The 57,671-nt window shown below is 45.4% G+C and carries 46 protein-coding genes and 2 tRNA genes (2 of these 48 cut by a window edge); 15 read left to right on the forward strand and 33 right to left on the reverse strand.

All coding sequences use genetic code 11. The features are described from left to right. The 6 genes from C510_RS0106365 to C510_RS0106395 all read right to left on the reverse strand — a co-directional run. A protein-coding gene (locus C510_RS0106365; RefSeq protein WP_018710506.1) for a DUF5016 domain-containing protein crosses the window boundary here: on the reverse strand, nt 1-387 show its 5' portion. Its footprint begins 963 nt before the window's first position; 387 of the gene's 1,350 nt are visible here — the first part of the coding sequence; its start codon is at nt 385-387; the stop codon falls past the left edge of the window. Between the two features lie 27 nt (nt 388-414). Beyond that, nucleotides 415-1,917: an endo-1,6-beta-glucanase gene (locus C510_RS0106370; RefSeq protein ID WP_025892451.1), complete on the reverse strand. Its 1,503-nt coding sequence runs from the start codon at nt 1,915-1,917 to the stop codon at nt 415-417. A 15-nt stretch (nt 1,918-1,932) separates the two neighbouring features. Continuing rightward, a complete protein-coding gene (locus C510_RS0106375) occupies nt 1,933-3,453 on the reverse strand; it encodes a RagB/SusD family nutrient uptake outer membrane protein (protein ID WP_025892449.1) in 1,521 nt (506 codons plus the stop codon). Between the two features lie 13 nt (nt 3,454-3,466). After that, entirely contained in the window at nt 3,467-6,445 is a 2,979-nt protein-coding gene (locus tag C510_RS0106380; protein ID WP_025892446.1) for a SusC/RagA family TonB-linked outer membrane protein, read from the reverse strand. Between the two features lie 625 nt (nt 6,446-7,070). Continuing rightward, nucleotides 7,071-8,714: a DUF6377 domain-containing protein gene (locus tag C510_RS0106390; RefSeq protein WP_025892445.1), complete on the reverse strand. Its 1,644-nt coding sequence runs from the start codon at nt 8,712-8,714 to the stop codon at nt 7,071-7,073. Nucleotides 8,715-8,967: 253 nt separating this feature from the next. Further along, nucleotides 8,968-11,190: a glycoside hydrolase family 3 C-terminal domain-containing protein gene (locus tag C510_RS0106395; RefSeq protein WP_425311416.1), complete on the reverse strand. Its 2,223-nt coding sequence runs from the start codon at nt 11,188-11,190 to the stop codon at nt 8,968-8,970. 526 nt (nt 11,191-11,716) lie between these two features. Between C510_RS0106395 and C510_RS0106400 the strand changes: the two genes are divergently transcribed. Next, nucleotides 11,717-13,939: a beta-N-acetylglucosaminidase gene (locus C510_RS0106400; protein WP_026320129.1), complete on the forward strand. Its 2,223-nt coding sequence runs from the start codon at nt 11,717-11,719 to the stop codon at nt 13,937-13,939. Nucleotides 13,940-13,984: 45 nt separating this feature from the next. Here C510_RS0106400 and C510_RS0106405 read toward each other — a convergent pair whose 3' ends face one another. The 11 genes from C510_RS0106405 to C510_RS0106455 all read right to left on the reverse strand — a co-directional run bounded on the left by C510_RS0106405 (nt 13,985) and on the right by C510_RS0106455 (nt 25,050). Beyond that, a complete protein-coding gene (locus tag C510_RS0106405) occupies nt 13,985-14,644 on the reverse strand; it encodes a hypothetical protein (RefSeq protein ID WP_022339173.1) in 660 nt (219 codons plus the stop codon). 192 nt (nt 14,645-14,836) lie between these two features. After that, nucleotides 14,837-16,009 (reverse strand): molecular chaperone DnaJ, encoded by a 1,173-nt coding sequence (dnaJ, locus tag C510_RS0106410; RefSeq protein WP_018710515.1) that lies wholly within the window; start codon nt 16,007-16,009, stop codon nt 14,837-14,839. Nucleotides 16,010-16,028: 19 nt separating this feature from the next. Beyond that, nucleotides 16,029-16,655 carry a nucleotide exchange factor GrpE gene (locus tag C510_RS0106415; RefSeq protein ID WP_018710516.1) on the reverse strand — a complete coding sequence of 209 codons (627 nt, stop codon included), beginning with the start codon at nt 16,653-16,655 and terminating at the stop codon, nt 16,029-16,031. 163 nt (nt 16,656-16,818) lie between these two features. After that, nucleotides 16,819-17,982 (reverse strand): DUF3843 family protein, encoded by a 1,164-nt coding sequence (locus C510_RS0106420; protein ID WP_018710517.1) that lies wholly within the window; start codon nt 17,980-17,982, stop codon nt 16,819-16,821. Between the two features lie 12 nt (nt 17,983-17,994). After that, nucleotides 17,995-19,170 (reverse strand): MFS transporter, encoded by a 1,176-nt coding sequence (locus C510_RS0106425; RefSeq protein ID WP_022339170.1) that lies wholly within the window; start codon nt 19,168-19,170, stop codon nt 17,995-17,997. Between the two features lie 172 nt (nt 19,171-19,342). Next, nucleotides 19,343-20,503: a sodium ion-translocating decarboxylase subunit beta gene (locus C510_RS0106430; RefSeq protein WP_018710519.1), complete on the reverse strand. Its 1,161-nt coding sequence runs from the start codon at nt 20,501-20,503 to the stop codon at nt 19,343-19,345. Between the two features lie 2 nt (nt 20,504-20,505). After that, the gene (locus tag C510_RS0106435) at nt 20,506-20,934 is read right to left on the reverse strand and encodes a biotin/lipoyl-containing protein (RefSeq protein ID WP_018710520.1); all 429 of its coding nucleotides are present in this window, start codon (nt 20,932-20,934) and stop codon (nt 20,506-20,508) included. A gap of 21 nt (nt 20,935-20,955) precedes the next feature. After that, the gene (locus tag C510_RS0106440) at nt 20,956-21,885 is read right to left on the reverse strand and encodes an OadG family transporter subunit (protein WP_025892443.1); all 930 of its coding nucleotides are present in this window, start codon (nt 21,883-21,885) and stop codon (nt 20,956-20,958) included. Between the two features lie 22 nt (nt 21,886-21,907). Continuing rightward, nucleotides 21,908-23,461, reverse strand: a complete 1,554-nt coding sequence (locus C510_RS0106445; RefSeq protein WP_018710522.1) for an acyl-CoA carboxylase subunit beta — start codon at nt 23,459-23,461, stop codon at nt 21,908-21,910. A 33-nt stretch (nt 23,462-23,494) separates the two neighbouring features. Next, nucleotides 23,495-23,899 (reverse strand): methylmalonyl-CoA epimerase, encoded by a 405-nt coding sequence (gene mce / locus C510_RS0106450; protein ID WP_018710523.1) that lies wholly within the window; start codon nt 23,897-23,899, stop codon nt 23,495-23,497. A 173-nt stretch (nt 23,900-24,072) separates the two neighbouring features. Continuing rightward, nucleotides 24,073-25,050, reverse strand: a complete 978-nt coding sequence (locus C510_RS0106455) for a GNAT family N-acetyltransferase (protein WP_018710524.1) — start codon at nt 25,048-25,050, stop codon at nt 24,073-24,075. A gap of 76 nt (nt 25,051-25,126) precedes the next feature. Here C510_RS0106455 and C510_RS0106460 point away from each other — a divergent pair, with 76 nt between their 5' ends. Genes C510_RS0106460 through C510_RS0106480 form a run of 5 tightly spaced genes read left to right on the forward strand, consistent with a single transcriptional unit; the run spans nt 25,127 to nt 27,930 of the window. Beyond that, complete coding sequence (locus C510_RS0106460; RefSeq protein WP_025892441.1) at nt 25,127-25,663, forward strand: nitroreductase family protein; 537 nt, start codon at nt 25,127-25,129, stop codon at nt 25,661-25,663. 2 nt (nt 25,664-25,665) lie between these two features. After that, nucleotides 25,666-25,995, forward strand: a complete 330-nt coding sequence (locus tag C510_RS0106465; RefSeq protein WP_018710526.1) for a hypothetical protein — start codon at nt 25,666-25,668, stop codon at nt 25,993-25,995. A 3-nt stretch (nt 25,996-25,998) separates the two neighbouring features. Then, nucleotides 25,999-26,790 carry a Rossmann-like and DUF2520 domain-containing protein gene (locus tag C510_RS0106470; RefSeq protein ID WP_025892439.1) on the forward strand — a complete coding sequence of 264 codons (792 nt, stop codon included), beginning with the start codon at nt 25,999-26,001 and terminating at the stop codon, nt 26,788-26,790. Nucleotides 26,791-26,798: 8 nt separating this feature from the next. Continuing rightward, on the forward strand, nt 26,799-27,317 hold the full coding sequence (locus tag C510_RS0106475) for a KdsC family phosphatase (RefSeq protein ID WP_018710528.1): 519 nt from the start codon (nt 26,799-26,801) through the stop codon (nt 27,315-27,317). Nucleotides 27,318-27,348: 31 nt separating this feature from the next. Next, entirely contained in the window at nt 27,349-27,930 is a 582-nt protein-coding gene (locus tag C510_RS0106480) for a Maf-like protein (RefSeq protein ID WP_018710529.1), read from the forward strand. Nucleotides 27,931-28,134: 204 nt separating this feature from the next. Here the strand turns inward: C510_RS0106480 and C510_RS0106485 are convergent, their stop codons facing one another. From C510_RS0106485 to C510_RS0106500, 4 genes are all read right to left on the reverse strand, one after another. After that, entirely contained in the window at nt 28,135-28,581 is a 447-nt protein-coding gene (locus tag C510_RS0106485) for a low molecular weight phosphatase family protein (protein ID WP_025892438.1), read from the reverse strand. A 340-nt stretch (nt 28,582-28,921) separates the two neighbouring features. Then, entirely contained in the window at nt 28,922-30,373 is a 1,452-nt protein-coding gene (locus C510_RS16875; RefSeq protein ID WP_018710531.1) for a DUF1186 domain-containing protein, read from the reverse strand. 205 nt (nt 30,374-30,578) lie between these two features. Next, the gene (locus C510_RS0106495; protein WP_018710532.1) at nt 30,579-31,268 is read right to left on the reverse strand and encodes a potassium channel family protein; all 690 of its coding nucleotides are present in this window, start codon (nt 31,266-31,268) and stop codon (nt 30,579-30,581) included. A 2-nt stretch (nt 31,269-31,270) separates the two neighbouring features. Then, on the reverse strand, nt 31,271-33,100 hold the full coding sequence (locus C510_RS0106500) for a potassium transporter TrkG (protein WP_025892435.1): 1,830 nt from the start codon (nt 33,098-33,100) through the stop codon (nt 31,271-31,273). A 199-nt stretch (nt 33,101-33,299) separates the two neighbouring features. On the opposite strand from C510_RS0106500, the gene C510_RS0106505 reads away from it, so the two are divergent. From C510_RS0106505 to C510_RS0106520, 4 genes are all read left to right on the forward strand, one after another. Continuing rightward, nucleotides 33,300-34,673: a TrpB-like pyridoxal phosphate-dependent enzyme gene (locus tag C510_RS0106505; RefSeq protein ID WP_018710534.1), complete on the forward strand. Its 1,374-nt coding sequence runs from the start codon at nt 33,300-33,302 to the stop codon at nt 34,671-34,673. A gap of 125 nt (nt 34,674-34,798) precedes the next feature. Beyond that, a complete protein-coding gene (locus C510_RS0106510) occupies nt 34,799-36,181 on the forward strand; it encodes an alanine/glycine:cation symporter family protein (RefSeq protein ID WP_018710535.1) in 1,383 nt (460 codons plus the stop codon). Nucleotides 36,182-36,332: 151 nt separating this feature from the next. After that, a tRNA-Glu gene (locus tag C510_RS0106515) sits at nt 36,333-36,404 on the forward strand. A 40-nt stretch (nt 36,405-36,444) separates the two neighbouring features. Continuing rightward, a tRNA-Glu gene (locus C510_RS0106520) sits at nt 36,445-36,516 on the forward strand. A gap of 282 nt (nt 36,517-36,798) precedes the next feature. On the opposite strand, the gene C510_RS0106525 is transcribed toward C510_RS0106520, so the two are convergent. The 6 genes from C510_RS0106525 to C510_RS0106550 are packed head-to-tail and all read right to left on the reverse strand — an operon-like array spanning nt 36,799 to nt 43,235. Next, on the reverse strand, nt 36,799-37,890 hold the full coding sequence (locus C510_RS0106525; RefSeq protein ID WP_018710536.1) for an ABC transporter permease: 1,092 nt from the start codon (nt 37,888-37,890) through the stop codon (nt 36,799-36,801). An 11-nt stretch (nt 37,891-37,901) separates the two neighbouring features. Next, a complete protein-coding gene (locus C510_RS0106530) occupies nt 37,902-38,993 on the reverse strand; it encodes an ABC transporter permease (protein ID WP_025892434.1) in 1,092 nt (363 codons plus the stop codon). A 1-nt stretch (nt 38,994) separates the two neighbouring features. After that, nucleotides 38,995-40,455: an ATP-binding cassette domain-containing protein gene (locus C510_RS0106535; protein ID WP_018710538.1), complete on the reverse strand. Its 1,461-nt coding sequence runs from the start codon at nt 40,453-40,455 to the stop codon at nt 38,995-38,997. Then, nucleotides 40,452-41,357, reverse strand: coding sequence for an HlyD family secretion protein (locus C510_RS0106540; RefSeq protein ID WP_025892433.1), 906 nt, complete (start codon nt 41,355-41,357; stop codon nt 40,452-40,454). Before C510_RS0106540 ends, C510_RS0106535 begins: the two co-directional genes overlap by 4 nt. Nucleotide 41,358: 1 nt before the next feature. Beyond that, a complete protein-coding gene (locus tag C510_RS0106545) occupies nt 41,359-42,615 on the reverse strand; it encodes a TolC family protein (RefSeq protein WP_018710540.1) in 1,257 nt (418 codons plus the stop codon). Continuing rightward, nucleotides 42,612-43,235: a TetR/AcrR family transcriptional regulator gene (locus C510_RS0106550; protein ID WP_018710541.1), complete on the reverse strand. Its 624-nt coding sequence runs from the start codon at nt 43,233-43,235 to the stop codon at nt 42,612-42,614. Before C510_RS0106550 ends, C510_RS0106545 begins: the two co-directional genes overlap by 4 nt. Before the next feature lie 617 nt (nt 43,236-43,852). Here C510_RS0106550 and C510_RS0106555 point away from each other — a divergent pair. Next, the gene (locus tag C510_RS0106555; RefSeq protein ID WP_018710542.1) at nt 43,853-47,464 is read left to right on the forward strand and encodes a glycosyl hydrolase 2 galactose-binding domain-containing protein; all 3,612 of its coding nucleotides are present in this window, start codon (nt 43,853-43,855) and stop codon (nt 47,462-47,464) included. 195 nt (nt 47,465-47,659) lie between these two features. Here C510_RS0106555 and C510_RS0106560 read toward each other — a convergent pair whose 3' ends face one another. Further along, complete coding sequence (locus tag C510_RS0106560; RefSeq protein WP_025892431.1) at nt 47,660-48,460, reverse strand: META domain-containing protein; 801 nt, start codon at nt 48,458-48,460, stop codon at nt 47,660-47,662. A 210-nt stretch (nt 48,461-48,670) separates the two neighbouring features. Between C510_RS0106560 and C510_RS0106570 the strand changes: the two genes are divergently transcribed. The 4 genes from C510_RS0106570 to C510_RS0106585 all read left to right on the forward strand — a co-directional run bounded on the left by C510_RS0106570 (nt 48,671) and on the right by C510_RS0106585 (nt 52,723). Beyond that, entirely contained in the window at nt 48,671-49,864 is a 1,194-nt protein-coding gene (locus C510_RS0106570) for a saccharopine dehydrogenase family protein (RefSeq protein ID WP_018710545.1), read from the forward strand. A 117-nt stretch (nt 49,865-49,981) separates the two neighbouring features. Next, nucleotides 49,982-50,431: a thioredoxin-dependent thiol peroxidase gene (gene bcp, locus C510_RS0106575; protein WP_018710546.1), complete on the forward strand. Its 450-nt coding sequence runs from the start codon at nt 49,982-49,984 to the stop codon at nt 50,429-50,431. Between the two features lie 15 nt (nt 50,432-50,446). After that, complete coding sequence (gene recA, locus C510_RS0106580) at nt 50,447-51,502, forward strand: recombinase RecA (protein WP_018710547.1); 1,056 nt, start codon at nt 50,447-50,449, stop codon at nt 51,500-51,502. Nucleotides 51,503-51,757: 255 nt separating this feature from the next. Next, nucleotides 51,758-52,723 carry a hypothetical protein gene (locus C510_RS0106585; RefSeq protein WP_022339920.1) on the forward strand — a complete coding sequence of 322 codons (966 nt, stop codon included), beginning with the start codon at nt 51,758-51,760 and terminating at the stop codon, nt 52,721-52,723. Between the two features lie 133 nt (nt 52,724-52,856). On the opposite strand, the gene C510_RS0106590 is transcribed toward C510_RS0106585, so the two are convergent. The 5 genes from C510_RS0106590 to accC all read right to left on the reverse strand — a co-directional run. Continuing rightward, complete coding sequence (locus tag C510_RS0106590; RefSeq protein ID WP_018710549.1) at nt 52,857-53,666, reverse strand: N-acetylmuramoyl-L-alanine amidase family protein; 810 nt, start codon at nt 53,664-53,666, stop codon at nt 52,857-52,859. Next, nucleotides 53,663-54,202, reverse strand: a complete 540-nt coding sequence (locus C510_RS0106595; RefSeq protein ID WP_022339922.1) for a TlpA family protein disulfide reductase — start codon at nt 54,200-54,202, stop codon at nt 53,663-53,665. Before C510_RS0106595 ends, C510_RS0106590 begins: the two co-directional genes overlap by 4 nt. A gap of 160 nt (nt 54,203-54,362) precedes the next feature. Further along, the gene (locus C510_RS0106600) at nt 54,363-55,895 is read right to left on the reverse strand and encodes an acyl-CoA carboxylase subunit beta (RefSeq protein WP_018710551.1); all 1,533 of its coding nucleotides are present in this window, start codon (nt 55,893-55,895) and stop codon (nt 54,363-54,365) included. A 2-nt stretch (nt 55,896-55,897) separates the two neighbouring features. Next, the gene (locus tag C510_RS0106605) at nt 55,898-56,416 is read right to left on the reverse strand and encodes an acyl-CoA carboxylase biotin carboxyl carrier protein subunit (protein ID WP_025892430.1); all 519 of its coding nucleotides are present in this window, start codon (nt 56,414-56,416) and stop codon (nt 55,898-55,900) included. Between the two features lie 14 nt (nt 56,417-56,430). Then, nucleotides 56,431-57,671, reverse strand: partial view of an acetyl-CoA carboxylase biotin carboxylase subunit gene (gene accC, locus C510_RS0106610; protein WP_018710553.1) — the 3' portion only. 271 nt of this gene lie beyond the right edge of the window; 1,241 of the gene's 1,512 nt are visible here — the last part of the coding sequence; the start codon falls outside the window, past its right edge; the stop codon is at nt 56,431-56,433.

The following is a 57,671-nucleotide window of genomic DNA, read 5'->3' on the forward strand; positions in this document are numbered from 1 at the left end:
ACGGACACAATTCACCTCGACAGTTTTTTCAACTATCGTAAAATGTATGTTCTGTAAAATATACTTCAACGTAGCTGTTCCATTGGGGATATCCTTGTAATAAGGTACAAAAATCTTTCCACTATAATCTTTACCGCTTACTTTTGTACGGATTACAGTTTCGGATACCATTTCTTCACCAAAATAAAGTTGAGCCTTTAACGTAGACAAAGGAACATCCATATCCGAAGCATTAACCGTAAATGCCAGGCTATCTCCAAAATATGCGTTTGCAATTTCTGTCTTTACCTCCATTATGGGATTACCGGGTCCCAAATCCTCTTCCTTACAGGAATTCATAAACAGTATTCCAGCCACCATTGTGGCAACCCAAAATATCTTTTTCATGGTTCTGATCTTTAATGTTTTTTGTTTTCATTTCTTCCAACGGTAAGACATAACAGACTTGGCAGGAACCTCATACGTAAAATGGTGTGTACCGTCATCTACTGTTACATTCTTTGCTTCCGACTTACCATTACAAAGCACAAAAGCATAAGTACCGTCAGTATTTTCAAAAGCAGCATAAGAAATGCCATTTTCTGTATATCCGGAAGTTCCGATACGTACAGCACCCGGTTTTACAACTGATGCCAGATGTGCGATAATGTAATAATGAGAATTACGAGTTACCGTATCATAATTCGTATTATCAACATCTACCGCTCCATAACAAGTAGCACATGCTCCAGGTCCTCCATGAGGTCCCTGGTCACTATCCAACATCAGATTCCAGACAATGACCGCTTTACACCAGTTATTGACCGTACCCAAGGCTATTTCTTCCATATCACGAGTCAGAGCGGTTGCCAAGTCACGTCCTTGATTCCACTCACCAATCGATGTTTCAGTAAAAATCAGTTCCTTATCAGGCGCTTTTGCCTGTACATCCAACAGTTCACTTCGGTCTCCTCCATAATTATGGAAGGCTGTACCGGCAAAATATTTCTTTGCTTCAGCATCTGTAAAGATTTTCAAGGAATAATCTACCTGATCAGCCACATTATCATAATTATAGTTATGATCGAAAGCATAAATCTTCACATCCGGAAAATGTTGCTGCAAAGCCGGTCCTAGAGCAGTCTTCACAAAATCACGTTGTTCTTCCCACCCCATATAAAGAGAAGCCGAATTTCCACGGTTCAACGGCTCATTCTGCACCGTAACGGCATTGACTGTAACGCCAGCCTGCTTGAATGCATCCAGCCATTTCACAAAATAAGTGGCATAATCCTGATAATAATCAGGATTGAGTTGTCCACCAGTCCATGAATCATAAGGCTCTTTACTCTGCAAATCTTTCACCTTCATCCATTTAGGACACGTCCATGGTGATGCAATAATCTTCAAAGCAGGATTGATGGCAAGTATCTCTTTCAAAGCAGGAATCACATATTTTGTTTCCTCTATGGTCAAGGCAAAGTTTTCAATGCCTTTTTCATCACAACAAGTATAATCGCTCAATGAAAAATCAGAACAACCGATAGATACACGCACATAACTGAAGCCATACTTGTCCGGCGAAAAAGTATCCTTCAGAAATTCTTTTCGCTTTTCCTCTGGCATCAATGACAAGTTATAACTGGTAGACCCTGTAATAGCGGCGCCAAAACCGTCTATAGTCTGGTAACGCATAGATGCATCCAAACGTACTGTAGTAGGCGACATATTATCCTTATCGCTGAAATCGACTGATTGGATAGCTAAATCGTACATCCGGTTAGATGTAGTGACATACATTTTTACATCACCGGAAGGAACTTCTATAGGAGTATCCGTATCTTCGCCACCACCAGTTGCAGAAGATTCGCTGCACGACACACAAGCTGACAGCGACATGCATCCGAGCAACAATAAAACTTTATTAATCTTTATCATCATATTTCTATTTTTTTAATAACCAGGATTCTGAACCAGATTTTCATTTCCGTCGAGAGCAGTCTGCGGAACAGCAAAGAAATAAGAATTCTTATCGAAATCATTAATCCGGGCAAAACGTCCTTCATCCCGCAAGTTGTTCATGACATTCTCTACCTCATCCCAACGACACAAATCAAACCAGCGCTGTCCTTCGAAAGCAAGTTCCAAACGACGTTCTTTCATATAAGCTTTCCACAATTCGGTTTCATTGTTACGGACAGAATCAGGAAGCTTATTCAGGCCTGCTCGGATACGAATTCTGTCAATAATATCAGCTGCCGCATTCAGATTCTTCGCATCCCCCCGCAAATAAGCCTCAGCCTTCAAGAGAAGTAAATCAGCATAACGCAAATAGAGTACACTGCTACATCCAGCCCGGCATTTATACATAAATGGATAATGATCTGATGGATAATAGTTACTCCACGTACATTCATAATATACGACTGATTCATCCAAGCGTTGCGTATCACCCTCACTGGTAAACAAAGCTATCAAATCACGCGAAGGCGTAACCCATTTTGCCCATGTAAAAGAATTGTTCCAATCCAACAAATCACGACCGAACATCCAGGCACACCAGTTACCACCGGAAGCAGGGAATTGAGCTTCCAGAATACCTTCACGGGTATTACGCATCTTCAGGTCTGTACCGTTCTCGTTCAACGCAAACAAATCCGAATACGAATCTGCCAGACCGAATCCGTCGGCCTCCAAAGCACTGCAATACTCAATGACTTTATTATAATCACGCAACGGCTTTTCCGCATAAGCCTTTGCCAGAAGAGCACGTGCTACCGATTTAGTAAATAAAGTCTTATCTGCCGGATTATTATCCGGAGCATATTTCAAAGCATCCAGCAAATCTGCTTCAATCTGTTGATATACTTCAAGTTCTGTACTCTGCGAAGGAAAATATTCATCATATACCTCCTCAATATTATCTGCTGTAATATCTGGTGGCAAAGTCGTATTCAATGGAATATTTCCCCATATACGTACCATATAGAACCACACCAACGAACGGAATATCTCAGCCTGTGCCTTAATAGAGTTTCTTGCATCTGCCGTAAAATTCGGGTCAGATACTGCATCTATATTACAGATAATACGATTGGCTGCGGCTACATCTTCCATATAACGGGACCAATCACGTTCCAGAACAGTATTGCCACCATCTACTGTATTATTCTCGAAAGGAACAGTTTCAGCACCTGTAGTTCCAGCATAGGCATTATCAGCATGACTATCACCTATCAGAAGACAATCCAGATACCAATGTTCTATGCGATCCTTCATTTTCTGATAAAGCCCTTCTAATGCCAGTTCTACATCTGCCTGAGACTGAAATTCCTGTTTTTCACCTTCATCATCCTGCACACCTTCAGTCACATCCGAATAAGAAGCAATAGGGTCATACCCTAAACTGCAAGAAGAGAAATTCATCAGTCCAGCCAATACCAATCCAGTTATAATATATTTTCTATGTTTCATGACTGTTATATTTTTAGAATTCAAGATTAATACCAAACACAAATGAACGACATTGAGGATAAGTACCCCAATCAATACCTTGTACAGCACCACTGTTACCCCACTGGTTCACTTCCGGATCCATTCCTGAATATCCTGTCCAGGTCAACAGATTAGTTGCCGTAAAATATGGCTGAAGTCGGCTGACTCCCCATTTTTTGAGTAGAGGACCGGTCACATTGTATGACAAAGTAATATCCTTTACACGTAAATAACTACCGTCCTCAATAAAATAAGATGAATTATGCATTGTGTAGCCTGCTTTAGGCACATCAGTTATCTGACCTGGTATCCGCCAACGGTCCAGTACCCTAGTACTCTGATTCTTACCATCATACATACCTTCCGTTTCCATACGTGAGGCATTGAAGATATCATTACCATATGATCCCTGTAAAAATACACTCAACGTTAAATTCTTATATGAGAAAGTATTGGTCAAGCCAAACGTAAACAACGGATTCGGATCACCGATATAGGTACGGTCTGAACTGGTCACTTTACCATCGCCATTAATATCACGATACATCAGTTCACCGGTTTCCGGATCTACTCCATCACTGATATATCCATAAAATCCTCCCAAAGAACGCCCCGGCTCGTTACGGACAGCATACTCGCGGACATTATCGCTGGTAATTGCATCATAATAAACCTTCTGTAAAGAGAGTTTAGTCAATTTGTTTTTATTGAATGAGATATTAAAATCTGTATCCCAGCCAAATTCCCCTACAAAGTTCTTAGAATTGATTGCCAGTTCAAAACCTTTGTTCACCATCGTTCCTTCATTACGTGAAATGCTACCCGCTACAGCCGAACCGGCAGGAAGTACCACGTCCATCAACATATCAGTAGTACGTTTATAGTAATAATCCATCACCACGTTCAGCCGATTGTTGAAAGCTGTAAAATCAATACCCACATTGGCCTGCGAGGTAGTTTCCCAAGTCAAGTCTTGTGTACGCAGGTTAGAAGGGGTAATAGTAGGTACGGCATTTGCATTTCCTTCTTCATACCAAGGAATACGGTTGATATTGTAAAGCTGCAAGTAAGCATAATCACCAAGTCCGGACTGGTTACCCGTCTGTCCCCATCCTGCACGGAGCTTCAAATCATCAAGCCATCCTCTTGTACCTTCCATAAAATTCTCTGAAGAAATACGCCAAGCGGCAGAGAAGGAAGGAAAGACTCCCCAACGGTGGTTGGGATGAAGTCGGGAAGAACCGTCAGCACGAACATTGGCAGTTACAAGATATTTACTGTCAAAATTATAAGAAACCCGACCAAAATAAGACATGATTCCCCACTCTGAAGCACTTGAACCAGCCCCATTCAAACCTATCATATTGGCAGCATTCAGCGTTTGAATCAATCCGTTCCGATAGTGTGAACCACTGATATAGTTATTACGATAGTCCGAATCGGTCCATGAAGAACCCACCATAACATTCAATCCATGCTTACCGAAATGATCGTCATAAGTCAACACATTATCAAATGTAAGTACTGTATTCTGATTACGGTTGTCAGAACCTTCGCCGTACTGATCACGTCCATGAGAAGTTTTTTCCGGATCAAGGAAAGTTGTTTCAATGGCATTCCGACGGTCGATGGCAAAAGTTGTCTTGAACGTCAATTCAGGTATGAATGTAATCAAAGCACTTCCTGAAGCCAACAGCCTGTTCTCACGGTCACGGTCGTAACGATGACGCTCAATGTTTTCAGCTGGACTGGTAATGTTTGCTCCATAAAAATTCGTATAATAACGGTCTGGATTCTCCGGGTCCATTATAGGTGCATAGGTAGGAGTATTGATAACAGAAAGTACAGTACCTCCACGGTTAGCTCCAGTTCCCATTTCACCGCCACCGTTGCTCACATAGTCCGAATAAGTTATGTTTGCTGATATTCTCAACCATTTACGTACATCGTTCTCAATATTGGCACGAAAATTATAACGCTTGAAAAATGCTGTTTCAATTACGCCTTTTTCATTCTGATAACCTGCAGAAAGAAAATAGCGAAGTTTATCATTTCCATCAGATACTGATACCTGATAGTTCTGCGTATTTCCTGTCGTATAAGTTTCATCCCACCAGTCTGTCTGGTCTGTCAATCCGTCAGGTAAACTGATCAGACCTATCTCATCCATCAAATCCTTATATTGAGCCACATTCAGCGATTCAATCTTATTGCCTACTTGAGTAAAACCTGCCTGGATGCTGAGAGCCACTTTTGCATTGCCAGACTCCCCTGCCTTGGTAGTAATCAATACAACACCATTTGCAGCACGCGAACCATAAATAGCGGCCGAAGAGGCATCCTTCAATATCTGCATACTTGCTATATCATTAGGTGACAAGAACTTGATATTGTCAACAGGTACACCATCTACCACATACAGCGGGTCATTGCTCCCATTGAAAGAAGTAGTACCACGTACACGGATAGCCATGTCACCTCCTGGCTGTCCTGTTGGCTGTACGACCGATACACCTGCTGCTTTACCTTGCATGGCTTGAGCCGCCGAAAGGATAGGCCGTTGCTGCAAATCATCAGTCGATACAGTAGAAACCGCTGTAGTTACATCTTTACGTTTCACAGAACCATAACCGATAACCACTACTTCGTCCAGTAATTCATTATCTTCCTTCAAAACCACTTCCATAGAAGCCGAAGCCTTCAATTCTTGAGTCTGATAACCTACATAAGAAATAACCAACATAGAATTAGGAGCAACCGATAATGTAAAATTACCGTCAATATCAGTAATCGTACCATTGGTTGTACCTTTTTCAAGAACACTGGCGCCAATAATCGTATTGCTACTCGAATCGACTATACGCCCTTTTACAGTAAGTTTTTGTGCGAACGCACTCACGGATAACAACGCCGTCAGCAGAACTGCCAGCCATCTGCGCATATCCCACAGAATTTTTCTCCTGTCTTTCATACGTACAATTTTTTGGTTAGTAAAAAGATTATAATTAACAAAACTTTGAACGGTGTAAATGTAGAGAATAAGCTATTCCCCCTTTACAACAAGGGAGGAATAAGTGGACCACAAAAAGGCATAAAATACTGTACTACAGAAAAGTAGTATAAACAAAATGATTTAAAAAAGTGGAAGTGTAATAGACTTCAATATACTCGGAAATCACCACTAAAAGGAGACCCAACCTTATAGGACAGCCCGTTTCAGAATCGGAAGAATCATAACACCCCCCAATACTTGTTCATATAACCGATAAGACTTATCTGAATAACCTTCCGATAAAATAAAACTCAATGTGTAAAGTGAAAAAATGTACCCTATAATGGACAGAAATGCCATCATCTTATATATATAACACCTTAGAAGCTCTTTCTTTCCGTTTTTCAAATACAATATCCATAGTATTTTAAACGAACGGATGTTTCACCCTAAACGAACGGATATTTCACTTCAAACGAACGGACATTTTACCTCAAACGAACGGACGTTCTGTAACATATAAGATTCTATCAACACAAAACTGTTTCACTCAAACTGGTCTATATGCTGACCTTACACACATAGATGGAAAATCGATTGATTATCAGCGAATACGACGTACCAGATTTTCAAAATCCTCACGGGAAACACGTGCTTTATTTTTCACTTTGGCACGATAATTATAAATGGTATTCACTGAATAACGCAAAAATTCGGCAATCTGAGAACTATCCGTAATCCCCAAACGGATAAGTGCAAAAATACGCAATTCTGTATTCAGCTGTTCATCACTTTTCGGTACGATACGCTCATTTTCCTGCAAAAGTTCATTAAACTGTTCCACAAAATTAGGGAAAAGATGTAGGAAAGCCGAATCAAAATTAGCATACAATTCCCGAAGTGCCTCTTCCTGTAGCGTATCCGAGCGTGTCAGTTTAAACAATTCAGCCACTTGATTAGAAGAAATCTTTTTATTGACTAAACGACGGAAAGTATCCAGCTGCGTAATGTACGTGGAACATAAACGAAGGAAACGAGCAATATATTCTTCCTTTATCTTATTAGATTCCGCCAATTCTTCATTGGCAGATTGAAGGTCTTCATTTATCTGCTTCAGTTCAGCATTCAGCAAATTCAACTTCTCATTGGCTTTCAACAGATTCTCACGAGCGACAGCCAACTTCTTCAATTGCTTGTAGATGAACAACAACGCCAATAATACTACTACAGAAAGCAATGATACACAAATAATATAAAATTTCAACTGTGTATTCCGGTCTTGTAACATCATCCGGTAAGTATCACCGATTAACGACAAGTCATCCATACTTTGCCACACACGTAGACGGGCATTATATAACTGGGTTTCGCTCCACGAAAAGTTCATATACTGATAGCTATGCTCCAAATCTCCGGCATCAAGCAGCGCCTGTGCCAGCATCCATAACGAAGCATGGTCCTTGGTAGCCAAACGGATATCTGTAATGGCAGACAAAGCCAAACAAATCATGTATGAATTCCGATCATCCGCCTCCCGATAAATCAAAGCCCGATTATACATAACCAACGCATATTCCTGCGAGTTCACATCTGCCTTCAAAAGCCTTTCGTTATTGAGCGACAACGCCTTATCAAGCTCACCGCTATCACGGTAAGAGGTCTCCTTCAAAATCAAATACAATGCTGAGTGAGGGTCCAATAACCGGTAAAGAGAATCTTTATACAATTCCGATCTGGCAGTATATATCTTCCCTATATCTTCAGCCTGCGTATAGAATCCTGCTTCTCCATAAACATGATCGCAAGCGTTATAATAATCAATCAATTCTTTTTTTCCTAAATACCTGCGTTCTACCTGTTTCAACATATCAACGGCTTCCATATACATACCTGATGAAGCCAGTAAATACGACAAAGCTATCTGACTGCTGGATTTACGTATTCCATCGTCATGAGAATCGGCCAACTTAATATTATTGCTCAAATAATAGATAGCAGAATCACATAAATAAGACCGGTATCTTTCATATAATTCATTATTCAACCGATAGTGTTCATCATATGAAAGAGAATCCTGTTTTAAACGATTCTTCAACATACTGATTTGACCTGCCCGCATCGATGTAAACGACTCATTCTGAGAAATAGCCTGGTCCAAAACCTTTAACAATGAATCAAGCTTCGCATCAAGGGCAAATCCATAGAACGTGTTTATTATCAGAAGAAGAAAAAATATTTTGATTCTCATAACTGTTAAATTTTCGATAAACAGTAATACAAATGTAACAAAAAGTATTCATATTCCATAAGACAACCAATATAATTCAGATGAAACATAAAAGTTCTAATAATCACAACAAAATATGATTCGGATGAAAAAGGGAGTACAACCTCAAATGGCTACACTCCCATAAAATTATTTTTATACAGATATTACTATTGAAAACCAAATAAATGCATTTCCCGTAATTTCTGCAGAAAACTTAACGGGAACCAGAAATTCATTTCAACTCAAAGGCTACAGTTCCTTTTACATCGACAGCAGAAGCAGCAATGATAGCCTCAAATTTTCCCGGTTCGGCTATCCAGGAATGCTTGACATCATCAAAAAAGCTAAGAGATTCTTTATCAATAACAAAAGATACTTCTTGCGTTTCTCCTGGGGCTAGCTTAATCTTTTTGAATCCTTTCAGTTCCTTCAGAGGACGAGGCAAGGAAGACTTCTTATCGGCTATGTAAAGTTGCACAACTTCCTGTCCCTCACGATTACCTGTATTCTTGACAGTTACTTTGACAGTCAATTCTCCATCAACCGACATAGTTTCAGCGTCTGCTACAGGCTTTCCGTATTCGAACGTCGTATACGAAAGCCCGTGTCCAAAAGCAAAAAGAGGTTTCACTTTCTTCTGCTTGTCAGCCCACCGGTATCCCACAAAAATACCTTCATTATACTTAATATCAATAACAGAATCAGAACGTTCACCTGTGTATTCTCCCAATGCATGTGCACTGTTATCTTCTAATTTTACCGGAAAAGTAAAAGGTAATCTTCCGCTTGGATTCACATCTCCCATAAGTACAGCAGCCAATGAACTGCCAGCTTCTGAACCCAAATACCAATCCTGCACAATAGCAGGCACTTCCTTTACCCAAGGCATGGCAACAGCATTACCCGATATATTCACTACAATCAAATTACTGTTGACTTCAGCCAAAGCCTGAATCACAGCATCCTGTCCGTATGGCAACCCCAAGCCTTCACGGTCTGTATCTTCACAATCCTGATTGTTGCTTTTATTCAATCCACCGATAAAAATCACATAGTCAGCATCAGCAGCCTCAGTCTTCGCTTCAGCTATCAGCTCCTCCGGAGTCCGGTCATCTTTCAAGTCCTGTCCGGTTATCACACCGTTATACTCGCCACTGGCATCGCCTACATAACCACGGACATATACGACCTCTGCACGATTACCTACACGTTGCCTGATTCCATCCAAAGGGGAAAGTTCACGTTGTACTTTAAGCGATGAAGAACCTCCACCTACAGTCATCATCTTGATAGCGTTTTCTCCTACAACAACAATCTTCTTGGCCCTATCAAGATTAATCGGCAACAATCCTCCTTCGTTCTGAAGCAGTACAATTCCCTCCTCACCGATTCGTCGGGCGGCTTCATAATGTTCAGGAGAAAGCATGGCTCCCCATGGACGGGAAGTATTCATTGTAGTACGGAAAGCCAGACGCAAGATACGTTTCACTTTATCATCTAATTCTTCTGTTCCGACTTTTCCTTCCTGTATGCGTTGAAGATAAGGCATAGCCAGATAATAATTGTCGTAGGCATTGCTGGCACCGCTACTCAACCCGTTAGTCCAACTGCCGAATTCCATGTCAAGACCATTGGTAATGGCTTGATCGGTATCATGCACGCCTCCCCAATCAGAAACTACAACACCGTCAAATCCCCATTCTCCTTTCAATATATTATTGAGCAGATATTGGTTATGACAGCAATGTTGCCCTTTATACAAATTGTAGGAACCCATGATAGCCCATGCCTTACCCTCTTGCACAGCAGCCTTGAATGCCGGCAAGTAAATTTCATACAAAGCACGGTCATCAACAATGACATTCGTGGTATGACGATTCACCTCATGGTTGTTCAAGGCAAAATGCTTCACACAAGCTGCAACTCCATTCTGCTGTACACCTTCAATGTAAGGAACTACCATACGGGATGCCAAGTAAGGGTCCTCACCCATGTATTCAAAATTACGCCCATTGAGAGGTGTCCGATAAATATTTACACCTGGACCCAAAAGCACAGTCTTGTTACGGTAACGTGCCTCTTCTCCGATACTTTTTCCATAAAGTAGAGACATTTCAGGATTCCAAGTGGCAGCCAGGCAAGTCAATGCAGGAAATGCAACACAAGAATCATTCGTCCAGCCTGCCTGATCCCATTCGTCCCATAATACTTCCGGACGGATTCCATGAGGCCCGTCAGTCATCCAAAAATCTGGTATACCCAATCGAGGTACTCCTGCACTACTGAACTTACTCTGTGCATGTACCAAAGCAATCTTTTCCTTCAAGGTAAGACGTGACAATGCATCCTCAACCCTTTCTTCTACTGGCCTACTTTCATCTAAATAGACAGGCTTCTGTTGGGCAGAAAGAGGTAAAACAGCAACAAAAGCCAAACTGACTAAAAAATTTTTCACGATATTTTGATTTTAAAATAATGCCATCTGATTCTGTTCATTCAATCCTATCATCAATAATTCAGATATGAATAAATATTTTTCTAAAAACAACCAAGACCATCTAAAGCACAATCAAAGAACAAACCTTAAATAATTAAAGACATAATCTGATACTGACCGCATAACATCGCAGAAGTATTTTCATCAGTATTAATCCAAGGTCATGATTTCATTACATTGTTTTGTTTCAAAGATATAAAAAATGCAGAATCTATTTCCAAAAGGTAGAAAGATAAGGATAAATATGAATTCCACCAAAAACCAAAGTTTTAATAATCAAACACATAAGAAGCACATAAAGGCCTAAAAAAGTGGATAAAGAGTAGACAATGGCATCCGATATAAAACTCTGAAATGCATATAATCATACATCCATCGACCGGTTTTTGCAAGTGCCCATTTGCAAATATCAAGTTATTTTACGAATATTGCATACTCAAGATGTTAAATCTCAAATTTCTAGTTTCACCTATAACCCTATAATATGAAAAGAATCATTCTGGCCAGTGCACTGGGACTATTTGCACTACAAAACATCTCCGCACAAAGTTTTCAGATACAGCCAACTCCCCAAGAGTATGTGACCTCTCAAGACTCATTGGAAATACCTCATCAGATATCCCTGATAACTGATAACATTCAATCTAACAGACTTTCAGCTATCTCCCTCATAAAATCTCTATGGAAAAATCAAATCGAAGAGAAAGGATTTCCTGTGTATTTAGGTATCAAAGGAGATAAAAGTATTCATAAGTATAAGAAAAATATTCCCCATAAGGCCGAAGGATACTACTTAAGCATTGAAAAGGACAAGATAGTTATCGCAGGAGCAGACGAACAAGGCTTGTTCTACGGAGTACAGACATTGGCACAACTGCTGACACTTCCGAAACTACCGTTAGTACAAGTAACCGACTATCCGGATCTGCCTTATCGTGGGGTAGTAGAAGGTTTTTACGGTACTCCCTGGAGTCATGACGCCCGTCTGCGCCAACTGGAATTTTATGGTAAAAACAAACTGAACGTATATCTCTATGGTCCGAAAGATGACCCTTATCACAGTACCCCTAACTGGCGTAAGCCTTATCCGCCCCAAGAAGCAGCCCAACTGAAAGCACTGGTCGACAAAGCAAAGGAAAATGAAGTCATCTTCTATTGGGCTATCCATCCGGGACAGGATATCCGTTGGAACACGGAAGACCGCGACGCCCTCATGAAAAAATTCGAAAGCATGTATGAACTGGGAGTACGCGCCTTTGCCGTTTTCTTCGATGACATTTCCGGCGAAGGCACCAAAGCTGAAAAACAGGCAGAATTATTGAATTACCTGGATGACAACTTTGTGAAAGTAAAAGGAGATGTTGCTCCGTTAGTAATGTGTCCGACGGAATACAACAAATCCTGGTCGGACGTAAAGGGAGGTTATCTGACCACTTTAGGAGACAAACTCAACAAAGGTATCCAAATCATGTGGACTGGCGACCGGGTAATTGCCTGCATAGATAAACCATCCATGGAATTCATCAATCCATTATTGAAACGGAAAGCATATATCTGGTGGAATTTCCCCGTATCCGACTACGTGCGCGACCATCTGCTGATGGGACCGGTCTACGGAAACGGCCTGGACATCAAAGACGATATGGCTGCTTTCGTATCGAACCCCATGGAACGGGCCGAGGCTTCTAAAATCGCTCTGTACAGCATAGCCGATTATGCGTGGAATCTTGAATCATACGACAGTGATAATTCCTGGAAACGGGCTATTCAAGACCTGATGCCTCAACACGCCAAATACTTGGAAACATTTGCTGCCCACAATTCCGATTTGGGAGAAAACGGACATGGATTCCGTAGAGATGAATCCGTAGCCTTGCAACCGGCTTTAAAAGCTTTACAGGAAAGTTATACGAAAGAAGGTAAAATCGATGAAAAAGCTTATCTGGAAGTTTCGGACGCTTGTCAGCAAATCATTCTGTCTGCCGATATGCTGATGGCCAGCAAAACCAACCGCCCTCTGATTGAAGAAATCAAGCCCTGGCTGATTCAGTTCAAGCTGGTAGGAGAATACGGACAACAGGTACTCCAGATGATTCAAGAGCAAGCTACCGGAAAAACGGAAGATTTCAAAGAAACCTACGCACATGCACAAGCATTACAGGTACAGATGGGAGAAGTAGATGCTACTTACAACCAGAATCCTTACCAACCGGGAGTAAAAAGTGGCTCTAAATGCCTGATGCCTACATTCAATTCTCTATTCGAGGCCAGTACCATCCGATACAACCAACAGCAAGGTACCCAACTGGATACACGGGCTGAATATCAACCTTATACCCTGAACAGTGATGTATCTCAACTCGCTCTGCTTCCTGTCCGTCGGAAAGGCCGTACCGGAGCTGTATCCTCTTCAAACGAAGTGATTCTCTGGCAGTCCAACGGCCAGTTGACGCTTGCAATGGATTATCCGAGAACTTTGGGCAACATCGTTCTGGATCTAGGAACATTAGACATTGAAGGAAAATTTGTATTGGAAGTACAGACTGCCGACGGCAATTGGAAGACTTTGGAACTGAAACCAGCCAACAACAAAACACTGTTAGTAGCCCAAGCCGGTTCAGAACAGGTTGTACAGTTCCGATTGAAGAATACCTCAGGCACGTTGCAGAAAGTCTACTTCAAACGTTGCAGCTTTAACGAACTATAAACCTTATTTCCCAAAATCATGAATCTCGTACCTGCTTTGGATTCTTCAAGGCAGGTACGAATATTTTTGGGCTTCTACTCCGACACTGATGGAGCTGCTTTCCCCTAATTTGAAATTGACCAATCCTCCTAGCCGGTCAGGATTAAAATCTATTGTCGGATAGTAAAGAGGAGAACGCTTAGGCATAATCGATTTATTCCCGTATGCATAGATACTAATCCGTTCATTGACCTTAAAAGCTGCTATACCGGCTACTCCAATTGTCCGGCAATTGTATCTTCCCCAATCCATGTTACTGGCATACAATCCTCCCGCTATACTCACCCGGTTACTCAAAGGTAGTGCATAAAGGAAAGCCGCATCTTGACCGAATCCTACACCGGATGGAGCGTATTTACTGGGACTGAATGTCAAACTCATCCCTAACGAGGCATTGAACCCTTTATGAAGTTCCCATGTTCCGAAACCGTGATATGAGAATGGAGATACACCGTACATACTAAACGGACTGTAAGCAGCAGACGGTGGTATAACAGGAGAAACCAAAGGAACAGAAAGAGTATCGGCAGCCAATGATTGAACAGGTTGCAATTCACCAGCCAACAACGTATCATTCGGCTGTACCAACTCTTTACTTTGCTCAACTTGTGCCTGAGCCGTCCATGTGGCCAGACAAGCCAAAATCGATAATATCCAGTTCTTCATGATTATTCCAATTTTCTGCATCAAATATAAGGATAATTCTTCCGCACGATATCTTTCAACCAGATTTTTAATATTATACAAGAAGCATTATATGAACCTTCCGTAATTTTAACAGTTCTGTTTATTGAAAAAATAAGCGGGAGACAGTATAAATTCCTTACCTGTTTCCCGCTCACACAAACAATCAAATCATCAGTCAAACAGACTTCTGAATTTCTTGAATATCTTTTCCTTTAAACTGGTATTCGGTTTAAAGCTTTCAGATTCCTGCCATTTTTCCAACGCCTGGCGTTCCTCCTTAGTCAATGTTTCCGGAATGTAGACACTGACATTTACCAACAGGTCTCCTGTTCCGGTGCTATAGCCATAACTGTTGATATTCGGAAGCCCTTTTCCACGCAGACGAAGTACCTTACCTGGCTGAGTACCCGGTTCTATCTTGATTTTCGCCTTACCGTCAATGGTCGGAATCTCTACCGTTCCTCCCAATGCTGCAGTAGGCACACTCAACAGTAAGTTATAAATCAAGTCGCTTTCATCACGTATCAGTTCCGGATGCTTTTCTTCTTCCACCAATACCAGCAAATCTCCGGGTACACCGTTGTGCTTTCCGGCATTACCTTTACCATTGATGGTCACCTGCATTCCTTCAGCGACACCGGCAGGAATTTTTACGGTCACCACTTCCTCGCCGTATACCACTCCTTCACCGCCGCATTCCTTACACTTGTTCTTTACAATCTTACCTTCACCGTTACACTGCGGACAAACAGTCTGGGTCTGCATCATGCCAAAGATACTCTGCTGGGTACGGGTTACACTTCCGGTACCATGACAAGTCGGACAGGTTTCTACCCCTCCATCACCTTCGGCTCCGGTTCCATGACAATGACTGCATTGTACATATTTCTTCAACTTGAATTTCTTTTCTACCCCTGTAGAAATCTCCTTCAGGTTCAATTTCACCTTCACACGCAAATCCGCTCCACGGAACTTACGCTGCCGAGACTGACCGGCACTTCCGCCAAAGCCACCGAAACCGCCATGACCACCGAAGATATCACCGAACATTGAAAAGATGTCATCCATAGACATTCCCTGCCCACCAAAACCTCCGAAGCCTCCGGCACCTGCGGCACCTTCTACTCCGGCATGTCCAAACTGGTCGTAACGGGCACGCTTATCCGGGTTACTCAACACTTCATAGGCTTCGGCAGCCTCCTTGAATTTCTCTTCAGCAGCTTTATCACCCGGGTTCTTATCCGGGTGATACTGAATAGCTTTCTTACGATATGCTTTCTTTATTTCATCGGCTGACGCTGTCTTTTCAACCCCCAGCACTTCATAGTAATCTCTTTTCGCCATGACAGAATCTGTTTTTTCTTTATTGAGCTACAACAACTTTCGCGTGACGAATCACTTTATCATTCAATGTATAACCTGTCTGTACACAATCCAGCACTTTACCCTTCTGCTCTTCACTTGGTGATGGCACCAATGCAATCGCTTCGTGATAATCGGTATCGAAAGCCTCACCTATCGGTTCCATCTTCTTCAAACCTTCATGAGAAAGTTCCTTCAGGAATTTCTGATAAATCAAGTCCACGCCGTCATAAATGGCTTTCACATCCTCTGCCTTCTGCATATTCTGCAAGGCTCTTTCCAGGTCATCCAAAATCGGCAGAATGGAAGTTATGGCTTTTTCTCCTCCATTCTTAATCAGCTCGGCCTTTTCCTTCAACGTACGCTTACGATAGTTATCAAACTCTGCAGACAGACGCAAATATTTGTCTTTCTGTTCTTCTACCAGTTTCTTGACAGTTTCCAACTCTTTCTCCAGCTTTTCTTCGGCTGTCAACTCCTGAGCTTCTTCAGACTCAATCTGCTCTTCAGCCTCGGAAGCCTGCACAGCTTCCTCTTCTGAAGTTCCGGTCTGAGTATTATCTACTGTCTGTTCAGACTGCTCTTTCAGAATATCTTCCTGAGCCTGTTTGTTCTCTTTTGTACTCATATCTATTTATTTTTTATTGTTCATAGGGAAATTCACTTTCACACAACAAATTTCATGCCCAACTACACAAAAGTTAGGTAATCACGACTAAAATTGTAAAAAGATGCCAGACTGGCACTCCTTTTTGCCTTAAAAATCGACGTTTTTACTGGCTCATCCCGTATTAATCGCCCCGATAATAGTAAAGCAAAGCATGACGTGCTACGAAATCAGCATTTGCCTGCACCAATTCCCTTCCACTTCCATCCGGGAAAGAAGCATCCGGCAAATAGCCGTTTCTGATACAATATGTCAGTAGGTCAGGCGGACAGAGCGTCTCTTCCGTAAGCAAGCGGAAAGCTTCCTTTTGCGCCTTTCGGGAATCGTAAAGCCGATTATCAGGGTCAGCAATGTATTCGCAAATATCTTTTGCCAACAGAATTCCTTTCCTAGAGTCTACCATCAAGACAAAATTACGATACGGTTTCATCTGAGGAAGAGTATGGTTTTCGTCATCCGGCCATTGAAGGACTTCCGTAAGGAAACGATGCAGTTCGTCGTAATTGGAAAGATATACCCTCTCTTTCCCCTGCGTACCCGCCACAAACAACTTATGCATCTCAGCATTTTTCTGCAGGAGCTCATCGGATAACTCCGGCTCTTGCGGATAAAGCCCGGGAACCTCTTTCCAAGCATTGCTATCGGTCAAGGTTTTCAATATCTCCCGAAGAAACAATGCCAACGGTCCAACCGGAATAATAAAACGGTCGGATGGAGTTACTTTCTCGATGTAAGGAAGCATGGAAGGTTCTGTCAGGTATGAATGTCCGAACAACCAGTCCAGTTTTCGCTCCCTGTCTTTTTCACTGTTGAAACCATCCATACAATGCTCCAACCAGTCATTTGACGGAGCCTCTTCGTAGGCCTTGGCCAATATTTCATAGAAACAGCGTGCCTGGTCCGTTATTCTGCTATCCATCGGATGAAGATATTCATGAGGGAAAGGAGCCTTCTGCCATGTATTCCATATCAAGAAACGAATATCCTCTTCATTGACTTCATCATTCAGGTAATCTGACGAAAGTGTATAGAAAGGAAGACGTTTCCCGTAAAGCCGCTCATGCTCGGCTGTAAAACTCTGCCAAAGCCCCAAGCCGGATATGACATCTTCCAGGTAAGCAGCTACATAAAGAGCCATTTTCCGGCGGAAAAAATCAGGAAGCCCGGAAATACGGCAAGCAGCATAAAGAACATTCGCCAATTGTACAAAATAGCTGTCTGACGGTTGAAGAGAAGTATATGGATGAATAGCCAACCATTCTTTCGGATAAATTACAGATTTATTCATAAACTGTATCAATTAATGCTTTGTAAAAAATGTCAGAGTCAAAGAAACGACTGCCAGAAAGATGCCGACTCCTACCACACCTTCCCACTGAAAAGCATGCCAGAAAGTGCCAGCCAGGAACGTACCCAGCGAACCTCCGATGAAATAAGTGGTCATGAAAATCGTATTGACCCGGTTGGAAGCCTGCGGCACCAAGGACAACGCGCAAGTCTGATTGCTGATCTGCACACACTGCATACCGATATCAATAATAACAATGCCGACAATAAATCCGATGTAAGTAGTCTGAAACAGCCACATGATACACCAGGCCAAAATAATGAGCGTACAGCCGATATAGTTCAACTTACGTACACCTAATTTGCGAACGTACGAACCGACTATTGAAGCCGTCAAGGCACCGGCGACCCCACATAGTCCTAACATACCGATGATATTGTTGCCTGCATGGAAAGGTTCTCCGCTTAACTTGAAAGCCAAGCAAGCCCATAAAGTCAGGAAACTACCGAAACAAAGAGCCGCACGGACAGCTACCAGACGTAAAGTCGGGTTCAAACGAACAAGCGAGAACAGAGAATGCATCAATTCCCGATAAGTACCTTTGAAATTGGAAGGCATTTCGGGCAGCATCCGCAGCACGACGAAGATACAACCAATCATCAATACCGCAGCTATGTAATACATGGTACGCCACCCCCAATATTCGCCAACGATACCGCTGATGACCCGTGAACCCAAGATTCCTGTAAGAAGTCCGCTTACCATCATCCCCACATTCCGGGCCTTGTTCTCCGGCTTCGAGAACTGGGAAGCAATCGGAATAAAGATTTGAGGCATGACCGAACAGATACCGGTTACCAAAGAAGCAGCCAGAATAAAATGTATATTGGGTGAACCTGCGATAGAAAACAAGGATACAGCCAACAACAGGAAATTGATGACAATAATATTCCGACGCTTGTACAAGTCCCCCAACGGGATAATGAACAACAAGCCCAACGCATAACCTATCTGTGTAGTCATCGGAATCAGATTGGCCGTAAACTCAGATACATGCAAATCTTCGCTCATCACATTCAGCAAAGGCTGGTTGTAATACAGATTGGCCACCGATATACCCGAAATGATAGCCAGTGTCCATAGCAAAGAAGCAGGGACCCCTTTATTCTCTTCCAAAATTCGTTTCATGCCGCAAAGGTAAGAATTTTCGGCGAAAGTTGATACAATCCCCACACGTAAGTCTGAAACTCCTTTCCGCGAAGCCCTTCCGACACACTGGAATACAAAAATTCCGGCCAGAAAGAACAAACTGCCTACAGCCTGTTCTTCCTGACCGGAATACTTATCTGTCAGTGAAAGATTATACCAGGAATCCCAACAAGATACCGGCAGCCACAGCCGAACCGATTACACCGGCTACGTTCGGACCCATGGCATGCATCAGCAAGTAGTTGCTCGGATCATATTCCAGTCCGATCACCTGCGAAATACGTGCCGAGTCAGGCACAGCCGATACGCCGGCATTACCGATAAGCGGATTGATTTTATCACCCTTCGGCAGAATCAGGTTGAATATCTTCACAAAGATAACTCCTGAAGCTGTAGCGATGACGAATGACAATGCACCCAAACCGAAAATCTTCAATGAATCAACGGTCAGGAACTCGGATGCCTGTGTAGAGGCACCTACAGTCAATCCCAACAAGATGGTAATGGTATCAATCAGCGGACCACGGGCTGTTTCTGCCAGACGACGGGTAACACCGCTTTCCTTCAACAAGTTACCGAAGAACAGCATTCCCAACAAAGGCAGACCGGAAGGAACCAGGAAACAGGTCAGCAACAATCCGACAATCGGGAACATTACCTTTTCTGTATGCGATACGGCACGCGGAGCCTTCATACGAATCAATCTTTCCTTCTTTGTAGTCAACAGACGCATGATAGGCGGCTGTATCACAGGTACCAGTGCCATGTAGGAGTATGCAGATACCGCAATGGCTCCCATCAGGTTCGGTGCCAGTTTGGAAGAAAGGAAGATAGCAGTCGGACCATCCGCACCACCGATAATACCGATGGCGGCAGCCTGCATCGGGTCGAATCCCCATCCAAGAGCAATCATATACGCTCCGAAGATACCGAACTGTGCCGCTGCACCAATCAACATCAACTTCGGATTCGATATCAAGGCCGAAAAGTCCGTCATAGCTCCGATACCCAGGAAGATGAGCGGCGGATACCACCCGGAAGTCACTCCTTGATACAAGATGTTCAAGACGGAGCCCTCTTCATAAAGTCCAACCTTCAGACCGGCTTCCATATTAAACGGAATATTTCCAATCAAGATACCAAAACCGATAGGAATCAGCAGCATCGGCTCAAATTCCTTTGCCACGGCCAGATAAATGAAGAATATACCGACCAGAATCATCACCACGTGCTGAATCGTGGCATTATGAAATCCGGTATATGTCCAGAAATCGGCCAGGTTATTCTGTAAGAAACTAGCAAACTCTCCCATAACTATTCAATGACTATAAGATCCGTACCTTCAAGAATCGATTCTCCCTTGCTGACATTGATAGAAACCACTTTACCGTCGCGATCGGCCTTGATGTCGTTTTCCATCTTCATGGCTTCCAGAATCAACAATGTCTGTCCGCGTTTCACCGCATCACCTTCCTTCACCTTGATATCCAGAATGACTCCCGGAAGCGGAGACTTGATACCAGCCTTGCCGCCAGACACTGCCGGACGAGTCACAGCAGGAGGTGGAGCAGCCGGAGTTGTGGCAGCTGTACGCACTACCGGTTTGATTTTCGGACTGACCTTCTTTTCTAGCTCTACGGTATAAGGAGTACCGTTTACTTCTACATGTACCTGATTTTCTTCTATATCGCCTACGGCAACCTTATAGAGATTACCGTTGATTTTATATTTATATTCTTTCATGATATTACAATTCGTTAGAGGTTATTTCTTATGAGGAGTCTCACGCAACGTATAAATCTTCGAGCTCCACGGTGAATAGCTTCGTTTCACACGGCTGATGGTCAGAATCGTTTCTTCCACATCATGATCGGCTCCCTGAGCTTCATGCAGCGCCATCGTAATGGCTGCAATGACCTCACCCGGAGCTTCGCCCAGTCCTTTTTCCTTCGCTTCCTGCTTGTCGGTGATGTTATGTGCCTTCATGGCATTGCGCTTACGCAATTTGACAGCCATCTTTCCCACAAACTTGAAGCAGAGATAAAGCAGGATAAGTCCGATAAATACCACACTCATGGCAGAGATGGCCATACCGATACCTGCAGGGTCGTGCTGCTCAAAATTTTCCATCTTCGGATTACTTTCGATGGTCTGGTTGTTGGTACTCGGAGTCACATACTTGTCCTCACTTCCACCTTTCACTTCCCATTCGGCCGTACCGTCCGATACACGGGCATACGACTGATTGGCCTGAAGCAGACCGGCAGGTACTACTACCTGATCCAACAGTTTCTCGCCGGAGTCATAAAGACCGATCCAGTTCTCCTGAGTCTTGCTCAAAACGAAGTTCGTATGGAAAGTACCTCTTCTAGGTGCGCCATCGGCCCAGAAAAGAGCATGCTGACGCGGCTTGAGCAATGTCAACACATCTCCTTTTGGTATAAAATAAGATACGGTGTCGCCCGGCTGACTGCTTACTTTCAAGTAGCATCCCGCCAGATCCGCACTGCTATATGCTCTGTTGAATATTTCTATCCATCCGCTGTGCATACCGTAATCATCCTGGAAATTACTTTCATTGTCCACCAAGATTTCATTGATGAGCAGTTTGGAAGTATTGTTCTGCTCCTTACAGGACGAAAAGCCGACCAACAGCAACAAGGCTAGAAATATCCCGATTTTATGTCTGTTCATAATGATCGTCATTTTTTAGTTATTACAAAGGAATATTTCCATGCTTCTTGGCCGGATTGGTCAATTTCTTGGTCTGCAACTGCTGCAAGGCACGGATAATACGGAAACGGGTATTCCGAGGCTCGATGACATCGTCAATGTAACCGTATTTGGCTGCATTATACGGGTTGGCAAACAACTTGGTATATTCAGCTTCCTTCTCTGCCATAAACAGCTTCGGATCGGCAGCTTCTTTGGCTTCCTTGGCATATAACACTTCTACAGCACCGGCACCACCCATTACGGCAATCTCGGCAGTCGGCCATGCATAGTTCATATCACCCCGCAACTGCTTACAGCTCATTACGATGTGTGAACCACCATACGATTTACGCAACGTAACGGTCACTTTCGGAACCGTAGCTTCACCGTATGCATACAGCAATTTCGCACCGTGCAGAATCACAGCGTTATATTCTTGTCCGGTTCCCGGCAGGAAGCCCGGTACATCCACCAAAGAAACAATAGGAATATTGAAAGCGTCGCAGAAACGGACGAAACGTGCCCCCTTGCGTGAAGCGTTGCAATCGAGTACACCGGCAAGGAACTTCGGCTGGTTGGCTACGATACCGACAGACTGTCCGTTGAAACGGGCGAAACCGATGATGATATTCTTGGCATAGTCGCGCTGAACTTCCAGAAATTCTCCGTTATCGACAATGGCGCCGATGACTTCGTACATATCGTACGGCTTGTTCGGGCTATCCGGAATGATTTCATTCAATGAGTCTTCCAGACGGTCAATCGGGTCGGTACAATCCACATAAGGAGCTTCTTCCAGGTTATTCTGCGGAATATAACACAACAGTTTACGAATCAACGCCAGACCTTCTTCTTCGGTAGCAGCCGTAAAGTGGGTTACACCCGAACGGGTAGAATGTACGGTGGCACCTCCCAAATCTTCTTGAGAAACATCTTCTCCGGTAACAGTCTTAACCACTTTCGGGCCTGTCAGGAACATGTATGAAGTACCTTCCAGCATCAGGGTAAAGTCGGTCAATGCAGGTGAATAGACAGCACCTCCCGCACACGGACCAAAGATACCGGAAATCTGAGGGATAACGCCTGAAGCCAGAATGTTACGCTGAAAAATTTCGGCATAACCGGCCAAGGCATTGATACCTTCCTGAATACGTGCGCCACCCGAGTCGTTCAGACCGATACAAGGTGCCCCCATCCGCATGGCCAAATCCATAATCTTACAGATTTTCTGAGACATGGTTTCAGACAATGAACCGGCAGACACTGTAAAATCCTGGGCGAATACATACACCAGACGACCTTCGATAGTTCCGTATCCCGTTACCACACCGTCGCCCAAATAATGCTTCTTGTCCATACCGAAATTGGTACAACGATGCTGGACAAACATGTCCAGTTCCTCGAAACTGCCTTCATCCAGCAGCATGGCAATACGTTCACGGGCTGTATATTTTCCTTTTGCGTGTTGTTTCTCGATTGCTTTCTCGCCACCGCCCAAACGAGCCTGGGCACGGAGCGCGATCAGTTCTTTTACTTTTTCAAGTTGGTTACTCATAAGATTATATTTAAGGGATTCACTCTATCAAGCTTATTTCTCGCACAGTTCGGTCAATACACCCAAAGTTGATTTCGGATGCAGGAAAGCGATGTTCAGGTTTTCCGCACCTTTGCGCGGCGCCTTGTCAATCAAACGGATACCCTGTTCTTCGGCCTGTGCCAAAGCCTGAGCCACTCCGTCTTCAACGGCAAATGCCACATGATGTACACCGGCACCTCTGTTTTCAAGGAACTTGGCGATAGTACTGTCCGGGCCTGTCGGTTCCAGCAGTTCAATCTTGGTTTCACCACACTTCAAGAACGCAGTCTTAACCTTCTGGTCCTCTACCGTTTCGATATTGTAACACTTCAATCCTAATACATTTTCATAATATGGAAGGGCTTCTTCAATGCTCTTTACAGCAATACCAAGATGTTCAATGTGTGAGATTTTCATAACGAAAGAATTTTAAATAATATTGTGGTTTTAAGTTTAACTTGTCAGACAAAGAAAATAAAATTGGTTTGAATAACGAAACATTTCCCAAAAATATTTATTTTCTTTTCAGATTTCTTCGGCATCTTGCGGACTTTTGGAACGTCGAGTTTACAAAAGTCCGACTTGTATTTTCATACATACATACGTATCAGCAGGCGGTTCAGCCAATTCCAGCTTATCCGGAACCAACGCCGGCTTCCCAATTGCTTTCCGCCGAAACGAAGGATGAAATCACGATAACCCAATTTACGGAATGGAAGCCCGGCATCCATGAACTCAAAATGTTCATACCCATGGTCGCGCGCATACAGCATCGCCTTCCATACCGCCAGTACACCGGGGTACAGTTTCGGGAAACTTTTCCGGAGCCCGCCGGAGAAAAGCAGATAAGCATTCCCGTTCGAAAACAGACAGACGGAACCACCGATGACACGTCCTTTGTAACGCACCGCAAACACCTTTCCCACTTCCTTGTCTCCGGACGATTCGGTCAGCAGAGACAGAAAGAAGCCTACATCCGGGAAATAATGATGGAGCTTGGAAGAATAATAATGGTACAGCATTGTGAAGAGGCTCCGTATATCGGCCTCCGATTCCACCTCCTCCATGACTGCCCCATTGGCCAGGCCCTGCTGAATCTGACGCCTCCGCGACTGGCTCATCCATTTATCGATACGCGGATGATGCAAGGAATTACGCACCCGCAACCAGCGGATAGGGAAATAACCGTTTTGCCGGAAATAACGGTAACCGAACAGCGCATCCTCCAGGTTACGGAATTCCACCATCCAGGAATATCCACCATAATAGCGGGTCAGATAGGTCAGGATTTCTCCAAAAACCTCTTCCGGTTTCCAACGGGTCCCGAAGTATTCTCCCGTACCGTATGAGAAAGTTTTATAACTGATACGCAGCCAACGTGATTTCCGACGAACGATACAAAGCAGCTTACCCACAGGCTCATCGCCGTCGTAAGCCACGGCCAGCAAAGGGCGATAGGCGTCCGTCTGTTCCAAGACCCGGAACAGCTCCGTGGAATGGAAAACATTCTTGCCAGGCAATGAAGGAATGTCTTCCGAACGACCGTATGTAGTCAGTCTCAAAGGCATATACGCAAATTTACAGTTTTTTTTGAGCAATTGATTCAGAAAACTTATATTTGTACCATAGAAAAAGAAAAAAGACATGGAAAAGTTCAGTGATTTAATTCGAACGAGACGCAGCATGCGTAAATTCACCTCCGAAGAACTGACTCAGGAGGAAGTGGTTTCTCTGCTGAAAGCCGCTCTGATGGCTCCCACCTCCAAACGGAGCAACAGCTGGCAGTTCATCGCCGTAGACGACAAGGCATGTCTGGAACGGTTGTCACACTGCAAGAAGGCCGGTGCAGACTTCCTGAAAGACGCAGCTCTGGCCGTAGTTGTACTGGCTGACCCGCTGGCCAGCGATGTATGGATAGAAGATGCTTCCATCGCTTCCATCTATATCCAACTTCAGGCGGAAGACCTGGGACTCGGAAGCTGCTGGATACAAGTACGCGAACGTTTCACCGCCGACGATACCCCTGCCGACGAATATGTACGCGAAGTACTGGACATCCCTCTACAGCTACAGGTACTCTCCATCATTGCCATCGGCCACAAAGGCATGGAACGGAAGCCGTTCGACGAAAAGCACCTGCAGTGGGAAAAGATACATATCAATAAATATGGAGGGAAATAACCGTGGCTAAGGCAACCAATCATAAAGATACCTATCAGGCTACCGCCGTACTGCTTATTTTCCTGGGGGCCTTATACCTGCTCGACCGCTGGCTGAACTTCGGTTCCTTAGGCCTTCCCTGGCTGATGCGGAAAGACATGATGTTGCTGTATGCGGCTGTCATCTTCCTCTGGTTCAAGTCAGACAAGTCTGTGGGCATCATACTGGCCGGACTGTGGCTCATCCAGAACATCGGTCTGGTGGTCTCCCTGTTGGGACAAGTTTCTTCGTTCCTGCTACCCGCTGCCTTGCTGCTGGTAGGTATCCTGCTTTATTTTTTCTCATCACGCTGACGTATGAATACACCATTTACTATTGTTATGATAGGAGCGGGTCGGGTTGCTACCCACCTGGCTCCTGCCTTGTCTGCTTGCGGTTACCGGATTCTCCAAGTGTACAGCCGGACATTGGAAGCTGCCCGGACACTGGCAGAAAAAACAGGAAGCCAGGCAACCAACAGGCTGGAGGAACTTTCCCCGGAGGCAGACCTCTACCTGGTATCGGTAAGCGACACCGCTCTTACCACCCTGCTTCCGGCTGTCACCAGCATCAATCCGCAGGCCTTGTTTGTACACACCGCCGGCAGTGTCCCGATGAATATCTGGGAAGGTCTGGCCGAACGTTACGGAGTACTCTACCCCATGCAGACTTTCAGTAAAGAACGGGAAGTGGATTTCCATCAGGTTTCATTCTTCATCGAAGCCCGCAAAGCGTCGGATACCCGACTGCTGAAAGAACTGGCGTCCGCCCTAAGCCCGAAGGTTTACGAAGCTACTTCCGAGCAACGCAAATACCTCCACATCGGAGCTGTATTTGCCTGTAATTTCACCAATCACATGTATGCAGTCTGCGAGGAACTGCTTGACCGGCACAACCTTCCTTTCACAGCCATGCTGCCACTGATAGACGAGACCGCCCGGAAAGTACATGAGCTTTCACCACGCCTGGCACAGACAGGTCCGGCCAGTCGGCAGGACCAGAACATTCTGGAAAGTCACCGGCAACTGCTGGAAACGGAGGCTCCCGACCTGACAGAAATTTATCGCCTGTTGAGCGAACACATCCAATCTTATTTACCCGAAAAATAACCTGCATTATGATAAATTACGACCTGACCAAAATCAAAGCGCTCTTCTTCGATGTAGACGGAGTACTGAGTGCGGAAACCGTTGTCCTCCATCCGAACGGAGAACCTATGCGTACCGTCAACATCAAGGACGGTTATGCCTTACAGCTGGCCGTGAAATGCGGTCTGCACATTGCCATCATCACCGGTGGAAAGACCGAAGCGGTACGTAAGCGTTACGAAGGACTGGGCATTAAAGACGTATGCCTGGGTGCCGCTGTCAAGACCAAGGAATACAACGAACTGCTTCAGAAATATCAGCTGAAGCCGGAGGAGGTACTTTACATGGGCGACGACATCCCCGACTATGAGGTTCTCCGACTGGTAGGCCTCCCCTGCTGCCCGGCCGACGCTGCTCCGGAAATCAAGGCTATCTGTACTTACATCTCCCACAAGAACGGTGGCTACGGTTGCGGACGCGATGTAGTAGAACAGGTACTGAAAGCCCAAGGCAAGTGGATGTCTCACGAAGAATCCTTCGGCTGGTAATCAATCATGAACTTCAAAAAAACAACAGAATATGCTCGAAAACCTGCAGAAATACCGCATCCGGCTGGCGTCCAATTCCCCCCGCCGCAGAGAACTCCTCTCCGGATTGGGCATCGATTACGAAGTGAAGCTACTCCCGGACATCGATGAAACCTATCCGGACACATTGAAAGGGGAAGAAATTCCTTTGTTCATCGCCCGCGAAAAGGCAGCAGCCTACCTCCCCTCCATGGAGTCGGATGAACTGATAATCACAGCCGACACCATTGTCTATGTAGATGATGAAGTATTGGGGAAACCGAAAGATGAGGCAGATGCCAGACGCATGCTCCACCTCTTGTCAGGACGTTCACACCAGGTCATTACAGGCGTATGCATCAGCACCCGTCATTTTCAGCGTGCCTTCGCGGCCACTACGGAAGTTACCTTCGACACGTTGAGTGAAGAAGAAATAGACTTTTATGTGCGTACCTATCGTCCGATGGACAAAGCAGGCTCCTACGGTATTCAGGAATGGATTGGCTACATAGGTGTCTGCGGAATGAAAGGCTCCTATTTCAACGTGATGGGCCTTCCTGTACAACGGCTATACCAGGAACTGAAGAAATGCTGAGCTTCGGGCTCTCTCTATCCGGACACAAAAAACAGGCTACTTGCTCCACAACGGGTAAGTAGCCTGATTATCTAGGGAAATAAAGATTATTAAAGGTGCGGACTAAAAATACTTTATCCAATGCCTTTTCGCGGTATACACAAGAAACACTCTGATACCCTGAATTCCAAATACTCATTTCGCTTCTACCGGTTTTTTAAAGAATTATGTAGAAGCCAATCCGCTCACAGCGCCATCGTCTCCCTTGAAGAATTTCTTCAGTTTTTCAATCAAGAGAGTGCAGACGTCACTCATTTTTTCATTGTCACTGCGATAAACGAAGTCTACATCACAAGACGGCACTCCTTCCGGCTTTCCCAGTTTACAGATATCGCCGAACAAGTGAATCTTGCCCCAGTTCTTATAATCCATAAACCGTGTCAGCAGCTCTTTCTGCCACTTCTCCATGACGATGATTACATCTGCGCCCCGCAATGCCAATTTCTTCCCGTCAGCTTCCAGTCGTCTTCCGCCCGGCGACTCAAATTCAGCCACATCGGCTGTAGTCACTTCCACATCGTTCAAGGATGATTCATGCAATTTCTCCTCGAACATACGCCCTGTAGAGAAAAGTTTTCCGGCTCTTCCCAGATCAACAAACAAGATTTTCATACCCTTAAAGATTTAAGTGAAACATTGAATCCAAGAAGGATGTTATACCCTCGCGTTGAAGATAATAAAAATAATTGAGATACGCAATAGAAATTTCTTTATTTTTTACCGAATGACAAGATTTTATTTCATTCAGACCAGTTTTACTAAAAAGAACGGTTGATGGACGCATCCTCCATCAAAGGATAAGAGAATAGGAAGCCTAAGAATGTCTTCAAATACCGATAAAATCTACGTCCTCCAAATGCGGAATATACATACTGTCTCTGCAGGACATGTATTCCACACATGGAGGACGTAGGTTCTGTATACGGAAAACCAATAAAAGAAACGCCGGAAACTATCTAAGCAAATCTTCGTACCGTTCCTCAATCGTTAGCGGATAAATTCTATCCTTATTATTCTCCAGTCCTATTTCCGATTCAACTTCCTGAAAATTACCGGCACATCCTTCATCCACCAGACCAGTATCAAACAAGACCTTCAGCTCAGGAAGAAGCTCAACAGCATGGATATCCATCAATGTAGCGGCAATCAGTCCGATCAGCGTCCCGTCACAACAGAAACGTTCTTCCAACTTTCCGTCATAAAACACCAGCAACTGACGGAACCATTCAATCACCTCTTCACGGCGTTCCGGTTGATGGAAAACAATCTGAGCAACGGCAGTCGTAACACACAGTCGTGCGTATGTATAGAATCCCGGCGTCTTCATGTACGTCATCAGTTCACCCAACCGATTCTTCCCCAACAGATAGAGAGTAGGTACATATACTTCTTCCAGGTAATCCCCGAAATGATAATCATAAAATGAACTATTCTGACGAAGTGTTTCAAGCACCAGCATCAAGGAATCGGGATATCCCAGTTCTCCCAATAACAGGATACAGTGTGTCAATACAGAATTATTTTCGTCTTCCCAACGTTCATCACTGATTTCATCACAGGTACAGCCTGTCTCGTAAAGCATAATCTGTTCCAGGTCTGCCTTCAATTCATCATGGGGTAATGCCAAAATCCGTTGTATCTGTTCTACCGGTAAACGGTCTGCATAGTCGGAATTATACAATACATCTACCAGCCATTGATGCTTCACTGTCAGCACAGCCGGATAATTGGGATGCTGATAAGAATAAGTCTCCTCCGGTACATCTATGTTCAGGTGAAATTTATCCAGAATATTATCCAATGTTTTCTTTATTTCAGAGAGAACGTACTCACTGGCTTTCCGGGGCTTTTCCATGTCGGGCAACACATACAGAAAATCGTCTCCCAAAGCCTTCTTTAACCGAGGATAATACGTAGTCAGTTCCAATTGGTCATTAGCGACCAACAGATGTTGTCCGTTCATACCGAATTCATAATCAATCAATGGAACTTCATCAGTATCCTCCTCCAGGATATATTGCATCAATTCGAAAGCAGGAGCCGGTCTTATCCCTCCTTCCTCGGCAAAAGCCACAGCCCCATAAATCAGATTATGCACTTCCTCATAATTTACCTTAGCCAGATTTCCCAGCTTCTGGAAGTCCTGAACTATTTCTTTATAGCTCGTCGAATCAACACTGAAACGGTAATCACAGTCTACTACCCCCCGGCAAAACGTGTCTACCTGAAAATACCCGAGGGTATAGGTCCCTTTGACATGACACCTGGTAACCAAAACCAGAGCTATTCCGGATTTCTGCCAATCACCAGTAAGATAACAATCACCAATAGGTAATGTACGAGCCTTCTGCCGGATATACTGCTCGGGCGAAAGGGTTTTAGTCGGCTGTCGTTTTTTTATCATAATACATTGTTTTTGTAAAGATAAAAGATTTTGATGAATAATCAATCTATTCTAACTTTATTTAATATCGTCCAAAGACATCAACAACATTCCGTCTAAGATTTTCCAACGATTGCACCTTTAAATATCCGACATCATCACACGAATGACATGTGTACCGGAAAGCAAGGCACATAATCAAGAAAAAATCTCCCTAAACTGCCTGTTACCGGATAGACTTCCAGAACTGGATGAACTTGGTATACAATCCATAACATACCAGTCCATCTGCTTCCGTCAGTTCATAATCTTCCGGGAACTCATTGGCTACCCCACGTTCCAGAACCGATACACCCAAACAGTTCTGCACCTGATTGCCACGAATCAATGCGATAATCTTCAAGTCGAATTCCTGTTCCAGATTCAGTTCGTTGATATGATAGCCCACCAGTTTCGCCGGCAGATTGAACTTGAAGACAAAATGCTCCTCATCAATCTGGAAAGGTTCCACTTCAGAATTCAGTTCCAGCAACTGCACCAGCATACGGGCCGCGTCTTTTTCAGGAGTCAAGATACGGTCCAATGAGAAAGCTTCCAATACAGTCTTGTGAACATCGTCCACGGCACGGGCATAAATATGTTTCACCTGATATTTACGGAGCAGGGAAACCACCCGTATGGAAGCCCCAAAATTCTCACCGATAGCTACAATCACCACATCGACCGTTTTCAACGGAAGGACTTGCAACGCCATCTCATCTGTCGCGTCAATCACAAAAGAGACTGCCATCTTATCCTTCAGACGGTCTACATGCAGTTCGTTCTGGTCCACTCCCACTACTTCATGTCCCAACGCAGTAAGTTCTTCGGCAAGTACACCGCCGTAATTTCCTAAACCAATAATCAGATATTTCATAATCAGTTGATAATAATGTTGTCACTTGGATATTTATAGTTCCGTTTCTTTTCCTGCTTCACCAGTCCGGCAATCAAGGTAAAGGTACCTACACGACCGATGAACATCAACAGGATATCAATGAATTTTCCGGTATTACTCAACGTCGGACTCAAGTCCAAGCTGGAGCCTACTGTACTCAACGCTGAGAAACATTCAAAGGCAATAGCCATGACCGAAGCCTGAGGTTCGCAGATACTCATGGCAAAAATACCGATGAATACGATAACCAGATAAGAAATGAGGGCTGCATGCGAGCGACGGATAGAATCCACAGACAATTCACGTTTCAGTATCACCGTATGTTCCGACCCACGTATAACAGCCCACAAATTAATCAGTATCACCGCAAAGACATTGATCTTCAAACCACCGGCAGTAGACTGTGTACCACCACCGATCATCATCAGTACCAACATCAGCAACAAAGTCTGCTTGGAAAGTGTCGTCAACCCCACACTGGCAAAACCGGCGGTACGCGGACAGGAAGAATTGAAGAAGGCATGCACCCATTTATCTATGACGGGCATTCCGGCAAAAGCATGGTTCCATTCGAAAATGACAATCACCACCGTTCCCACCAACAACAACAGGACAGTCATGATAAGTACGATTTTGGTGTTCAAGTTATACAGATGTACTTTCTTGGCGAAATGGCGTGAAGGACGCAAAATCTTCCACCGCAGATAACCGATATGGTAAGACAAAGTCTCATAAAAGTTCACCAGAATAGGGAAACCGATACCTCCCAAAGCAATCAGCAATCCTAGAATGATATACAACAGGTTATGGTTCTGCATCACCATCGGATTCCCCATTCCTCCGGGAAGTGTAGAGAAACCGGCATTACAGAACGCCGAGATGGAGTGGAACGCCGAAAAATACAGTTCCTGATGCAAAGACATTCCCAATGTACCGTGGATATTCCACCAAATCAGCAACATCCCCACTCCCTCGATGGCCAATGTAAAACCTAAAATGTACAATAAGGTAGAAAGCAATGAATTCAAGGAATTCGAACTGATCATATCCCCTACCACCAACTGGTTATAGAGAGAAGTGTTCCCCATAAAGAACATGGCAAAGAAACTAGTTAATGTCATTACCCCCAACCCACCAATCTGAATCAACAGAATGATGATAATCTGACCTTCCAACGTAAAGGTACTGGGTACATCTACCGTAACCAAGCCCGTCACACACGTAGCGCTTGTAGCGGTAAATAAAGCGTCAATCCAGGAAATGCCGTGATAAGTGGCCCGAGGCAACATCAGCAAACCGGCTCCGATCAGAATAAAGATAAAGAAACTGGAAGCCAGAATCAATGACGGGTTGGTTCGGCGCCCCAACAAACGGACCAGACTACTGGATAATTGCGACAACGACAACAGCAACAAGATACCATTCCGATAATAAGCACTGTGCAGAACCGTCCAAACCCATTCCACACCTCCCCCATGTTCCGGCCGGTGAAAAATGACCGGCACCAATGTCAAATATAACAGAATATCCAATATCCACGTCCAGACAGTAAATTTATACGAAGTACCGTCCTCCCGGAAAATAATCTGTACCGTCGTGCATATCAGCATGACCACCCAAACGGCGCGGTAAATGACTTCTACTCCCGACCGTTCTTCCGGCGAAATCATAAATCCATATTCATACACGATAGCCAAGATAAATGCGAATGCACATAAATAAGTAATTCCCATCATCCAGGTCACCAGCTGGTGCACTCTCGGCAAAAAATGTTTCTGACGATAAAGAAACAATCTGTCCCAATAGTCCATAAGATCCTTACATTAAAAAAACACTCAAATTTATTAAAAAATCATTCGCTATATTGATTTCTTGAATTAAACTTTCTGAATGGAAACGGCATTCCCCATACCAACTTCCACATAATACTAAACAAAATTTACGAAAAATTGTTGGCAGGTATCATTTAAATAGTTACTTTTGGCAAAAATCTTAAATTTGTAAGCAGATATGAGCAATAAACAGAAAAGATTCATCCTTTCCGAGGATGAGATTCCAAAATACTGGTACAATATCCAGGCTGATATGAAAAACAAACCGCTTCCGCCGCTGAACCCGGCTACACGTCAGCCGCTGAAGCCCGAAGACTTATATCCTATTTTTGCCAAGGAACTCTGTCATCAGGAACTGGACCAGACCCATACATGGATAGAAATACCGGAAGCGGTCCGCGAAATGTACAAATATTACCGAAGCACCCCACTGGTCCGCGCTTATGGACTGGAAAAAGCCTTGGGAACTCCGGCACACATCTATTTCAAGAACGAAAGTGTCAGCCCTATCGGCTCACATAAGTTGAACTCAGCCTTGGCACAGGCCTATTACTGTAAACAGGAAGGAGTAACGAATATCACCACCGAAACCGGCGCCGGACAATGGGGAGCAGCCTTGTCGTATGCCGCCAAGGTATTTGGCCTGGAAGCTGCCGTCTATCAGGTAAAAATCAGTTATGAACAGAAACCTTACCGCCGCAGTATCATGCAGACATTCGGTGCGCAGGTTACTGCATCACCATCCATGTCTACCCGTGCCGGAAAAGACATTCTGACCAAATACCCGAACCACCAGGGTTCTTTGGGTACAGCCATCTCGGAAGCCATCGAATTGGCACGTACCACCCCGAACTGTAAATACACCTTGGGCTCTGTATTGAGTCACGTTACCTTGCATCAGACCATCATCGGTCTGGAAGCCGAAAAACAGATGGAAATGGCTGGCGAATACCCGGACATGATTATCGGTTGCTTCGGAGGTGGTTCCAACTTCGGAGGCATCAGTTTCCCGTTCATGAGACATACCATCCTGGAAGGAAAACAGACACGATACATCGCGGCCGAACCGGCTTCCTGCCCGAAGCTGACCCGCGGTAAATTCGAATACGACTTCGGTGACGAAGCCGGATATACTCCGTTGCTACCGATGTTTACTTTGGGACATAACTTCCGACCGGCCAATATCCATGCCGGTGGTCTGCGCTATCACGGTGCCGGCGTTATCGTTTCACAGCTGTTGAAAGACAAACTGATGGAAGCCGTGGATATTCCACAACTGGAAACATTCGAGGCAGGTATCTTATTCGCCAAATCGGAAGGTATCATCCCGGCTCCGGAATCCTGTCACGCCATCGCTGCCACCATCCGCGAAGCTAAGAAATGCATTGAGACCGGTGAAGAGAAAGTTATCCTGTTTAACTTGTCAGGTCACGGTTTGATTGACATGACAGCCTACGACCAGTACCTGTCAGGAAACCTCAACAACTACACGTTAAGTGACGAAGAAATCAATCATAATCTGGAAGATGTTCCACAGGTAAAGATGGACTGATTTATCACTGAAACTCTGTCTTTAAATATAGAGAAGGCTGCTTCTGTGAAGATGATTTCTCGGGAGGCAGCCTTCGTCATTTTCCAGAACCTACTCAACAAATACAACAAACCAACGAACTACTCATGGAACAACTGGAACACATTACCGCTAGCATCAGTGATTTTTTATGGAGATGGCCGATGATTATTCTCCTGCTGGGAACGCACCTGTTTCTGACCATCCGCCTGCGTTTTCCTCAACGTAAGATTTTTACAGCCATCCGGCTTTCCATCCAAAAAGACAACGATTCTGAAGGAGATGTCAGCCAATTCGGAGCACTAACCACCTCTTTGGCGGCCACCATCGGCACGGGGAACATCATCGGAGTAGCTACTGCCGTAGCTTTCGGAGGCCCCGGTGCAGTCTTCTGGTGTTGGCTGACCGGTGTATTCGGTATCGCCACCAAATATGCCGAAGGTCTGTTGGCCATCAAATACCGCATCAAGACTTCGACCGGGGAAATGTTAGGTGGACCGATGTATGCCTTGGAACGAGGCCTTAAACAGAAATGGCTGGGCGGCCTATTCTGCATCTTTACGGCATTGGCGGCCTTCGGAATCGGAAACACCGTACAAGCCAATTCCATTTCGCTGTTGATGAATGAAACCTATGGAATCAATGTCCACGTAACCGGGATTGTCATTGCTGTACTGACAGCCCTGGTCATTTTCTTTGGAGTAAAAGGCATTGCCCGTGTCTGCATGGCTTTAGTACCACTCATGGCTTTGTTCTACATTGCCGGCTGTATCTATATCCTTTTCGTGAACCGCGCGTTTCTAGGAGAATCTCTCCAATTAATCATCAGTTCTGCCTTTACCCCTCACGCTGCCGGAGGCGGTTTTCTGGGAACTACAGTCATGATGGCAGCCCGTTACGGCATTGCCCGCGGACTGTTCTCCAATGAATCCGGACTCGGTTCCGCTCCGATTGTGGCCGCAGCCGCTCAAACCCGCAATCCGGTGAGACAGGCCTTGGTTTCTTCTACCGGTACCTTCTGGGATACGGTTGTCATCTGTGCATTAACCGGGCTGGTACTTGTCAGCAGTGTACTGGCATTTCCAGACATTGACTACACACAAGGGGGAGCCCTTACCAAAGCTGCATTCGGAAAGATTCCTTATATAGGTACCACGATTCTGGCTGTAGGCATTCTCACTTTTGCTTTTTCCACCATTTTAGGTTGGACTTATTATTCGGGAAAAGCCATCGAATACCTGGGAGGGAGGAAATGGGTAAAGCCCTACCGCATCGTTTGGATCATTTGCGTTTATTTGGGCTCTATCATGAACCTGCAGGTTGTATGGAACATTGCAGACAGCGTAAATGCGCTTATGGCTATTCCGAATCTGATTTCTCTGTTGCTCTTGTCTGGCGTAGCAGTAAAGGAAACCCAAAAGTACCTTTGGGAAGACAGGCTGCACGAAACAAGCCAAGAAGAAATTCCTCTTCATGACGAGGGGAAATGAGGTAATTTTCCTCTTCACAAGCCAGAAAATGCCTAAAAACACACTTTTTCGACATTTTTCTGCGATTTTTTTCGCGAAACACTTGCAGATTCAAAAATAATGCGTACCTTTGCACCCGTGATTGAGAAACACCTCAACACAAACAAAGGATGGCCCGTTCGTCTATCGGTTAGGACGCAAGATTTTCATTCTTGAAAGGGGGGTTCGATTCCCCCACGGGCTACCTAAAAACAAGATTCGATACGTCGAATCAAACAAAGGATGGCCCGTTCGTCTATCGGTTAGGACGCAAGATTTTCATTCTTGAAAGGGGGGTTCGATTCCCCCACGGGCTACTTTTCTATTTCAACTCCCTAGCAAAATTTAAATCAGAAATCTTTTTTCAATATTCTCTTATCAAACAGACAAGTGCATAAACTGTGCTTACAACAGCCATTATCAAAATGAGATTGTCAGAAGAAAAAAGAGAAGTAGTCATATTCAACAGTCATTTATATCAACTGCTGCTTAAACAAAAAAATACGCTATTTGCTGCATGCAGACAGCGTATTTTTTTGTTTATTAACGGTTACTCTTATAAATCCGAGATTAAAAAAACAAGGTGTGCGCATCAACGGCTATCCATTCGTTTTCCGATAACTCCACACCGCCAAAGCTCCAAACACTACCATAAAGCCAAGTAATTTCAGCAATTGCTGCCACAAATCGGCCAAACCGCTTCCTTTAAGGTAAACCATGCGCATCACTTCCACGAAATACGTCAACGGATTAAAGCGAGAAATCCATTGTGCCCATTCCGGCATACTGCGCACAGGGGTAAAGAGCCCGCTCAGCAACAGAAATACGATAATAAAGAAAAACTCCACAAACATAGCCTGCTGCATGGTCGAAGAATAATTGGAGACAATCAGTCCGAAACCAGAAACGACTACCACATAGATACAGGCAAACAGATAAATCACGCCCAGATTACCCACCGGTACAATACCATAAAAAAGAACAGCCAAGATGAAACAAAGACTGATAACTATCAAACCTACCACCCAATAAGGTATCAGCTTGGCCAGGATAAAGGCAAACTTACTTAATGGAGTTACATTCAATTGCTCGATAGTACCTACTTCCTTCTCACTGACAATATTCAACGAGGGTAAAAAACCGCTCAACATAGTCAACAACATCACCATCAGAGCCGGAACCATGAATCTCTTATAATCCAAGTGTGGATTATACAGATAAAGCGATGACAGCTTCACAGGGGATTCTACAGGATGAAGTTCGCTGACAAACGACTGAATGACAGAAGAAAGATAAGATGTACCGATTCCTCCTTTGGTTCCATTGATTGAGTTGGCAGAAACCTGCAATTGTACCGGCATCCCGGTAGTCAGATTCTTTTCCAGATCCACAGGAATTTCCAGAATCACATCGGCGGTGCCATTTTCTATCTCCTCCAGAGCCTGATCATAGTTGGAAACACTTCCTACCAGATTGAAATAATCGGTAGAAGCCACCTTTTCAATCAACCGACGGGAAGTCATAGACCGGTCATGATCCACCACACAGACATTGTTGTATTTTATCTCCAGATTGGCCGCCCAAGGCATAAGCAACATCATGATGCAAGGGAAAACCAGAATCAGACGAGGAATAATTGCATTCCGCCTCATCTGCTTGAATTCTTTTTCAATGAGATATTTCAGTACCATAACTCCACTCCTTATTCCAAACGATCCTTAAACTTTACCAGACTCAACACAATCAAAGCTACAGCCATCACAGACAGAATAATGATTTCTTTCCATACAGCAACCAGACCAAGCCCTTCAATCATCACCTTCTTGACAGCCAGAATATACCACTTGGCCGGGATGATATCCGACAGCCACAGCAGAACTACAGGCATACTCTCCGTCGGGAAAATCATGCCGGAAAGCAACATGACCGGCATCATCAGCACCATACCCGAAATCAACATGGCAGCTACCTGATTGTCAACCAGACAAGAGACAAAAAGCCCTAAAGCCAAGGCTACCGCAATCAAGAGGAAACTCAAGAATGCCAAAAGCAAAAGACTTCCCGCCACCGGTACATGCAACACATACACAGAAAGCAGAAGAATCGTAGTCAGGTTGATTCCAGACAGCACCAGGTATGGAACGGCCTTCGCCAAGATGATGAACACCGAACGGATGGGAGAAACCAGCAGTACCTCCATCGTTCCGGTCTCCTTCTCCCGGACAATGGATACGGCAGTCATCATGGCACAAATCAACATCAAGATCAAACCCATCACACCCGGTACAAAGTTATAGGCACTCTTCATCTGCGGATTAAACAACAGATGTGTCTGGATGGCCACCTGCGCCTGCCCTTCCTCCTGTAAAGCCGTAGCCATTACCCCTTGTGCATAATTGGCCGCCATTGTGGCAGTATTCGGGTCGGTAGCGTCCACTACCAGTTGCAATCCGGCATTCCCGGTATGATACAGGTTATTCTCGAAATCCGGAGAAAACTGAACGACTACATCCACTTTTCCCTGCCGGAAAGCATCCTCTATTTCCTGAGGATCATGCAGATAACACACCACATCGAAATACCGGTTCTCGTCCAACCGTTCCACGATACGACGTGTCGTCCGGTCGGATACCGGATCCAGTACACCTACCCGACTGTTTTTCAGCTCCGTAGAGATAGCGAAACCAAACAGTACGATCTGAATCACAGGCATTCCCAACAAGATAAGCATCGTGCGCTTATCCCGGAATATGTGATAAAACTCTATTTTAACAAAAGCCCAAAACTGTTTCATCTTAATCAGATTTACGGGTAGCCTCTCGGGCCAACCGATGAAAAACACCATCCATATCTTTCTCACCGAATGTACGCTTCAGTTCTTCCGGTGTCCCCAATACCCGGATACATCCGTCTACCATAATGGAAACCCGTCCACAGAACTCGGCCTCATCCATATAATGTGTCGTCACAAACACTGTAATGCCTCGGTCTGCCGCCCGATAAATAAGCTCCCAAAACTGACGGCGGGTCTTCGGATCGACACCTCCTGTCGGTTCATCCAGAAAAACGATTTCCGGACGATGAAACGTTGCCACCGAAAATGCCAGACGCTGCTTCCAGCCTAAAGGCAAAGACCGGACCAAGGTATCCCGTTCCTTCTCCAGTCCCAGTTCTTTCAGCACCTCTTCCGTACGCTCTCTGATGACAGTCTCATCCAATCCGTAAATCCCGGCAAAAAGACGGATATTCTCCCACACCTTCAAATCATCATACAAGGAAAACTTCTGACTCATATAACCGATGTGTTTCTTAATCTCTTCCTGCTGGGTATTGATATCGAAACCGGCTACAGTACCAGTTCCCTCCGTCGGGTACGAAAGTCCGCAAAGCATACGCATGGCAGTAGTCTTTCCTGCCCCGTTCGCTCCCAGGAAACCGAAAATTTCCCCCTTCCTGACACTGAATGAAATATGGTCCACAGCCGTAAAGTCGCCGAAACGCTTCACCAGGTCTTTCACTTCGATGGCATATTCCTGCTGCAAAACGGCCTCTTCCCGCTGTAATCCCGGCGGACAAAGAATATCGGCAAAACGTTCCAACATAACGGCAGGAGTATCAATTCCCTTCAATTCACCCTGGTAAAGAAAAGCCATACGGTCGCACGACTTGATTTCATCCAGATAAGGAGTAGATACCAGCATGGTGATTCCCTCCTGCTTCAAACGGCGGAGCATTTCCCAGAATTCCTTCCGCGATACGGGGTCTACACCCGTAGTCGGCTCATCCAGAAACAGAACGACCGGCTTATGAATCAACGCACAACTCAGAGCCAGCTTCTGCTTCATTCCCCCCGAAAGTTTTCCGGCTTTCCGTTTCTTGAAAGGCTCTATCTGCTTGTAGATAGCTTCTATCAGCCGATAGTTCTCTTGAACTGTTGTTCCGAAAAGAGTGGCAAAAAACTCCAGATTCTCTTCCACCGACAAATCGGGATAAAGGGAGAATCGCCCCGGCATATAGCCCACACAGCGGCGGATAGCCTTGTAATCCTTCACCGTATCGAATCCGTTTACTGTAATTGCCCCTTCATCGGGATACAGCAAAGTAGTCAACATCCGGAACAGCGAAGTCTTGCCAGACCCGTCGGGACCTATGATACCAAAAATTTCACCAGGCATGACTTCCAGGCTGACATGCTGCAGAGCCTGCACCTTCCCGTAACTTTTGGAAACATCGTGTATCGTTACCAGCGGTTTCATGGCTCCAACAACTTCACTTCTCCATACATACCCAACTTCAACGCCCCATCGTTCTGCACCGCAATCTTCACAGCGTACACCAGATTGGCACGTTCATCACGAGTCTGGATGGTCTTGGGAGTAAACTCGGCCTGCGAAGCAATCCACGTGATACGGCCGGGATATTCCTTCCGTTCATCCTTTCCGTAATCGGCGTAAACCTTCACTTCCTGTCCCAACTTCACCTGAGTCAGCTGGTCGGCACCCACATAGGCACGCAGATAGACATGCTCCATATCCGCCACCTTGAACAACGGTTTCCCGACAGCCGTCACTTCTCCTTCTTCCGCGTATTTAGCCAGTACCGTCCCACTCAGCGGAGACACGATCCGGCATTTGCTCAGTTGGTCGTCTACCTGCATCACCTGTACAGCCATCGCGTCACTTTCATCGGAAACCCCTTGATTGCCCTTGGTCAGCGTAGACAATTGCGCAGCCAGCTGCTTCTTCAAGACTTCAAGCTGAGACTCCAGGTCGTCCACCTGCTTCTGTGTACCGGCCTGCTGCTCCAACAGGCTCATGAAACGTTTCCGTTCCTTTTCGGTCTTGGCTATCTGTTCCTGGGTAGCCGCCACCTGCTTGGCAATATCCGCCTTCCGTGAACCGATGGAGCGCAGACTAGCCTCCAACTGCAGTTTCTTCAGATAAAGCTGGACTGAATCAATCGTCCCTACCCGCTGACCGGCAGAAAGCAAGTCTCCTTCTTCCACCTCCAGTGAAAGTATCTTTCCTGTAGCCTCGGCAGAAACCACCACCTCCGTCGATTCAAAAATTCCGGAAGCGTCAAATTCCAGATCGCCTCCTCCACAGGATGCCAACCCCATGCAGGCCACACCCATCACGATTTCTAGCACCTTTTTCATGTCATTCGTTGGTTATATATTGCAAATCATAAAGCGTCTGTAACAATTCTATCTCATGCAGCACCTTCTCCTGCCGTGCCTGGTTTTCCGACAGCACTTCCCGAAGCATTTCCGTAACCGTCAGCGTACCGTTCGTCATCTTCACTTCGGCCGACCGGCGGATATTCTCACGCAAGCGAATCCGCTCCTCGTCACTCTTCATCAACCCCCTCAACTTATCCACCTGCCTGTTGGACTGTTCCGTTTCCATCCGGCTGTTCAGGAAAAAGATTTCCTGCTGTATATCGACGTTGTGACGGTTCAGTTCAATCAGTTTCCGGTCGTTCTTCAATGTATAGAATCCACCGATATTCCAGGTCAGCTTCACTCCGGCTACATAATAGGGAGAAAAGCCTCCTTTCAGGATATTCAGCCCCGGATCGCCGTAAGCCCCCTGCACAAACAGTCCCAGCTTCGGGTAATTCTGAGCCATCAAGCCCTTACGCTGTACATCCAGACTGGTCCGTTGCAGGTCGTACAGCTTCAACTCCGGACGGCGGTTCACTCCACTTCCAACGGCAGGTATTTCCGGACGGACAAAGACCTCACCGACCGTTTCCGGCCTACCGATAAGCCAACCTAAGACTCCGGCATACGATTTGCGGAAAGCCTTCAGTTCCTCCTCGTTCTGTTCGGCTTCCAACTGTTCTACCTTCACCGCATCCAGGTCCGCCTGATTGGCCGTACCGGCATTCATACATGCCTGTACCTGTGCATGGTTCAGTTCCAACTGCTTCTTCAGCAAATCATTCTGTTCCAACTTGGCATCGCAGAGCAGCACTCCGAAAAACAGTTCATCCACCCTGTCGTTCAACGTATAAAGACCGACTTCCACTTCCTGTTGCTTGACAGCGTGCTCCGCCTGCGTAGCCTCCTTCCGGTTCCGGATAACTCCACCGTCCCAAATCAACTGGTTCACTTCCGCCGAAATCTGATACTGGTCTTTCTCCATACCGGTTTCAATCCCCGGAATATCAAACGGCAACTTTGTGACGTCCGACTGATAAGAAACCTTTCCAGATACTGCAAGCTGTGGCAGATACCCCTTTCTGATGTTCTGCAACGTAAATTCCTCGGTCCGTTTCAGCAAATCCAACTGCTTGACGGCCGGATAATTCTGCCGGGCATACTCCCGGCATTCCTGCAACGTGAGCTGAGCCATCCCTACCACCGGCAAGAACATTCCCAGCAAGCATCCGATGATTCGTCCGATTCTCATGATTTTACAATTCTTAGTCTACTCCATATCGTTTCAAAAATTTCCTCTTTTCTGTGGGCCATGAACTGCACCATTTCCTCACAATTCAAGCCTAAAATCGCCTGCATGACCGGTTGTCCGATTCCAGCCATGACATTCAGGGAAAAAATGGACATCAACAGATTGGAAGGGTTTACCTGCCGGATTTCTCCACGCTCCGCCGCTGCATCCAGCGCCTTGGTCAGATTCGCCAATACACGCCGTAAGACCGGTAAGAGAATTGGAATGCAGATTTTCCGGCGCTTCTCGTCCAGATAAATTTCATTCAAGATAAAAAACGGCAAACGTGGATTAGCCTGGATAAACTCAAAATGAACCTGGATCAGCGTTTCCAGTTGCTGGGCGAAGGGCAATTGCTCATCGAAAGCAGTATCGAGCGATTTTGCCACCAACTGTACTTTCTGCCGGAACACCTGTTCGAAAAGATTTTCTTTGGTTCGGTAATAATAATGTAGCATGGCATGCGTCACCCCTGCCCTCCTGGCTATTTCGGTCGTCTTGGCCAATACAAATCCCTTTTCAAGAAACTCTTCTTCAGCTGCTTTCAATATCAGCTGTTCGGTATTATCTTCTTTCTTCATAGCCTACTCTTTTTATTAACACCGTTGTTAAACACAAATGTAAGAAAGAGTTTTTTATCTGCAAAGAGTTCGGAGAAAAAATTACAGACAATTTTTCATCCAGCCCGAAACAATCCGCTACAGCCCCAATCGGGAATACAAACCAGCGGGCAACAAAGGAATCACAAAAGAGGAAAATCAAACCATAAATCAGACAGTTAACAGGAAAAATTCCACACAATGCCTACAGACGAACGGAACAGAAAGAAAATTCTTCAAAACGTCTAGGCGTTTCAACTCAAACGAACGGACATCTTCATTCAAACGTCCGTTCGTTTTGATTCAAACGTCCGTTCGTTTTTCTCTCCCGCCTTTCTGATTACAATCAGACCAGAAATCCTCACTTCCCTATTTGGAGAAATCCACAATTCTTTCTTACTTTGTTATGTTTTAATTAACCGAAATTGAAATTCTATGAGACCGATTCTTACTACTATCTGTCTGCTGCTCCAGTGGTACAGACAACGAAAAGCAACTGACGCACGGTGCGTTGTTCAGCCAACACAAATAGGCTCCAACTTATCCTTACGCCTTATCGGATAAACAATGACAAAACAAACAGTCAACCCATACACATTATGAATCTGAAGCATTTCCCACCTATTTTACTGAAAGGAGTAGCCGCCACCATGATTCTGCTACCTTTCGGCTGTTCTGAACAGACGACTCAGCACACAGTACGTTCAGACTATTACACACGAGGCATCGGACAATATCCGGGAAGTCCCCAGGAAGACTTCTCGCCCGAGTTACAACCGAACAGCACCTACCGGAATATCGCCCTGCTACGTGCCGCTTATCAGTCTTCCAGCTATGATTACAACCTGACCGCACAGCTTGTCACCGACGGTATCATCAGCACCCAACCTCCCCAATACCTGATTCTATCTACTCCCGATGGCGAAAAACCACGCAGAGAGCGGGAGTGGATGATTGACGAAGGTCCTTACTCACGTAATACAGCCGTAGGCGAAGATACCTACTTCCAGTTTACACTACAGAATTACAGCAAGAAAGCCGATAAAGTTCATCTGCGAGGTTCCGTCACCTACCAGGCAGACAAAGCCGGAAAAGGTTACGAACTGATATGCCTGGGTTCTGATAACGGAACCGACTGGCAGGAATTGGGGAAAATCACCGGAAACGGACTCCCAGGGAAAGCCTCCCGTTTCACCATGCACTCCGACCCGAACAAACAGAGCGAAAAAGGAGACCTTCCGGTACGGCTGCTCGACGAAGATATCACCCTTACCCAGTCTGGCGACTACAACCATTATAAAATAGCGTTGAAGATGCCGGGAGCGGCCTATTGGAACCTGACAGACCTGAATTTCTACCTCCAGAACGAACCGGTCGAACTGAAACCGTCGCAATTCTTCAACAGCACCTGGATGAGCGCCACCGGTCAGGAAGAATGGATTTACGTGGACTTAGGAAGCGTATCCACTTTCGATAAAGTCATTCTGCACTGGATAAACAAGGCCAGACAAGGAAAAATTCAGACTTCGGACGATGCCAAGAACTGGAAAGACATCGCATCTCTACCCGAAGGGGGAAACACAACGGATGAAATAGCCGTGAAAGGGAAAGCGCGCTATGTACGTGTACTGATGGAACAACCGGAAAAGAAAGGCTCCTACCTGCTCAGCGAAATCGAAGTCATGGGTAAAGGCGGACTGACTCCTACCCCGGCAACCCAACCTGCCCCGGATGGAAACAGCCTCACACTCTCAGGAGGCAACTGGAAACTGCAACGGGCTTCGGAAGTGAAGCATTCCGGCGAAGAAATTGCCACTGCCGACTTCCAACCGGAAGGATGGATTACCGCTACAGTACCCGGTACCGTATTGAACAGCTATAAGAACATCGGTGCCATCCCCGACCCGAATTATGCCGACAACCAGCTGAACATCTCCGAATCGTTCTTCAATTCCAATTTCTGGTACCGGAACGAATTTACAGTACCCGACAACTTCAAGAACGAGAAAGTATTTCTGAACTTCGACGGCATCAACTGGAAGGCTCACGTATACCTGAACGGGAAAAAGGCCGGCGATATCGAAGGAGCCTTTATCCGCGGAAACCTAGATGTAACTTCGCTCTTGAAACCAGGCACGAATGTACTTGCTGTAGAAATCATCAGGAACAGCCACATCGGAGCCATCAAGGAAAAGAACAAACAAAGCACCGATTTCAATGGCGGTATCCTGGGTGCTGACAACCCTACCTTCCATGCTACCATCGGTTGGGACTGGATTTCAACCGTACGAGGCAGAAACATCGGTATCTGGAACGACGTGAAACTGGTCACTACCGGAGCTGTAACCGTAAGTGACCCGCTGATAGAAAGCGTACTTCCCTTACCCGATACGACTTCTGTACAACTCACAGCCAGAGCCTTTGTCAAGAACCACGACAGCAAAGACATCAAAGGTGTTTTGGAAGGAAGCATCGGCGACATCCGTTTCGAACGGGAAGTCTCACTGAAAGCCGGAGAGGAACAGGAGATTGTCTTCAAGGCTTCCGACTACCCGCAACTGACCATGCGTCACCCACACCTGTGGTGGCCGAAAGGCTATGGAGACCCTTACCTCTATGATGCCAGCTTTACCTTCAAGACAGGAGATAAAGTATCAGACCAAGTGAATTACAAAGCCGGTATCCGACAGATGACCTACAACGAGGACCATCAGATACTGAACATGTATATCAACGGCAGACGTTTCATCGGACGGGGAGGAAACTGGGGATTCAGCGAATCGAACCTGAACTACCGGGCTCGTGAATATGACGCCGCCATTGCCTACCACGCCGACATGAATTTCAACATCATGCGCAACTGGGTAGGTATGATTGGTGATGAAGAACTCTACGAAGCGTGCGACCGCCATGGTATCATGGTTTGGCAAGACTTCTGGCTGGCAAACCCGGCAGACGGACCCGACCCTTATTATCCGGATATGTTCATCGCCAATGCAGAAGATTATGTACGCCGTATCCGTAGCCATGCATCCATCGGTCTCTACTGTGGACGTAACGAAGGTTTCCCACCGGAAATCATCGATAAGGCTCTGCGCCGGATAGTCCGCGACGGACATCCGGGTATGCACTATATCCCCAGCTCGGCCGATGAAGTCGTAAGCGGACACGGGCCTTACCGCATGCTTCCTGCCAAGACTTATTTCACCCTGGAAACCGGAAACGACAAGTTCCACAGCGAACGCGGTATGCCGAATGTACTCACGTACGAAGGATTCAAACGGACCTACTCGCCCGAAGGAATGTGGCCACAATCACACGAATGGGGCATGCACGACTATACCCTGGAAGGCGCACAGGGGGCAACTTCCTTCAACGAAATCATTGCCAAAGGATATGGAGAACCACAGAATGCAAAAGAGTTTGCCGAACTGGCACAATGGGTGAACTACGACGGACACCGCAGCCTGTTCGAATCCAGAAGCAAGAACCGCATGGGGCTCCTCATGTGGATGAGTCATTCCTGTTGGCCTTCCATGGTATGGCAGACCTACGATTATTACCTGGAACCGACAGCCGCCTACTTCGCCATCAAAAAGGCATCCGAACCGCTACATATCCAGTGGAATCCGGCCACCGACGAAGTGGAAGTAGTAAACTACAGTGCCGGAACACGGAACAACCTGACAGCCAAAGTACAGATACTGAACATGGATGGCAGTGTAGCCTGGGAAAAGACAGCAACCGTAAACAGCCGCGAAGATACGACCGAGAAATGTATCCGACTGGAATTTCCGGAAAACCTGTCTCAAGTCCACTTTCTGAAACTATGGCTGACAGAGAACGGAAACGTTGTTTCCGACAATTTCTATCACCGTAGTCTGGAAGAGAACAACTATCAGGCACTGAAGCAGCTTCCTCAAGTTAGCTTGAATTGTCAATCGGAAGCCAGCCGGAACGAAAAAGGCGACTGGACAGCGACTGTAACCCTTGAAAATCCGGCTTCTGTTCCGGCCTTGATGATTCGTGTCAACGTCACAGGAGATAAGGACGGCGACCAGTTCCTGCCTATCCTCTATTCCGACAATTATTTCGCCTTACTGCCAAAAGAGAAGAAAGTAATCACTATACGCTGGAAAGATGTTGATACCCGTGGAAACAATCCGATATTTAACATCTCCGGATATAATGTAAAGGAAATCAGTAAATAAAAGAAATCAATAGAGCGTATCAACGGGACTGGTATCGTCCATGCAGACTTTACCGGTCCCGTTTCGTTTTTATTACCTCATGCCAAGACATTCATGAACCGGCACATTCCGGGAATAATTCCGTAAAAGACAAAAAAAACGGTCTGCAAGCGGATTATCCACCTACAGACAGATATATCAGCATTTAAAATCGACTTATTTTGTCAACGGCTCACCAACGTTCTGTTGCAACATCATCACTTCAGCACCGTTTTCATCCATCAACACCATGGTGCCATCTGCCTGTCCTTTCGCAAAAGAATGAACCTTGTTCAAGGCCTGAAGAATCTTACCTTCAGTTTCCATATTCGGACAAGCCATCATCGTAGAAATGACCTGCGAAAAACGCAATGATGAAGGCTGGTCGGCATCCTGCTCGAAACCACCGTTGATGATATTGCAGCCGGCATTACCATGCAGGGTCTTTTCATCCACATTCAAAGAGATGAACGGAACGTTTTCTGTTTTTCCTACTTCTTCACCTTCTACATGAGAGATAATCCATTCTCCTTTCAAATCATTGACAGACACTGCCGGAGCCTCACGCTTTTCCAGTGTCAGCAATGCATTGCCTTCGGCATCAGTCAACACAACCCCCTCGGCTGTCTCATCGTAACCAGCTACTTTGTTCAAAGCTGCCAGTACTTTTGTCTCTGTTTCCATATCCGGACACATCATGCGTGTAGCGCCCACCTGAGTGAAACGGATGGTTCCCGGATGGATAGAATCCAATTCAAAGTTACCCAACAGACTGTTGCAACCGGCGTTGCCATGCAGACTCTTGTTAGCCATATCCAAACCGATAAACGGCTTTTCAGTAGCAGTCAGCTCCTGACCGTCGACAGCAACAATGTTCCATTCGCCCGAAAGGTCCACAGTAGCAACCTGCTTACTTGATTTACAACTCATCATCATGCATGCAGCCAATGCTGCAACTCCCAAAAATGTTTTTCTCATGTTATGTTTTATTTGGTTTCTTTATATACAACAGAAAAACGGATAAAATGTTCACGGAAACATTTTCTACACATCCGGTTCTCTATTCTGAAACAAAAATACGCATATCTGCCGAATACTGCATCAGGTATGGAAAATTTTTCTATCTTTGCATAGTGAACGGTAACATTTACCGGACTTATAAATGACAAGCAAATAGATAATAGATAAATGAGTAAAGTATTGATTATCGGTGCAGGCGGTGTAGGTACCGTGGTTGCACACAAAGTAGCCCAACATCCGGAAGTATTTACAGAAGTGATGATTGCGAGCCGTACCCAGTCTAAATGTGACGCGATTGTGAAAGCAATCGGTAACCCGAACATCAAAACGGCAAAGGTAGATGCTGACAATGTAGACGAACTGGTGGCTTTATTCAACAGTTTCAAACCTGAAATCGTCATCAACGTAGCGCTCCCTTATCAGGACCTGACTATCATGGAAGCATGTCTGCAAGCCGGAGTCAACTACCTGGATACAGCCAACTATGAGCCGAAAGACGAAGCACACTTCGAATACAGCTGGCAATGGGCCTACAAGAAACGTTTCGAAGATGCCGGTCTGACAGCTATCCTGGGCTGCGGTTTCGACCCGGGAGTAAGTGGAGTATATACCGCTTACGCTGCCAAACATCATTTCGATGAAATGCACTACCTGGACATCGTTGACTGTAACGCAGGAAATCACCACAAAGCATTTGCCACCAACTTCAACCCGGAAATCAACATCCGTGAAATCACACAGAACGGACGCTACTGGGAAGATGGCAAATGGGTGACAACCAAACCGCTGGAATTCCACAAAGACTTGACATATCCGAACATTGGTCCGCGTGATTCATACCTGCTTTACCACGAAGAACTGGAATCACTGGTGAAGAATTTCCCGACTATCAAGCGTGCACGATTCTGGATGACCTTCGGCCAGGAATACCTGACTCACCTGCGTGTTATCCAGAACATCGGTATGGCCAGCATCGAACCGATCAACTATAACGGCATGGAAATCGTTCCGTTGCAGTTCCTGAAAGCTGTTTTGCCGAATCCACAGGATTTGGGCGAAAACTACGAAGGCGAAACTTCTATCGGCTGCCGTATCCGTGGTATTAAAGACGGTAAGGAACGTACCTACTACGTATACAACAACTGTTCGCATCAGGCCGCTTACCAGGAAACAGGTATGCAGGGAGTCAGCTACACCACCGGTGTACCGGCCATGATCGGTGCCATGATGTTCCTGAAAGGATTGTGGAAACGTCCGGGTGTATGGAACGTGGAAGAATTCGATCCGGATCCATTCATGGAAGCGCTGAATCTGTACGGACTGCCTTGGCACGAAGTATTCGACGGCGACCTAGAACTGTAATTTCAGCTAGAAACTGTTTAGGTCCCGTTTATCAATCATTAAATTAGAATCCTCTGTAAGAATGAAGAATACTTCAACCTGATATTCTTCATTCTTACTTTATATCACCGATAAAATATGAATGTAGGAGACAAAGCCCCCGAAATCCTCGGTCTGAACGAGAAAGGCGAAGAAATCCGCCTGAGTGATTACAAGGGAAAGAAAGTGGTACTTTATTTTTACCCGAAAGACATGACTTCCGGCTGTACCGCACAGGCATGCAACTTGCGCGACAATTACGCCGAACTCCGGGCTGCCGGATACGAAGTCATTGGTGTAAGTATCAATGATGCCAAATCGCATCAGAAATTTATCGAGAAGAATGAACTTCCCTTTACCCTGATAGCAGACACAGACCTGAAACTGGTTCAGGAATTCGGCGTATGGGGCGAAAAAAGCATGTACGGACGGAAATATATGGGAACTTTCCGTACAACATTTATCATCAACGAAGAAGGTGTCATCGAACGTATCATTTCTCCCAAAGAAGTGAAGACGAAAGACCACGCCAAACAGATTCTTCAGTAAAACAACAAATGACTTATGGCTAAAAAAGACGAATTGGAATTTGAAGGGGGCATCGATGGTACATCGACTCCCAGACCCGATAATACCGAAAAACTGAAAGCCTTGCAGGCTGCCATGGATAAAATCGAAAAAAGCTTCGGTAAAGGCTCCATCATGAAGATGGGTGACGACCATGTACAGGAAGTCGAAGTGATTCCGACAGGCTCCATTGCCCTGAATGCAGCTTTGGGTGTAGGCGGCTATCCGAAAGGACGTATCATCGAAATCTACGGTCCGGAATCTTCCGGTAAGACTACACTGGCAATACATGCCATTGCCGAAGCCCAGAAGGCTGGAGGCATCGCTGCCTTCATCGATGCAGAACACGCTTTCGACCGTTTCTATGCAGCCAAACTGGGAGTAGACATTGACAACCTGTGGATTTCACAGCCGGACAACGGTGAGCAGGCACTGGAAATCGCCGAACAGCTTATCCGTTCCTCTGCCATCGATATCATCGTCATCGACTCGGTAGCAGCGCTGACTCCGAAAGCGGAAATCGAAGGAGATATGGGAGACAACAAGGTTGGTTTGCAGGCCCGCCTGATGTCACAGGCCTTACGTAAACTGACTTCAGCTATCAGCAAGACCAATACAACCTGTATCTTCATCAACCAGTTGCGTGAGAAGATTGGTGTCATGTTCGGTAACCCGGAAACTACTACCGGCGGTAACGCTTTGAAGTTCTACGCTTCTGTACGTCTGGATATCCGTCGTGCTACCCAACTGAAAGACGGTGAAGAAATCATCGGTAACCAGGTACGCGTAAAGGTAGTGAAGAACAAAGTGGCCCCTCCTTTCCGCAAAGCTGAATTCGATATCATGTTCGGCGAAGGTATCTCCCGCAGTGGTGAAATCATCGACTTGGGCGCCGAGCTTGGAATTATCAAGAAAAGCGGTTCATGGTACAGCTACAACGATACCAAACTGGGACAAGGCCGTGATGCAGCCAAACAGTGCATCCAGGATAATCCGGAACTGGCAGACGAACTGGAAGCATTGATATTCGATGCTTTGAAAGATAAGGAATAACCGGTTTACGGTTATCTCTTCCACAGACTCCTATAAACTTCACTCTGCATACCCGAAGTGATGTTTATAGGAGTTCTTTTATATCTTTTCAAGAGAAATTCTTGGAGAAAAAGAACCTTTTCTTTTGGATTTTTTCAAAAAAACATGGTTAACCCAACGCTTTTAAAGAAGAAAGTTAGTATATACAGAAATAATACTGTATATTTACAACCATTCAATACAAGCTAAACATATTAAATCTATTACCACAGAATTATGAAATGGAAATTTTTACTGACAGCAGTCTCATTCTGCATGCTTAGCGTAATGGCTATAGCGCAATCGAAAAAAAGCGCCTTGACCTATCGGTTCGCTACACAGGCCGAAGCGCAAATGCTCGTGACAGACATTGATTCTTACACCAGCCAACTGAATCAATTCGATATAGAAGCACGCCTACAGAAGCAAGGAGGACGTAAATCACAGTTACTGACGCTCGGTATGAACGAAGCTCGTAACTGGAGCGACGCCGATAAGGAAAAAATCAAAAAGGCCATGACCGCCATCGAAACAGAAATACGGAAACAGAAATACACCTTACCCGTACCGGGTGAAATCATCCTGCTGAAATCCGGAATGGCAGAAGAAGGAGGTGCGCTCGCCTATACCCGTGAAAACTGGATTGCTGTTGGTGAGAAGGCACTTAACGAACTGTCAGAAGACGATCTGACACGGCTGATGGCCCATGAACTGTTTCACCTGATGACCCGGACTGACCGTAACTTCAAGAGTGCCATGTATCAAACTATCGGATTTACCGTATTGGACAGAGAAATCAATTTCCCGGCAGAAATGCTTGAGAAACGTATCTCCAATCCGGACATTAGTAGCTATGACAGCTATGCAACTTATACCATCGGTGGAAATGCCCAGAAATGCACCATGATTATCTATACGGAAAAACCTTACAGCAACGGTAGTCTTTTCGATTACCTGAAAATAGGTTTGGTTCCGCTGAATGAAGAGATGATACCGCTGCAACAAGACGGAAAAACAATCATCTACAGCCTGGACGACGCTACCGATTTCTACGACCAAGTCGGAAAGAACACTTCTTACGTCATCCATCCGGAAGAAATTCTAGCCGATAATTTTGCCCTTACCCTGATAAACAAAGCAGACGTTCCGAATCCGGAGATCATCAGCCGTATAAAAGCTGTATTGAAGCCAGTTTCCAAGTAAGGCTATATATACAATCGAATAAAAGCCGCCTGATAGCAAAAAATGAATCACTATCAGACGGCTTTTCTATTATATGAAGCTCAATCAGTACCGACATACCGAATGACTTGTCACCCGTCTTTACAAGATGTTATTACTTTGACTTTTTATAGTCGGCCACTATCGCATCAGTAATCCAGTTAGCTAAAGCCTGACGGTTACTGGGAATGACCAAGCGCTTCTGATCCTGTTTGTTCTGAATATTGCCTAACTCCATGAAGACTGAATACGGAATAGCAGTACGAAGCACAAAAAGATTACGTTCACTCACAGTACCGTCAAACCCTCTATTCGGCTGATGCCGGTCATATTTGGCACGGAAAGTCTTCTGCAACTGGGTAGCCAAACGCTTTCCATATTTACTGCCGGGAGCATGATAAAAATAGACATCGGTCTGCTTACCTCTACTCCTACTGTCGATATGGATGAAGATGGCACGCTTGTAGTTACTCTTGTCTTTCCGATACAATCCGTTGATAGCTTCACAACGTTGCCGCAGACGGGCCACCTGATTCAAAGGAATCGGTTTACCCATACATGTTTCCCGCTTACTGTTATTCAGGATTGCAGTCTCACGTATCCCGTCCTTCTTGTCCTGGATAATGAAATATACTTTGGCCCCACGCCTCAGCAGTTCCCGGCCCAAACGAAGAATAATGTCATACGCGTATTCATCCTCATGAAGTTCCTTTCCTTGATAATGACCGATACAGCCCGGGTCGGGTCCTCCATGACCGCTCACCAAGTAAAAGACAGCTCCTTTCAACGAACTGGAGGTAACTGAATACGATGCCTGAGCCTTCCCGAACAGCGGTTCGTAGTGCTTCTTCTTATCCTTTGCATCCAATGAAGGACAAAGCAACAACAGACAGCACAGGCCTAATGTCCACAATTTTGTTCTCATCGGGCCAACAGTTCATCGATTTTCTTACACAAGGAAGCGAATTCCTCTTCGTTATAAAGACGAGTCATCAACACAATCTTACCGTCCTTATCAATCAAGACATTACGAGTAATACCAGCTTCACGTTCCGCATATTTGGCAAATATATCGGCTCCCGGATCCAATCCCAAAGGATAAGTCACTTTAGTTTGCTTGGCAAAGGCTTTGACACGTTCCAACGGTTCATCACGGTCGATGCCGTAAAGTGCAAACGCAGTGTTGTCTTTGTGCTTCTGCCAAATATCCTTCTCTATGAAAGGCATCTCCTTCCGGCACACGCCACACCAACTCGCCGTAAACTGTAACATAACTACTTTTCCACGCAAATCGGAAAGTTTCACCTTTTGACCGTCTGTCAATGTCATTTCGAAATCGGGGGCCGTATCGCCCACCTTGACGATATATCCTGCAGCATCAGGAGTCACCTGCTGAGCCTGTACCGGTACAGTACTCCACAAACAGCCGAGCATGGCTGCCAACATCAATAACTTCTTCATCATAGATACATATTTATAACCGGCCAAAGTTACAAAAAAGGAAAAGAAAGAGCCGAAAGTTTTAACATGTAATGACTAAATTACTCGACAAAAAAAGGTATCTGCTCTCCTTTTTTCAGGAAAACAGATACCTTTCTGAAGTTTATAGTATCCCTTCCGATTAGAGCGGCATGTTACCGTGCTTCTTCGGCGGATTGCTCTGGTTCTTGTTCTGAGTCATTTCCAAAGCCTGAATCAGTTTGAAACGGGTATCGCGCGGCAGGATGATTTCATCGATATAACCCTGTTCGGCAGCGCGGTACGGATTCGAGAATTTCTCCTTGTAATCTTCAATGGCCTGAGCCTTTTCCTCCGGAGTAGCCTTGCGGTACAAGATGTTTACAGCGCCATCGGCACCCATCACAGCGATTTCGGCTGTCGGATAAGAGAAGTTCACATCGGCACCGATAGGTTTACTGTTCATTACAATATAAGCACCACCATAAGCCTTACGCGTAATGACTGTAATCTTAGGAACAGTAGCTTCTGCATATGCGTATACAATCTTAGCACCGTGACGGATAATACCATTGTGTTCCTGTGTACATCCCGGCAAGAAGCCCGGAACATCTTCGAACGTAACGATAGGAATATTGAAGCAGTCGCAGAAACGAATGAAACGCGAAGCCTTGTCGGAAGCATCGATATCCAATACACCTGCCAGATAAGCCGGCTGATTGGCTACAATACCAACCGAACGTCCGCCCAGACGAGCAAAACCTACAACAATATTCTTGGCAAAATGCGGCATTACTTCGAAGAAGTACTGGTTATCCACTACCGGTTCAATGATGTTCTTGATATCGTACGGCATGTTCGGATCGTCCGGAATCACACTCATCAGAGATTCATCGGCACGACGAATATCATCCGAGCAAGGCTGAATCGGAGCATCTTCCATGTTGTTGGATGGCAGGAAGCTCAACAGTTCGCGGATACTCATCAAAGTCTCCTCTTCATTGTCGCACAAGAAATGAGTGACACCACTCTTGCTGCTGTGTGTATAAGCACCACCCAATTCTTCCTTATCCACTTCTTCGTGAGTAACGGCTTTCACTACGTCCGGACCGGTAATGAACATGTGGCTCTTTTCCTTCACCATGAAGATGAAGTCAGTCAATGCCGGAGAATAACAAGCACCTCCTGCACACGGACCCAAAATAGCTGAAATCTGCGGAATAACACCTGATGCGATGGTATTCTGATAGAAAATAGAAGCATAACCGGAGATACTGCCTACACCTTCCTGAATACGGGCACCTCCCGAGTCATTCAATGCAATAATCGGAGCACCGTTCTTCAAGGCCAATTCCTGAACCTTAACGATTTTCTTTGCGCCGGTAGCACTCAGTGTACCGCCATAAACAGTAAAATCGTAGGCATAGACATATACCAGACGACCGTCTATCTTACCGTAGCCACAAACAATACCGTCACCCGGAATGTGCTTCTTGTCCATTCCGAAATCGGTACAATGATGAACCACGAATTTGTCAATTTCATTGAAGGTACCTTTATCGAGCAACATGTCGATACGTTCGCGGGCAGTCATATGACCGTTTGCATGCTGTTTTTCCACACGCTCTATACCTCCACCCTGAGAAGCCAGTTTGTCCAGCTCTTCGAATTTCTTATATTGTTCTTCTGCTGTCATAATTATTCATCCGTTTTTTTTACGTCGAGAGTCATGATAACCTGATTACTGTTGACAGAATCTCCTTCCTTCACCAGAATTTCCTTGACTACACATTCGCTGTTTACTTTATAGTTACTCTGCATCTTCATGGCTTCAATCACAACCACAATGTCGCCAGCCTGCAGACAATCACCTTCTTTCACCAGCACCTTGACTACCTTACCCGGCATCGGCGAAACAATCTTGTCCTGCTGCTTTTCTTCGGCCCCCTTACGCATACGCAGATATTTGGCCTGAGAGTCGATAATATCGATATTGTACGACTGATAATGTGCGTTGACTGTATAACTCTTACCTCCTTCTTTGCGAATCAGCTCGGCATTGTAGGATTGTCCGTCGTGCAGAATGGAACAACTACCGTTTTCAGCCATCACGATGTCTACATCATAAGGAACTCCATCGATAGTCAATTGTACCTTGTTTCCTTCCTTGCTGACCAAAGTAACGTCAGCAACTCTGTTTCCAATATGTATTTCCATAATTTTCCTTGTTATTAGATACGTAATACACCTTTCTGCAGACCGAATTCACGCCAGCGGCTAATCGGACGATTATCCGATGAAGCGGTACGGTTCTCTTCCAAATTCATCAGATAATCGATGTAAGCAGCAATCATGGCGATATTTTCTGTATCTTCCTCTTTCTTTCCGGCCCATTCCTTCAACATTTCCTGATGTTTCGGGATGAACAATGTATTGTAATGTCCTTCTACGAAATCAGGTACGTGCATGATATGGCGCAAGTAACCGATGTTGGTTTTCAGACCGGTAATCTTATATTCATACAGCACACGGCGCATACGTTCGATGGCGAACTGACGGGTAGTAGCCCATACAATCAGCTTACCGATCATCGGGTCATAATAGATAGGAATTTCGTAGCTTTCGTATACATAGCTGTCGATACGTACACCGATACCGTTCGGTTCCATCAGCTGACGGATAACACCCGGCGAAGGCATGAAGTTATTTTCAGAGTCCTCGGCACAGATACGGCATTCGATGGCGTGACCACGCTGTTTCAGGTCTTCCTGCTTGAAGTGCAACGGCTCACCGCTGGCTACACGCAACTGTTCCTTCACCAGGTCCACACCTACCACCTCTTCGGTAATCGGATGTTCTACCTGCAGACGGGTATTCATTTCCAGGAAGTAGAAGTTACGGTGCTTGTCTACCAGGAATTCGATGGTACCGGCACCTTTGTAGTTTACAGCCTTGGCAGCAGCTACAGCGGCTTCACCCATCTTCTGGCGCAGTTCCGGAGTCACGAACGGAGACGGAGTCTCTTCCACAATCTTCTGGTTACGGCGCTGGATAGAACACTCACGTTCGAACAGATGTACAGCATTTCCGTAATTATCACCCAAAATCTGGAATTCAATGTGATGCGGTTCTTCCACGAACTTTTCCAGATAAACGGTATCGTCACCGAACGAAGACATCGATTCAGAACGGGCTGTATTGTATGCTTCTTCCACTTCGTCGACAGAATGAATCAGACGCATACCTTTACCGCCACCACCCATGGAAGCTTTCAGCATTACCGGATAACCGATGCGGTTACAGATTTCCTTAGCCTCTTCTACACTCTGAAGCGGCTGTTCAGTACCCGGAACAACCGGAACACCGGCTGCAATCATGTGCTTACGTGCCGAAATCTTATCACCCATGGCATCCATTGTTTCCGGATCAGGACCAATGAAAATGATGCCTTCTTCCCGGCAACGGCGTGCAA

The organism is Phocaeicola barnesiae DSM 18169 = JCM 13652, from assembly GCF_000374585.1.
GTDB lineage: Bacteria > Bacteroidota > Bacteroidia > Bacteroidales > Bacteroidaceae > Phocaeicola > Phocaeicola barnesiae.

Coding starts and splice junctions, on each gene's coding strand:
- C510_RS0106400 (WP_026320129.1), top strand. CDS start 11,717: ATGAAAAGAATCATTCTGGCCAGTGCACTGGGACTATTTGCACTACAA.
- dnaJ (WP_018710515.1), bottom strand. CDS start 16,009: ATGGCGAAAAGAGATTACTATGAAGTGCTGGGGGTTGAAAAGACAGCG.
- C510_RS0106380 (WP_025892446.1), bottom strand. CDS start 6,445: ATGAAAGACAGGAGAAAAATTCTGTGGGATATGCGCAGATGGCTGGCA.
- mce (WP_018710523.1), bottom strand. CDS start 23,899: ATGAAAATCTCACACATTGAACATCTTGGTATTGCTGTAAAGAGCATT.
- C510_RS0106445 (WP_018710522.1), bottom strand. CDS start 23,461: ATGAGTAACCAACTTGAAAAAGTAAAAGAACTGATCGCGCTCCGTGCC.
- C510_RS0106390 (WP_025892445.1), bottom strand. CDS start 8,714: ATGAGAATCAAAATATTTTTTCTTCTTCTGATAATAAACACGTTCTAT.
- C510_RS0106570 (WP_018710545.1), top strand. CDS start 48,671: ATGAGTAAAGTATTGATTATCGGTGCAGGCGGTGTAGGTACCGTGGTT.
- C510_RS0106510 (WP_018710535.1), top strand. CDS start 34,799: ATGGAACAACTGGAACACATTACCGCTAGCATCAGTGATTTTTTATGG.
- C510_RS0106555 (WP_018710542.1), top strand. CDS start 43,853: ATGAATCTGAAGCATTTCCCACCTATTTTACTGAAAGGAGTAGCCGCC.
- C510_RS0106415 (WP_018710516.1), bottom strand. CDS start 16,655: ATGAGTACAAAAGAGAACAAACAGGCTCAGGAAGATATTCTGAAAGAG.
- C510_RS0106495 (WP_018710532.1), bottom strand. CDS start 31,268: ATGAAATATCTGATTATTGGTTTAGGAAATTACGGCGGTGTACTTGCC.
- C510_RS0106455 (WP_018710524.1), bottom strand. CDS start 25,050: ATGCCTTTGAGACTGACTACATACGGTCGTTCGGAAGACATTCCTTCA.
- C510_RS0106470 (WP_025892439.1), top strand. CDS start 25,999: ATGAATACACCATTTACTATTGTTATGATAGGAGCGGGTCGGGTTGCT.
- C510_RS0106505 (WP_018710534.1), top strand. CDS start 33,300: ATGAGCAATAAACAGAAAAGATTCATCCTTTCCGAGGATGAGATTCCA.
- C510_RS0106600 (WP_018710551.1), bottom strand. CDS start 55,895: ATGACAGCAGAAGAACAATATAAGAAATTCGAAGAGCTGGACAAACTG.
- C510_RS0106425 (WP_022339170.1), bottom strand. CDS start 19,170: ATGAAACGAATTTTGGAAGAGAATAAAGGGGTCCCTGCTTCTTTGCTA.
- C510_RS0106485 (WP_025892438.1), bottom strand. CDS start 28,581: ATGAAAATCTTGTTTGTTGATCTGGGAAGAGCCGGAAAACTTTTCTCT.
- C510_RS0106560 (WP_025892431.1), bottom strand. CDS start 48,460: ATGAGAAAAACATTTTTGGGAGTTGCAGCATTGGCTGCATGCATGATG.
- bcp (WP_018710546.1), top strand. CDS start 49,982: ATGAATGTAGGAGACAAAGCCCCCGAAATCCTCGGTCTGAACGAGAAA.
- C510_RS0106430 (WP_018710519.1), bottom strand. CDS start 20,503: ATGGGAGAGTTTGCTAGTTTCTTACAGAATAACCTGGCCGATTTCTGG.
- C510_RS0106595 (WP_022339922.1), bottom strand. CDS start 54,202: ATGAAGAAGTTATTGATGTTGGCAGCCATGCTCGGCTGTTTGTGGAGT.
- C510_RS0106440 (WP_025892443.1), bottom strand. CDS start 21,885: ATGAACAGACATAAAATCGGGATATTTCTAGCCTTGTTGCTGTTGGTC.
- C510_RS0106375 (WP_025892449.1), bottom strand. CDS start 3,453: ATGAAACATAGAAAATATATTATAACTGGATTGGTATTGGCTGGACTG.
- recA (WP_018710547.1), top strand. CDS start 50,447: ATGGCTAAAAAAGACGAATTGGAATTTGAAGGGGGCATCGATGGTACA.
- C510_RS0106460 (WP_025892441.1), top strand. CDS start 25,127: ATGGAAAAGTTCAGTGATTTAATTCGAACGAGACGCAGCATGCGTAAA.
- C510_RS0106420 (WP_018710517.1), bottom strand. CDS start 17,982: ATGAATAAATCTGTAATTTATCCGAAAGAATGGTTGGCTATTCATCCA.
- C510_RS0106435 (WP_018710520.1), bottom strand. CDS start 20,934: ATGAAAGAATATAAATATAAAATCAACGGTAATCTCTATAAGGTTGCC.
- C510_RS0106590 (WP_018710549.1), bottom strand. CDS start 53,666: ATGAGAACAAAATTGTGGACATTAGGCCTGTGCTGTCTGTTGTTGCTT.
- C510_RS0106550 (WP_018710541.1), bottom strand. CDS start 43,235: ATGAAGAAAGAAGATAATACCGAACAGCTGATATTGAAAGCAGCTGAA.
- C510_RS0106530 (WP_025892434.1), bottom strand. CDS start 38,993: ATGAAACAGTTTTGGGCTTTTGTTAAAATAGAGTTTTATCACATATTC.
- C510_RS0106525 (WP_018710536.1), bottom strand. CDS start 37,890: ATGGTACTGAAATATCTCATTGAAAAAGAATTCAAGCAGATGAGGCGG.
- C510_RS0106605 (WP_025892430.1), bottom strand. CDS start 56,416: ATGGAAATACATATTGGAAACAGAGTTGCTGACGTTACTTTGGTCAGC.
- C510_RS0106540 (WP_025892433.1), bottom strand. CDS start 41,357: ATGAAAAAGGTGCTAGAAATCGTGATGGGTGTGGCCTGCATGGGGTTG.
- C510_RS0106370 (WP_025892451.1), bottom strand. CDS start 1,917: ATGATAAAGATTAATAAAGTTTTATTGTTGCTCGGATGCATGTCGCTG.
- C510_RS0106475 (WP_018710528.1), top strand. CDS start 26,799: ATGATAAATTACGACCTGACCAAAATCAAAGCGCTCTTCTTCGATGTA.
- C510_RS0106535 (WP_018710538.1), bottom strand. CDS start 40,455: ATGAAACCGCTGGTAACGATACACGATGTTTCCAAAAGTTACGGGAAG.
- C510_RS0106405 (WP_022339173.1), bottom strand. CDS start 14,644: ATGAAGAACTGGATATTATCGATTTTGGCTTGTCTGGCCACATGGACG.
- C510_RS0106585 (WP_022339920.1), top strand. CDS start 51,758: ATGAAATGGAAATTTTTACTGACAGCAGTCTCATTCTGCATGCTTAGC.
- C510_RS0106500 (WP_025892435.1), bottom strand. CDS start 33,100: ATGGACTATTGGGACAGATTGTTTCTTTATCGTCAGAAACATTTTTTG.
- C510_RS0106480 (WP_018710529.1), top strand. CDS start 27,349: ATGCTCGAAAACCTGCAGAAATACCGCATCCGGCTGGCGTCCAATTCC.
- C510_RS0106545 (WP_018710540.1), bottom strand. CDS start 42,615: ATGAGAATCGGACGAATCATCGGATGCTTGCTGGGAATGTTCTTGCCG.
- C510_RS16875 (WP_018710531.1), bottom strand. CDS start 30,373: ATGATAAAAAAACGACAGCCGACTAAAACCCTTTCGCCCGAGCAGTAT.